Annotated in this window: 57 protein-coding genes (1 of these 57 only partly in view); 25 read left to right on the top strand and 32 right to left on the bottom strand. The window is 58.9% G+C overall.

Going from position 1 to position 54399, the window contains the following annotated elements; all coding sequences use genetic code 11:
• Positions 1–377 carry the 3' portion of a LysE family translocator gene (locus AC2FHX_RS14635; RefSeq protein WP_142639979.1) on the top strand. The gene continues 232 nt to the left of window position 1, outside the view, so 377 of the gene's 609 nt are visible here — the last part of the coding sequence; the start codon falls outside the window, past its left edge; the stop codon is at positions 375–377.
• Positions 378–428: 51 nt separating this feature from the next.
• Here the strand turns inward: AC2FHX_RS14635 and AC2FHX_RS14630 are convergent, their stop codons facing one another.
• Positions 429–2456 carry an FAD-dependent oxidoreductase gene (locus tag AC2FHX_RS14630; RefSeq protein WP_496702562.1) on the bottom strand — a complete coding sequence of 676 codons (2028 nt, stop codon included), beginning with the start codon at positions 2454–2456 and terminating at the stop codon, positions 429–431.
• Positions 2457–2594: 138 nt separating this feature from the next.
• On the opposite strand from AC2FHX_RS14630, the gene AC2FHX_RS14625 reads away from it, so the two are divergent.
• The gene (locus tag AC2FHX_RS14625; RefSeq protein WP_496702564.1) at positions 2595–3080 is read left to right on the top strand and encodes an RNA pyrophosphohydrolase; all 486 of its coding nucleotides are present in this window, start codon (positions 2595–2597) and stop codon (positions 3078–3080) included.
• A gap of 1 nt (position 3081) precedes the next feature.
• Positions 3082–3729, top strand: coding sequence for a PAQR family membrane homeostasis protein TrhA (trhA, locus tag AC2FHX_RS14620; RefSeq protein ID WP_496702566.1), 648 nt, complete (start codon positions 3082–3084; stop codon positions 3727–3729).
• Positions 3730–3785: 56 nt separating this feature from the next.
• On the opposite strand, the gene AC2FHX_RS14615 is transcribed toward trhA, so the two are convergent.
• Positions 3786–4775 carry an adenosine kinase gene (locus tag AC2FHX_RS14615; protein ID WP_142639987.1) on the bottom strand — a complete coding sequence of 330 codons (990 nt, stop codon included), beginning with the start codon at positions 4773–4775 and terminating at the stop codon, positions 3786–3788.
• Positions 4772–5416 (bottom strand): endonuclease III, encoded by a 645-nt coding sequence (nth, locus tag AC2FHX_RS14610; RefSeq protein ID WP_271952085.1) that lies wholly within the window; start codon positions 5414–5416, stop codon positions 4772–4774. The genes AC2FHX_RS14615 and nth overlap by 4 nt, the downstream gene beginning before the upstream one ends.
• A gap of 210 nt (positions 5417–5626) precedes the next feature.
• On the opposite strand from nth, the gene AC2FHX_RS14605 reads away from it, so the two are divergent.
• The 3 genes from AC2FHX_RS14605 to AC2FHX_RS14595 all read left to right on the top strand — a co-directional run bounded on the left by AC2FHX_RS14605 (position 5627) and on the right by AC2FHX_RS14595 (position 8574).
• Positions 5627–6670 (top strand): heme-binding protein, encoded by a 1044-nt coding sequence (locus AC2FHX_RS14605; RefSeq protein ID WP_496702568.1) that lies wholly within the window; start codon positions 5627–5629, stop codon positions 6668–6670.
• A 76-nt stretch (positions 6671–6746) separates the two neighbouring features.
• The gene (locus tag AC2FHX_RS14600) at positions 6747–7598 is read left to right on the top strand and encodes a bifunctional helix-turn-helix domain-containing protein/methylated-DNA--[protein]-cysteine S-methyltransferase (RefSeq protein WP_281973788.1); all 852 of its coding nucleotides are present in this window, start codon (positions 6747–6749) and stop codon (positions 7596–7598) included.
• Positions 7599–7674: 76 nt separating this feature from the next.
• Positions 7675–8574, top strand: coding sequence for a cation diffusion facilitator family transporter (locus AC2FHX_RS14595; RefSeq protein WP_496702569.1), 900 nt, complete (start codon positions 7675–7677; stop codon positions 8572–8574).
• Positions 8575–8586: 12 nt separating this feature from the next.
• Here the strand turns inward: AC2FHX_RS14595 and AC2FHX_RS14590 are convergent, their stop codons facing one another.
• Complete coding sequence (locus AC2FHX_RS14590; RefSeq protein WP_496702571.1) at positions 8587–10026, bottom strand: aldehyde dehydrogenase family protein; 1440 nt, start codon at positions 10024–10026, stop codon at positions 8587–8589.
• Between the two features lie 207 nt (positions 10027–10233).
• On the opposite strand from AC2FHX_RS14590, the gene AC2FHX_RS14585 reads away from it, so the two are divergent.
• Complete coding sequence (locus tag AC2FHX_RS14585; protein WP_142639998.1) at positions 10234–10884, top strand: peroxiredoxin; 651 nt, start codon at positions 10234–10236, stop codon at positions 10882–10884.
• A 71-nt stretch (positions 10885–10955) separates the two neighbouring features.
• On the opposite strand, the gene AC2FHX_RS14580 is transcribed toward AC2FHX_RS14585, so the two are convergent.
• The 14 genes from AC2FHX_RS14580 to rbfA all read right to left on the bottom strand — a co-directional run bounded on the left by AC2FHX_RS14580 (position 10956) and on the right by rbfA (position 21604).
• Positions 10956–11687: a glycosyltransferase family 25 protein gene (locus AC2FHX_RS14580; protein ID WP_282027884.1), complete on the bottom strand. Its 732-nt coding sequence runs from the start codon at positions 11685–11687 to the stop codon at positions 10956–10958.
• 48 nt (positions 11688–11735) lie between these two features.
• A complete protein-coding gene (locus AC2FHX_RS14575; protein WP_142640002.1) occupies positions 11736–12266 on the bottom strand; it encodes a helix-turn-helix transcriptional regulator in 531 nt (176 codons plus the stop codon).
• A 23-nt stretch (positions 12267–12289) separates the two neighbouring features.
• Positions 12290–12562 carry a PepSY domain-containing protein gene (locus AC2FHX_RS14570; RefSeq protein WP_496693052.1) on the bottom strand — a complete coding sequence of 91 codons (273 nt, stop codon included), beginning with the start codon at positions 12560–12562 and terminating at the stop codon, positions 12290–12292.
• Positions 12563–12736: 174 nt separating this feature from the next.
• Positions 12737–14887 (bottom strand): polyribonucleotide nucleotidyltransferase, encoded by a 2151-nt coding sequence (gene pnp / locus AC2FHX_RS14565; protein WP_281973783.1) that lies wholly within the window; start codon positions 14885–14887, stop codon positions 12737–12739.
• A 236-nt stretch (positions 14888–15123) separates the two neighbouring features.
• The gene (locus AC2FHX_RS14560) at positions 15124–15492 is read right to left on the bottom strand and encodes a DUF1761 family protein (protein WP_142640007.1); all 369 of its coding nucleotides are present in this window, start codon (positions 15490–15492) and stop codon (positions 15124–15126) included.
• Complete coding sequence (locus AC2FHX_RS14555; RefSeq protein WP_271952105.1) at positions 15489–15911, bottom strand: SRPBCC family protein; 423 nt, start codon at positions 15909–15911, stop codon at positions 15489–15491. Before AC2FHX_RS14555 ends, AC2FHX_RS14560 begins: the two co-directional genes overlap by 4 nt.
• On the bottom strand, positions 15892–16245 hold the full coding sequence (locus AC2FHX_RS14550; RefSeq protein WP_142640011.1) for an ArsR/SmtB family transcription factor: 354 nt from the start codon (positions 16243–16245) through the stop codon (positions 15892–15894). The genes AC2FHX_RS14555 and AC2FHX_RS14550 overlap by 20 nt, the downstream gene beginning before the upstream one ends.
• Before the next feature lie 316 nt (positions 16246–16561).
• The gene (locus AC2FHX_RS14545; RefSeq protein ID WP_142640013.1) at positions 16562–16771 is read right to left on the bottom strand and encodes a hypothetical protein; all 210 of its coding nucleotides are present in this window, start codon (positions 16769–16771) and stop codon (positions 16562–16564) included.
• 689 nt (positions 16772–17460) lie between these two features.
• Positions 17461–17730: a 30S ribosomal protein S15 gene (gene rpsO / locus AC2FHX_RS14540; RefSeq protein ID WP_142640015.1), complete on the bottom strand. Its 270-nt coding sequence runs from the start codon at positions 17728–17730 to the stop codon at positions 17461–17463.
• 145 nt (positions 17731–17875) lie between these two features.
• Complete coding sequence (locus AC2FHX_RS14535) at positions 17876–18889, bottom strand: calcium-binding protein (protein WP_496702575.1); 1014 nt, start codon at positions 18887–18889, stop codon at positions 17876–17878.
• A gap of 94 nt (positions 18890–18983) precedes the next feature.
• The gene (locus tag AC2FHX_RS14530) at positions 18984–19487 is read right to left on the bottom strand and encodes a DUF1643 domain-containing protein (RefSeq protein ID WP_271952111.1); all 504 of its coding nucleotides are present in this window, start codon (positions 19485–19487) and stop codon (positions 18984–18986) included.
• Between the two features lie 21 nt (positions 19488–19508).
• Entirely contained in the window at positions 19509–20414 is a 906-nt protein-coding gene (gene truB, locus AC2FHX_RS14525) for a tRNA pseudouridine(55) synthase TruB (RefSeq protein WP_496702577.1), read from the bottom strand.
• A 60-nt stretch (positions 20415–20474) separates the two neighbouring features.
• Positions 20475–21212, bottom strand: coding sequence for a phosphodiester glycosidase family protein (locus tag AC2FHX_RS14520; protein WP_496702579.1), 738 nt, complete (start codon positions 21210–21212; stop codon positions 20475–20477).
• Positions 21209–21604, bottom strand: a complete 396-nt coding sequence (gene rbfA / locus AC2FHX_RS14515; protein ID WP_142640024.1) for a 30S ribosome-binding factor RbfA — start codon at positions 21602–21604, stop codon at positions 21209–21211. The genes AC2FHX_RS14520 and rbfA overlap by 4 nt, the downstream gene beginning before the upstream one ends.
• A gap of 91 nt (positions 21605–21695) precedes the next feature.
• Between rbfA and dapB the strand changes: the two genes are divergently transcribed.
• On the top strand, positions 21696–22505 hold the full coding sequence (dapB, locus tag AC2FHX_RS14510; RefSeq protein ID WP_142640026.1) for a 4-hydroxy-tetrahydrodipicolinate reductase: 810 nt from the start codon (positions 21696–21698) through the stop codon (positions 22503–22505).
• Positions 22506–22530: 25 nt separating this feature from the next.
• Here dapB and AC2FHX_RS14505 read toward each other — a convergent pair whose 3' ends face one another.
• The 3 genes from AC2FHX_RS14505 to tmpA are packed head-to-tail and all read right to left on the bottom strand — an operon-like array spanning position 22531 to position 24919.
• The gene (locus tag AC2FHX_RS14505; RefSeq protein ID WP_496702581.1) at positions 22531–23199 is read right to left on the bottom strand and encodes an ureidoglycolate lyase; all 669 of its coding nucleotides are present in this window, start codon (positions 23197–23199) and stop codon (positions 22531–22533) included.
• Positions 23196–23786 (bottom strand): (R)-1-hydroxy-2-trimethylaminoethylphosphonate oxygenase, encoded by a 591-nt coding sequence (gene tmpB, locus AC2FHX_RS14500; protein ID WP_142640030.1) that lies wholly within the window; start codon positions 23784–23786, stop codon positions 23196–23198. Before tmpB ends, AC2FHX_RS14505 begins: the two co-directional genes overlap by 4 nt.
• On the bottom strand, positions 23783–24919 hold the full coding sequence (tmpA, locus tag AC2FHX_RS14495) for a 2-trimethylaminoethylphosphonate dioxygenase (RefSeq protein WP_282022384.1): 1137 nt from the start codon (positions 24917–24919) through the stop codon (positions 23783–23785). Before tmpA ends, tmpB begins: the two co-directional genes overlap by 4 nt.
• Before the next feature lie 98 nt (positions 24920–25017).
• On the opposite strand from tmpA, the gene AC2FHX_RS14490 reads away from it, so the two are divergent.
• Positions 25018–25875: a LysR family transcriptional regulator gene (locus AC2FHX_RS14490; protein ID WP_496702583.1), complete on the top strand. Its 858-nt coding sequence runs from the start codon at positions 25018–25020 to the stop codon at positions 25873–25875.
• Here AC2FHX_RS14490 and AC2FHX_RS14485 read toward each other — a convergent pair whose 3' ends face one another.
• Positions 25876–26058, bottom strand: a complete 183-nt coding sequence (locus tag AC2FHX_RS14485; protein ID WP_271952127.1) for a DUF1674 domain-containing protein — start codon at positions 26056–26058, stop codon at positions 25876–25878.
• An 89-nt stretch (positions 26059–26147) separates the two neighbouring features.
• Here AC2FHX_RS14485 and AC2FHX_RS14480 point away from each other — a divergent pair, with 89 nt between their 5' ends.
• From AC2FHX_RS14480 to AC2FHX_RS14450, 7 genes are all read left to right on the top strand, one after another.
• On the top strand, positions 26148–27404 hold the full coding sequence (locus AC2FHX_RS14480) for an RsmB/NOP family class I SAM-dependent RNA methyltransferase (RefSeq protein WP_271952129.1): 1257 nt from the start codon (positions 26148–26150) through the stop codon (positions 27402–27404).
• A gap of 90 nt (positions 27405–27494) precedes the next feature.
• Positions 27495–29234: a heparinase II/III family protein gene (locus tag AC2FHX_RS14475; protein WP_496693042.1), complete on the top strand. Its 1740-nt coding sequence runs from the start codon at positions 27495–27497 to the stop codon at positions 29232–29234.
• Positions 29235–29256: 22 nt separating this feature from the next.
• Positions 29257–30846 (top strand): bifunctional phosphoribosylaminoimidazolecarboxamide formyltransferase/IMP cyclohydrolase, encoded by a 1590-nt coding sequence (purH, locus tag AC2FHX_RS14470; protein WP_496702586.1) that lies wholly within the window; start codon positions 29257–29259, stop codon positions 30844–30846.
• Positions 30846–31316: a signal peptidase II gene (gene lspA / locus AC2FHX_RS14465; protein ID WP_496693040.1), complete on the top strand. Its 471-nt coding sequence runs from the start codon at positions 30846–30848 to the stop codon at positions 31314–31316. The genes purH and lspA overlap by 1 nt, the downstream gene beginning before the upstream one ends.
• A gap of 50 nt (positions 31317–31366) precedes the next feature.
• Positions 31367–31885 (top strand): DUF3035 domain-containing protein, encoded by a 519-nt coding sequence (locus tag AC2FHX_RS14460; protein WP_271952136.1) that lies wholly within the window; start codon positions 31367–31369, stop codon positions 31883–31885.
• A gap of 81 nt (positions 31886–31966) precedes the next feature.
• Positions 31967–33307: a M16 family metallopeptidase gene (locus AC2FHX_RS14455; protein WP_142640049.1), complete on the top strand. Its 1341-nt coding sequence runs from the start codon at positions 31967–31969 to the stop codon at positions 33305–33307.
• Positions 33304–34608: a M16 family metallopeptidase gene (locus tag AC2FHX_RS14450; protein ID WP_271952138.1), complete on the top strand. Its 1305-nt coding sequence runs from the start codon at positions 33304–33306 to the stop codon at positions 34606–34608. The genes AC2FHX_RS14455 and AC2FHX_RS14450 overlap by 4 nt, the downstream gene beginning before the upstream one ends.
• A 3-nt stretch (positions 34609–34611) precedes the next feature.
• Here AC2FHX_RS14450 and AC2FHX_RS14445 read toward each other — a convergent pair whose 3' ends face one another.
• From AC2FHX_RS14445 to deoC, 3 genes are all read right to left on the bottom strand, one after another.
• Positions 34612–35343, bottom strand: a complete 732-nt coding sequence (locus tag AC2FHX_RS14445; RefSeq protein ID WP_281996041.1) for a Crp/Fnr family transcriptional regulator — start codon at positions 35341–35343, stop codon at positions 34612–34614.
• A gap of 176 nt (positions 35344–35519) precedes the next feature.
• On the bottom strand, positions 35520–37853 hold the full coding sequence (locus AC2FHX_RS14440; protein WP_496702588.1) for an aldehyde dehydrogenase family protein: 2334 nt from the start codon (positions 37851–37853) through the stop codon (positions 35520–35522).
• Between the two features lie 11 nt (positions 37854–37864).
• Positions 37865–38863, bottom strand: coding sequence for a deoxyribose-phosphate aldolase (gene deoC / locus AC2FHX_RS14435; RefSeq protein WP_496702589.1), 999 nt, complete (start codon positions 38861–38863; stop codon positions 37865–37867).
• A gap of 198 nt (positions 38864–39061) precedes the next feature.
• Here deoC and AC2FHX_RS14430 point away from each other — a divergent pair, with 198 nt between their 5' ends.
• The 6 genes from AC2FHX_RS14430 to AC2FHX_RS14405 all read left to right on the top strand — a co-directional run bounded on the left by AC2FHX_RS14430 (position 39062) and on the right by AC2FHX_RS14405 (position 46372).
• The gene (locus tag AC2FHX_RS14430; protein WP_271952144.1) at positions 39062–40015 is read left to right on the top strand and encodes a metal ABC transporter solute-binding protein, Zn/Mn family; all 954 of its coding nucleotides are present in this window, start codon (positions 39062–39064) and stop codon (positions 40013–40015) included.
• A 3-nt stretch (positions 40016–40018) separates the two neighbouring features.
• Entirely contained in the window at positions 40019–40822 is an 804-nt protein-coding gene (locus tag AC2FHX_RS14425) for a metal ABC transporter ATP-binding protein (RefSeq protein ID WP_142640060.1), read from the top strand.
• Positions 40823–40825: 3 nt separating this feature from the next.
• Complete coding sequence (locus tag AC2FHX_RS14420) at positions 40826–42031, top strand: metal ABC transporter permease (RefSeq protein WP_496694593.1); 1206 nt, start codon at positions 40826–40828, stop codon at positions 42029–42031.
• A complete protein-coding gene (locus tag AC2FHX_RS14415) occupies positions 42028–42957 on the top strand; it encodes a metal ABC transporter permease (protein ID WP_496702592.1) in 930 nt (309 codons plus the stop codon). The genes AC2FHX_RS14420 and AC2FHX_RS14415 overlap by 4 nt, the downstream gene beginning before the upstream one ends.
• A 282-nt stretch (positions 42958–43239) precedes the next feature.
• Positions 43240–45090, top strand: coding sequence for a DNA mismatch repair endonuclease MutL (gene mutL, locus AC2FHX_RS14410; protein WP_496702594.1), 1851 nt, complete (start codon positions 43240–43242; stop codon positions 45088–45090).
• A gap of 52 nt (positions 45091–45142) precedes the next feature.
• On the top strand, positions 45143–46372 hold the full coding sequence (locus tag AC2FHX_RS14405) for a DNA recombination protein RmuC (protein ID WP_496702596.1): 1230 nt from the start codon (positions 45143–45145) through the stop codon (positions 46370–46372).
• Between the two features lie 60 nt (positions 46373–46432).
• On the opposite strand, the gene AC2FHX_RS14400 is transcribed toward AC2FHX_RS14405, so the two are convergent.
• Positions 46433–47083, bottom strand: coding sequence for a ChrR family anti-sigma-E factor (locus AC2FHX_RS14400; protein WP_271952153.1), 651 nt, complete (start codon positions 47081–47083; stop codon positions 46433–46435).
• Positions 47084–47093: 10 nt separating this feature from the next.
• A complete protein-coding gene (locus tag AC2FHX_RS14395; RefSeq protein WP_271952154.1) occupies positions 47094–47750 on the bottom strand; it encodes a sigma-70 family RNA polymerase sigma factor in 657 nt (218 codons plus the stop codon).
• 147 nt (positions 47751–47897) lie between these two features.
• Here AC2FHX_RS14395 and AC2FHX_RS14390 point away from each other — a divergent pair, with 147 nt between their 5' ends.
• The 3 genes from AC2FHX_RS14390 (at position 47898) to AC2FHX_RS14380 (ending at position 50277) form a co-directional block, all read left to right on the top strand.
• Positions 47898–48674, top strand: coding sequence for a DUF1365 domain-containing protein (locus AC2FHX_RS14390; protein WP_271952155.1), 777 nt, complete (start codon positions 47898–47900; stop codon positions 48672–48674).
• A gap of 80 nt (positions 48675–48754) precedes the next feature.
• On the top strand, positions 48755–49072 hold the full coding sequence (locus AC2FHX_RS14385) for a DUF3775 domain-containing protein (protein WP_496702598.1): 318 nt from the start codon (positions 48755–48757) through the stop codon (positions 49070–49072).
• A 257-nt stretch (positions 49073–49329) separates the two neighbouring features.
• Positions 49330–50277: a tetratricopeptide repeat protein gene (locus AC2FHX_RS14380; RefSeq protein ID WP_496702600.1), complete on the top strand. Its 948-nt coding sequence runs from the start codon at positions 49330–49332 to the stop codon at positions 50275–50277.
• 41 nt (positions 50278–50318) lie between these two features.
• Here AC2FHX_RS14380 and AC2FHX_RS14375 read toward each other — a convergent pair whose 3' ends face one another.
• The 5 genes from AC2FHX_RS14375 to AC2FHX_RS14355 are packed head-to-tail and all read right to left on the bottom strand — an operon-like array spanning position 50319 to position 54093.
• A complete protein-coding gene (locus AC2FHX_RS14375) occupies positions 50319–51461 on the bottom strand; it encodes a saccharopine dehydrogenase family protein (RefSeq protein ID WP_496702602.1) in 1143 nt (380 codons plus the stop codon).
• A 22-nt stretch (positions 51462–51483) separates the two neighbouring features.
• Complete coding sequence (locus AC2FHX_RS14370) at positions 51484–51732, bottom strand: SemiSWEET family sugar transporter (RefSeq protein ID WP_142640081.1); 249 nt, start codon at positions 51730–51732, stop codon at positions 51484–51486.
• Positions 51733–51744: 12 nt separating this feature from the next.
• Entirely contained in the window at positions 51745–52791 is a 1047-nt protein-coding gene (locus tag AC2FHX_RS14365; RefSeq protein ID WP_496702604.1) for a saccharopine dehydrogenase, read from the bottom strand.
• A gap of 15 nt (positions 52792–52806) precedes the next feature.
• Positions 52807–53421, bottom strand: coding sequence for a glutathione S-transferase family protein (locus tag AC2FHX_RS14360; protein ID WP_281973761.1), 615 nt, complete (start codon positions 53419–53421; stop codon positions 52807–52809).
• A gap of 21 nt (positions 53422–53442) precedes the next feature.
• Positions 53443–54093 carry a histidine phosphatase family protein gene (locus AC2FHX_RS14355; protein ID WP_142640087.1) on the bottom strand — a complete coding sequence of 217 codons (651 nt, stop codon included), beginning with the start codon at positions 54091–54093 and terminating at the stop codon, positions 53443–53445.
• Between the last annotated feature and the right edge of the window lie 306 nt (positions 54094–54399).

The raw sequence follows: 54399 nt of genomic DNA, 5'->3' as shown, positions 1-54399 counted from the left end.
ATCTGTTTTACATGGCCTGGGGGATCGTCCGGCAAGGCGGAGCATTGGATGTACAGAGCCAGAAACCCGCAAAAGGGTATGTGAAGATTGCAATCACGGGCACCTTGATCAATGTGTTGAACCCCAAGCTATCTTTGTTCTTTCTGGCCTTTCTGCCGCAATTCATTCCCGCCGGTACAGGTGCCGCCGAAGCAGAGCTGATCAAGTTGGCCTTGTCCTTCATGGCCATGACCTTTGTCGTATTTGTTGGCTATGGCGCTTTCGCTGCGGTGGCACGCGACTATGTGATCCAGCGGCCCACTGTCATGGCTTGGGTCAGGCGCTGTTTCGCCGGGGCCTTTGGGGCATTGGGTGCAAAGCTGGCGCTGGCCGACTGACCCCAATACCAGCAGAGCGATTGGCCCGGTTCTGGACCGGGCCAAGGCAAATCAGAAAGTGGTTGCCAGCCGCGTGCCCTGATTGATGGCCCGTTTGGCGTCCAATTCGGCTGCAACATCCGCGCCGCCGATCACATGTGGGGTGATGCCACGTTCGATCAACGTATCGGCCAGGCTGCGGTCCGAGATCTGGCCCGAGCACAGAACAATCGTATCCACCGCAATTACTGTCGGGTTCTCGCGTGCTTCGCCGAAACTCACATGCAGCCCGTCATCGTCGATCCGCTCATAATTCACGCCACCGACGAAATTAACGTTTTTCATCTTCAGCGTTGCGCGATGAATCCAGCCGGTGGTCTTGCCCAACCCTTTGCCATGGGCTTGCGCCTTGCGCTGCAGCAAAGTCACCTGGCGCGCGGGGGCGGCAGGTTGTGGCCCTTCAGGTGCCAGCCCCGAGCGATGCTCGGCCGGGTCGGTAACGCCCCATTCCTTCATCCAGGCAGGCAAGTCGGTGGTGATGCTGTGGCCTTCTTCCAGCAGGAATTCGGACACGTCAAAGCCGATCCCACCTGCTCCGATCACGGCCACTGATTGGCCAACCGGGGTCTTGTGGCGCAGGACGTCGATATAATCGACGACATTGTCTCGGTCCTGACCAGGGATTTTCGGATCACGCGGAACGACACCGGTGGCGATCACCACCTCGTCATAACCAGTCAGATCGTCGGCGCCCACTTCGCGCTCAAGCACTACCTTAATGCCCAAATCGGCAATCATGGTGCGGTACCATTCGACCAGACCCCAGAATTCTTCTTTGCCCGGAACCTGCTTGGCCATGTTCAACTGGCCGCCGATCTCACGGGCACGGTCAAAAATGGTCACGTCATGGCCACGCTGCGCGGCGGTCATTGCGGTGGACAGGCCTGCCGGGCCCGCCCCTACGATGGCGATTTTCTTCACGCTGTCGGCCTGTGTGATCACCAGTTCGGTTTCGTGACAAGCGCGCGGGTTTACCAGGCACGAGGTCAGTTTGCCCTGGAATGTGTGATCCAGACAGGCCTGGTTGCAAGCGATGCAGGGTGCAATCGTCGCCGCCTCAGCAGCGATGGCTTTGTTAACGAAATCCGCATCTGCCAGCATCGGGCGGGCCAGCGAGACCATGTCGGCGCACCCCGTGGCAAGAACTTCTTCGGCGACCTCCGGCGTGTTAATCCGGTTTGACGTAATGACCGGGATCGAGACCTTGCCCATCAGCTTTTTGGTCACCCAAGCAAAGGCCGCGCGCGGAACGCTGGTGGCAATGGTGGGAATCCGCGCCTCGTGCCAGCCGATGCCGGTATTGATGATCGTGGCGCCGGCCTGTTCGATCCGCTGCGCCAGTTCCACAACCTCATCATGAGTAGATCCGTTGGGAACCAGGTCAATCATCGACAAGCGGTAGATGATGATGAATTCCGTGCCGACGGCCTCGCGCGTGCGGCGCACGACCTCAATCGGCAGGCGCATCCGGTTCTCGTAAGAGCCACCCCAACGGTCCTCGCGCTTGTTGGTGTGAGTCACCAGAAACTGGTTGAGGAAATACCCTTCGGACCCCATGATCTCGACCCCGTCATAGCCCGCCTTCTGGGCCAGGACCGCGGCATTCACGATATCGCTGATCTGTTTCTCGATACCCTCTTCGTCCAGCTCGGTCGGCGGGAAAGGAGAGATCGGAGATTTCACTGGGCTGGGTGCGACACATTTCGGCCCGTAGGCATAGCGCCCCGCATGCAGGATCTGCATCGCGATCTTGCCACCGGCCTCATGCACCCGTTGGGTGACGATTGAGTGGTTTGCCACTTCTTTGTCGTTGGTCATCATTGATGCCCCCGGCAGTACCGAACCTTCAAGATTTGGTCCGATCCCACCAGTCACCATCAGCGCCACGCCACCGCGCGCGCGGTCGGCATAGAACTCGGCCACCCGATTCCAATCGCCGGTCTCCTCAAGCCCGGTATGCATCGAGCCCATCAGCACGCGGTTCTTCAGCGTGGTAAAGCCCAGATCCAGCGGGGCCAGCATGTTTGGGTATGCAGTCATCCAGAACTCTCCCTTATAGAATTTGGCTGCCAGATTGACCTTCGCGTCATCTTTGTCACGCGAAACCTAACGTCATACCCTTTGCCTTGGGCCCGCTGCTTGTTACAGACGCTCCAAAGCATGTTCACGAGGCCGCGTATGACCCCCGAAGAGATTGCCAAACTGCCCTACCGCCCCTGCGTCGGGCTGATGTTGATGAATGCCGAGGGTAAGATATTCGTCGGCCAGCGCAACGACCGCCACAAGGACGCCTGGCAGATGCCTCAGGGTGGTGTGGACCAGGGTGAAGACCCGCTCGATGCGGCGCTGCGCGAGCTGTGGGAAGAAACCGGCGTCACGGCAGATCTGGTCGAGATCATCGCCGAGACCGAGGGGTGGTTGCCCTATGATCTGCCGCATGACATCGTGCCGAAGATCTGGAAAGGTCGGTATCGGGGTCAAGAGCAGAAATGGTATCTGATGCGGTTCTCTGGCCGCGACGATCAGATCAACATTCAGACTGAGCATCCCGAATTCACCCGCTGGAAATGGCAGGAACCGGAACAGCTGGTTGCCGAAATCGTGCCGTTCAAACGCGACGTGTATGAACGCGTGGTTGCAGCGTTTTCGGATCACCTGAACTGACATGATCCCACAGACCTATCCCAGTCCGGACCCATGCCACCGCCGCGCCGATCTGGTCGTGCATCTTATCGGTCTGGCGTTGATTTTGACCGCTGGCGGAGCGCTGATCCGCAAATCGCACCTGATGCTCGACAGCGGGCTTGTTCTTGCGGTTCTGGTTTATGTAGCCTGTGCGTTGGGTTCTAATCTGGCCTCGTGTTTTTATCACTTTTCCCGCTGGCACCAGCGTCGGCAGCTGCTGCGACGCATAGACCATGCCGCAATCTATTCCAGTATCTGCGGCACCTTCACACCCTTTTTCCTGCTGGCCGGTACCGGCTGGACCATGACTTTGCTCTGGTTGTGCTGGGGGCTGACTGTGGTGGCCATCTGGAACAAGATCGCCAACAAGACGGTCAAGTCCCGATGGTCAACAGCATCCTATCTGGGTCTGGGCGCGCTGGGGCTGTGCGCCATACCCGATCTGAAAGATGTCCCCGTTTCAGTCCTGTTGTGCATTCTGGCCGGGGCGGCAAGCTATGTGATCGGCACGGTCTTTTATGCCCGCAAGACACTGCCTTTCCGCTATGCGATTTGGCACGCTTGGGTCAATCTTGGTGGCATTTTCATGTTCGTAGGCATCTGGATCGCCCTGTTCGTGCAGGGATAACCGTGAGGGGAGGGGCTCTGCCCCCTCCCACATATTATAGGCCAGTCCTGATCCGATTAAAGCAAGCCGCCCTGCTTGAGCAAATCGATCATATCCGCCTTGGGGCGCGGGCCGATATGGCTGATCACCTCACGGGCGCAGACATTGCCCATCTTGGCGCAGGTCTCATAGTCGCGCCCAGTGGCCATGCCAAACAGGAACCCGGCTGCGAATTGGTCGCCTGCGCCGGTGGCGTCGACGGGAACGATTTTTTCCACCGGAATGTCAAAGCGCTGACCTTCATTCAGCACAGTTACCCCGTCGCCTGACCGGGTGCAGACCACCAGAGGGCAGATATCGGCGGTTTTCGCCAGTGCATCCTCAAGATCGTTGGTTTCGAACAGGGATTTGATCTCGGCCTCGTTGCCGATCACAAAATCCAATTCATTTTCGATCAGCAGCAGGAAATCGACCCGGTGCCGTTCAACACAGAACGGGTCAGAAATGGCGATCCCGGCCTTGCCGCCGCCCTTGTGGCAATCCCGTGCGGCCTGAAGGAACGCAGCTTTGCCTTTTTCCTTGTCGAACAAATAGCCTTCAAGGAACATGATCTGGCTGTTACCCGCGACCTCGGCTGACACATCCGCCGAGGAAAGCTCCGAGGAAATCCCCAGATAGGTGTTCATCGACCGTTCACCGTCGGGTGAGACAAAAATCATCGAGCGCGAGGTCGGAAGCTCTCCACCCGGTACGGGCGGGTTCACGAAATCCACACCGTCCTCGTGCATTGCCTCTGCGTAGAATCGTCCCAACGCATCATCATGTACGCGTCCGATAAAGGCTGCGCTCAGTCCCAGTGCGCCGGCACCGGCAATCGTGTTCGCAACGGATCCGCCCGGCGTTTGCACGCGGCCTTCCATAGCGGCGTAAAGAAGTTCACCCCGTTCCTGTTCTATCAGCTGCATGATGCCCTTCTCGATGCCCATCAGTTCCAGAAAACTGTCATCGGCCTGAGAGATCACGTCCACAACGGCGTTTCCAATACCGGTGAGCTGGTAGGTTTTCATAGGTTCTTGTCCTCGAATTGGCAGAGATCGCGGATGATACAGGTTCCGCACATAGGTTTGCGTGCTTTGCAGTGATACCGGCCATGCAAGATAAGCCAGTGATGTGCGTGCAGTTGGAAGTCGGTCGGGATGTTATCTTCGATTGCGCGTTCAACCGCATCCACATGTTTTCCCGGACAGATGCCTGTTCGGTTTCCGACACGGAAAATATGCGTATCCACGGCCTGCGCCGGATAGCGCCACCACATGTTCAACACCACATTGGCGGTCTTACGCCCGACGCCCGGCAGCGATTGCAACGCGGCGCGGGAATTGGGAACTTCGCCGTCATACTCTTCGACCAGAATACGGCTGAGCTTGATGACGTTCTTTGCCTTTTGGCGGAATAGACCGATGGTTTTGATATGCTCGATCAGGCCATCTTCGCCCAGGTCCAGCATCTTTTGCGGGGTGTCGGCGGTTTTGAAAAGGGCGCGCGTAGCCTTGTTGACGCCGACATCGGTGGCCTGTGCAGACAGCGCCACCGCTACGACCAGAGTATAGACATTCACATGCTCTAGCTCACCCTCAGGTTCCGGGTCAGCCTGCTGAAAGCGGGTAAAAATCTCTCGGATCGTGTGGTAATCAAGTTGCTTGGCCATGCGGCGACGTATGCACGTATTGCGGCGCAGGGCAAGCCGATGGCTCGGGTAACCACACAAGCAAGAATCTGCTTAGCGGATAGCTGTGGGTTTTGGATTACGTAGGGTAAGCCTGATTCGTGTTATTCTCGCGATGCGCAGCCAATTCTTATTTCAGCGCATTTTTCCCGCATTGGCGGATATTTTATTTAATTATTGAAAGGTTGATCCATGGCGAACCCAGATCTTGCCGCAAAACTGCAGTCCCGTTATCGGTCTGTTGAGCTGGCCCATCAAGGCGACGAAGACCTCGGCCCCCTGAAATTACTGCCCGGAGTTTGGAAGAACGGCGACAGCACGCGCGGACGTGGCTGGAACATGATCGCGCTTCCGTTTGCGACCGAGCCTAGCAGCCGTCTCAACTATCGTCTGCTGGTTAATCAATTCGAGGAAACGCTTCAATTCACGACCGTTGACAAAGCGGTTCCAAACCGCGGGATTGAGCGTCCGAACCCGGCCTCAGGAGACCCGACCACTAACACCGATCAGTTTGTGGTTACGCTGGATTATCAGCAGTCCATCGCGCAGCTCTCGGCTGAAGATCGCCCCGACAGCGGACTGGCGGGACCTGCCGATCTGGCCATCCATCACGAGCCCGGTCTGTTTCTGCATATGACCAATCTGACCACAAACAATCTGAACGTTGCACGTTTGGGAACGGTGCCACATGGCGACTCGTTGTTAGGTCTTGGAGAAGCGAGCGAGATCGATGGACCGCCAACGATTCCGGTGGTCGACGGGCTGCCCGAAGGGGCCACAAAAGACCTGAACAGCGGATATCTTTCGCCCTACAAACATTATCACGATAATCCGTTCAACGGCGTTGTGACCGCCCCGGGGTTCCCAGGCTTCGATCCTGTGCACCCGCATCTGTTGCTGGCAGCTGGAATACCGAACAATGTGAAAAAAACCACGATATTGCCGTTCAACACCGCGCTTGAGGATGCCGGGATCGTCAACATTCCGTTTGTTGTCAAACAAGCCAACGCGGCGGTTATGGATTCGATCTTTTGGATCATGGAGCTGGACGAGCCGGGAATTGGCGGTGAACCCAAGCTGCTGATGATGTATCTGCAGAATGTCGGTCTGGATTTCTTCCCACGCTTTGACGGGAAGCCCGGTCTGATCCGCTGGCCGCATGTCAGCATCAACGTCATGGAAAAGGTTGCACCCCCGGAAGAGGCGGCACCCTATACCGTTATCCCGCAGGTCTGAGGGGCAGATAGCGCAAGAATCGGGTCGCACTCTGGTCGGTAACAGGCCATCTTCTGTCTATCGAAGGAGTGCGACCATGAATGTCCAGACCCCAGAAAGCGGCTATCATTATAATGTCATGCGCCGGGCGATTGACCTGATTGATCAGGGTGGAGAGGCCCTGAGTCTTGAGGAACTGGCACAGCAGATGGATATGAGCCCCGCGCATTTCCAGCGCCTGTTCTCACGTTGGACCGGGGTATCGCCCAAGCGGTATCAGCAATATCTGACGCTGGGCCATGCCAAGGCGTTGCTGCGCGAGCGGTTCACGACACTGGAAACCGCTCTGAATGTTGGCCTGTCCGGCAGCGGTCGCCTGCATGATCTGTTCCTGAAATGGGAATCCATGAGCCCCGGCGAATATGCCCGTAGGGGTGCCGGTTTGACCATCTATTGGGGATGGTTTGAATGTCCTTTTGGTCCTGCTTTGGTGATGGGCACCGACAAGGGCATCTGCGGAATGGCCTTTGGGGCCGAAACCGGCGAAGAAAATGCCATGGCGGATATGTTGTCGCGTTGGCCCAATGCCAATTTCGTCGAGGACCCGATGCGCCTGCGGCCCTGGGCGCTCAGTGCATTTGGCGCGGTGAGCGACCGATTGGAACCAACTCCTCTGTATCTGATAGGCTCGCCCCTGCAGATCAAAGTGTGGGAAGCGCTGATGCATATCCCTTCGGGCCAGGTCACAACCTATTCCGAGATCGCGCAACGGGTGGGATCACCGCAAGCTGTGCGCGCCGTCGGGACGGCCGTGGGTCGAAACCCGGTCAGTTGGCTGATCCCTTGCCACCGCGCGCTGCGAAAATCCGGGGGGCTGGGTGGGTATCATTGGGGCCTGCCGGTGAAACGCGCCATGCTGGCCTATGAGGCGGCACAAGCAGACGCTTGATTTCTGATCAGAAAAAGCCATAGGGATCATCGAACAAAGTGATAGACCTGTCCCAAGGTTGCAGGACACCAATGCGATGATCCAGAAATTTGCCCTGTGGTCGATCCCGATTTCCATCGCGGTTCTGGCCTTGAAACTGTTGGCCTGGTGGTTGACGGGATCGGTCGCCTTGTTGTCCGATGCGATGGAATCCGTGGTCAATGTGGTCGCGGCCTTGCTGGCGTTCTTTGCGGTTTCGATCGGCGGCAAACCTCCTGACGATAATCACCCCTTTGGGCACAAGAAAGCCGAATACCTGTCCGCTGTTGTCGAAGGTGTGCTGATCGTGCTGGCGGCATTTCTAATCCTGCGAGAGGCCGTTGCCGCGCTGTCATCGTCGCATCTGGACCAGGCCCCGCTGACCGGGGTGGCAATCAATGTGCTGGCAACCGCTCTGAACGGTGCCTGGGCCTATATGTTGTTGCGGGTCGGGCGGCAGTACGCCTCTCCGGCGCTTGAGGCCAGCGCAAAGCATATCTTTACCGATGTGTTCACCTCGGTGGGCGTTGTCATCGGATTGGTGTTGGCCCTTGCCACCGGCTGGCTGATCCTGGACCCGATCCTGGCCATTCTGGTCGCCCTGAACATTCTGTGGGAGGGATGGAAGGTTATTCGCAAGTCGATTGACGGTCTGATGGACGTGTCCCTTACTGATCCCGAACTGGATGAAGTGCGCAGCATCATCGATGCAAATCTGGGCCGGGCGCTGGAATATCACGACCTGCGGGGCCGTCGATCCGCCAGCATGATCTTTGTCGAGTTCCATCTGGTCGTTGACGGTAGCATGAGCGTGGCGACGGCCCATGATATCTGTGACGATATCGAAGACGCTTTGACCGATCAGTTCCCCGGATCGGTTTTTGTGATTCATCTCGAGCCGGATTCAGAGTCTAAAGGGCCCGGCGCAGATAGCGCACGGGCCCCGAAAACAGGTTAGACGGCAGGTGGGTTACTCGGCAGCCCAGCCGCCGACGGCCTTGACCTCAAGGAAATCCTCCAGCCCCCAGACGCCGCCTTCGCGCCCGTTGCCGGATTGTTTCATGCCGCCGAACGGGGAACCCGCGCTGCGGGATTTGCCATTCATCTCGACCATACCCGACCGCAGAGCGCGGGCCATGCGGTTGGCACGGACGTTATCCTGCGTCTGGACATAGTTGGTCAGCCCATAAGGTGTGTCATTGGCGATTTCGATGGCCTCTTCCTCGGTATCGAAAGGGATCATGGTCAGAACCGGTCCAAAGATCTCTTCGCGGGCGACGGTCATCTGGTTGTTGACGTCGGCAAAGACCGTGGGCCGCACGTAATAGCCCTTGTTCAGCCCTTCGGGCCTGCCAGTGCCACCAGCGACAAGGCGCGCGCCTTCGTCGATACCCTTTTGGATCAGGTCCTGAATCTTGCTCCATTGCAGCTCGTTCACAACCGGGCCGATATGGCGACCTTCTTCCATCGCCGGGCCAACGGTGACACCTTTGGCAATCTCAGCTGCGGTTTCCACCGCCGCGTCATAGATGGGACGCTGAACCAGCATCCGGCTAGGGGCGTTACAGCTTTGACCGGTGTTGTTCATCATGTGCAGCACGCCACGTTTGACGGCCTTTTCATCCGCATCGGCAAAGACCACATTTGCACCCTTGCCGCCCAGTTCCAAATGCACCTTCTTCAGTGTATCGGCTGCGGCTTTGGAAATCGCCGTGCCCGCGCGGGTGGATCCCGTAAAGCTGACCATATCCACATCGGGGTGCGTGGACAGCTGAGATCCGACGCCAACCCCGTCACCGTTGACAAGGTTGAAGACACCGGGCGGGAATCCGGCCTCATCCATCAGCTCAGCAAAGATCATCGCGTTCAGCGGGCTTTGCTCCGAGGGTTTCAGAACCATTGTGCAGCCCGCAATCGCAGCCGCACCGACCTTCAGCGTGACCTGGTTCATTGGCCAATTCCACGGTGTGATCAGGGCGGCGACACCGACGGCCTCATAGATGATTTGGTCGTTGGGAGCGTGATCGCCCAGCGGCCGCTCAAAAGGAAACGCTTTGGCGGCGCGGATGAAATTTGCCAGGTGCCAACTGCCTGCTCCGACTTGCTGGCTACGCGCCATGTCGATCGGGGCGCCCATCTCTAACGACATTGCCTGGGCCAGATCCTCGGACCGTTCGGCATAAAGCGCGATCAGCTTTTCGACCATCGCGATGCGGGTTTCCGCCGGGGTTTCCATCCAGCCGGGCAACGCCGCCTTGGCCGCTGCAACAGCCGCGTCCGTATCGGCCTGATCGCCCAGCGAAATCACGGCACATGGTTCTTCGGTCGAGGGGTTGATGACCTGAAAATCATGCGTAACCGATGGGGCAACCCACTGACCGTTGATGTAAAAATTGCGTTTCTCGATCATGGTGCATCCTCCTGACCATGCGACGGGGATTCTTGGTTCGGCGCCACTGTGTCAGGCCTTCAGGAAACCGGCAAGCGCGATTTGATCAAATGAGATTTTGAGGTCTGGCCTAGGGCTAAAGTGACTTGCTGACTGTTTAACATCGGCGCAAAGTGATTAGGTTCTGAACAACCAACTCGGTTTTGTAATTAGCAAAGGAGATGCTTCATGGGTTTGCGCATCAACGACACAGTCCCCAATTTCACTGCAGAAACGGATCAGGGCACCATTCAGTTCCACGACTGGATTGGGGATAGCTGGGCCATTCTGTTCTCGCACCCAAAGGATTTCACTCCTGTCTGCACCACCGAGTTTTCGGCCGTCGCGCAGCTAAGCGATGAGTGGGCCGCGCGCAACACCAAGGTCCTGGGCGTTTCGGTTGACGGCGTCGAAGACCACAAGAAGTGGAAAAAGGATATCGAGGCCTATGGCAACGCGCATCCCGGTTTTCCAATCATTGCCGATGATGGACTGGCCGTTTCAAAGGCCTTCGACATGCTGCCCGCCGAGGCCTATTTGCCGGACGGGCGTACCCCGGCCGACAGCGCGACCGTGCGGTCGGTCTTTATCATCGGGCCGGACAAGCAACTGAAGCTGTCGATGACCTATCCTATGACTGTGGGACGTAACTTTGCCGAGATTTTGCGTGCACTGGACGGGTTGCAGATGTCGTCGAAAGGCGTGGCTACCCCGGCGAACTGGGTGCCTGGCGAAGACGTAATCATTCCGCCTGCTGTCTCAAACGACGACGCCAAAGCAAAGTTTGGCGAGTTCGAGACCATCTTCCCCTATCTGCGCAAGACCAAGGCGCCGTCGTAAGACGGCCAAGGTCAGGGGGGCTGTCTGCCCCCCATCGCGCCTCGCGGCGCGATTCCCCCCGGAAGGTATTTTCAGCCAGATGAAGCAGGCGGGCGCTGCGGGTGCAGGTGCAGCTTGGCGCGGTAGGCTGCGCGCTTGAACTCTCGGGTTAATTTGTCTGACAGGGGCGGTTTTGTCTGAATGGTCGAGCCGCCGATTTCCTGTGCCACTTCCTGATTTCCGCTGCCTTGCAAGGCGTGAACCGGCTGGTCTGTCAGCCAGTGCATCTGCAAGAAGGTATCGACAGGGCGGTCGATTTGGTCGGTGGTCGCCAAAAGGCGTTCGGCGGCGTTTTTCCCCACCATCTGACATACGCATTGCAGGCCGATCACCTTGGGTAGGATCAGCCGCAGGCCATCTTGTTCTGCCAAGACCTCTGCCGGTACTTCGCGCTGTTTTACGGGGATGCGGATATAGTGATCGGGGGTGGCGATTGAGGCCAGCAACCCAAGCGCCTGTTCCATTCGCGCCCGATCTATGCGCAGGTCATCCTCGGTGATGATGGCCAGGTCGATATCGTCCTCGACCAGCTTGCGCCAGATGCGTCGATGGCTTTCGAACACGCCGATTTCTGCGGGTCGCAAGGGGAATGGGTAATGCGGGCGGTGCAGATTTCCGGAATGCAGTTCGACACCGGAAATCTGGTCAGGGTCGCGGCCATTTACGGCCTCAAACAGTTCAGCATTGGGCAGGGCCGCGCAGAGCTGATCAGCATTGGGACGGCGCGCGGTGCTCGAGGACATATGGATGACAAAGGATCGCATGCCCCGTGCATAGAACACCGCGTCAGGCGGGGAAAGAGCAACCGTGGATTAAGCCTGGCTCTGGTCGGCGGGTTCTGACGATGAGGACGTGTTGACTAGGGGTTCGGACAAAAGCTCTTCGACAAAAAAGCTGAGCAATTGAAGCCGTCCCGAGACACCCGCCTTGCGGTAAATCGCAGCGCTTTGTGCCTTGATAGTCCCTTCTTTCGTCTGTCTCAGCTCGGCGATTTCTGCGATCGACAGACCTTTGATAGACAAGATTGCGACATCGCGTTCCGCATTGCTGAGCTGCCACTGCGTGAATTGATTTTCGATGACCTGCGAAAACGCGCCCTGCGCCACGCCCAGTTGACGCTGCATGTCCTGCACGCGCAAGCTCTGAGCCCGGATCAGGGTGATTGTCGCCACCAAACCACCGATCAGAGCCAGGGACAGGAACAATTCGAACTGGTGCAAATGCCGAAACCCGGCAGTTTCGCCGCCAAACCAATCTAGCGCCGCATCGGTCAGGAAAAAGGTGGCGCAGACAGCCTGCACCACCAGAAGGAGCCAGAGTAAAGACGTCTGTGAAATCTTCATAGCGCTCCTTTAAGATTGTCTGGTCAGTCGTCGTCCTCTTCAAGCTCGATCGCGGTGACAACGCCATCGGTCTTGTTCAGGACCAGTTCAGTTTCCACGCCATCCTTGACGAGTTCAACCTCGATCTCGCCATCTTCGAATTCGATCTCTTCGATCTGGTATCCCTGCGCCTCGAGAGTGGTGCGGATATCGGTCTCGGTGGTGCCCAGCATGTCCCCGACTGTCACGTTGGCAAAAGCCAGCACCGGGGCGGTCGCGATCAGTCCGGCCAGAGTCAGCATTTTGAAAGTCTCCATTTCGCATCTCCTAGATTTGTTGCGTCGATGTAGAAGACGTGGGTTCGCCTGGCCGGTGGTGCGATTGGATTTCGGTTGAATTGGGCGGAATTGGTCCAAGGTTTATGCTGACTGAACAAAAAAAAGACCCCGGACAAAGCCGGGGTCTTTCGAGAAATCAGAGGGGCGAGCAGATTATTCTGCTCCTTCCTCTTTCTTTTCTTTCTTCTCAGGTGCGATCTCTTCGCCGGTTTCCTGATCGACGATTTTCATCGACAGGCGCACCTTGCCGCGGTCGTCAAAGCCCAGCAGCTTGACCTTCACTTCCTGGCCTTCCTTCAGAACATCCGACGGATGGTTCAGGCGACGGTTTTCGATCTGGGACACATGGACCAGACCGTCGCGCTTGCCAAAGAAGTTCACGAAAGCACCAAAGTCGACGATCTTGACCACTTTACCGGTATAGATCTGACCTTCTTCCGGCTCTGCGACGATCGAATGGATCATCTCATAGGCCTTCTTGATCGATTCACCATCGGGCGAGGCGATCTTGATCACGCCGTCATCGTTGATGTCGACCTTGGCACCCGAAACTTCGACGATTTCGCGGATGACTTTGCCGCCGGAACCGATCACTTCACGGATCTTGTCGGTAGGGATGTTCATGGTCTCGATGCGCGGTGCGTGGACCGAGAAATCATTGGTCTCGGACAGGGCTTTGCCCATCTCGCCCAGGATGTGCATCCGGCCGTCCTTGGCTTGCGCCAGGGCTTTCTCCATGATCTCGGGCGTGATGCCCGCAACCTTGATGTCCATCTGCAGAGAGGTGATGCCGTTTTCGGTACCCGCAACCTTGAAGTCCATGTCGCCCAGGTGGTCTTCGTCACCCAGAATGTCCGACAGGATCGCGTAATCGCCGTCATCTTCCAGGATCAGACCCATGGCAACACCGGCAACCGGTGCTTTCAGCGGAACGCCCGCATCCATCATCGACAGCGAACCGCCGCAGACCGACGCCATCGAGCTGGAGCCGTTGGATTCGGTGATCTCGGACACGATGCGGATCGTGTAGGGGAAGTCGGTTGCCGCAGGCAGAACCGCCTGCAACGCACGCCATGCCAGTTTGCCGTGACCAATCTCACGACGTCCCGGAGGGCCCACGCGACCCGCTTCACCAACCGAATAAGGAGGGAAGTTGTAATGCAGCAGGAAGTTCGATTTGAAGTTGCCGTGCAGGGCGTCGATGAACTGCTCATCATCACCGGTGCCCAGCGTGGTTACAGCCAGCGCCTGTGTTTCACCACGGGTGAACAGGGCCGAGCCGTGTGTCCGCGGCAGCATCGAGGTTTCTGCAACGATCGAACGGATATCGGTGGTCGAGCGACCGTCGATCCGCTTGCCGCCTTTGACGACGTCGCCGCGCAGGATGCCTGCTTCCAGCTTTTTCATCGCCGAGCCAAGGTTCGCGTCTTCCAGCTGTTCCTCGGTCAGGGCTTCCTTGATTGCGTCGCGGGCAGCGGAAACAGCGGCAGTGCGCTCTTGCTTGTCGGTGATCGCGAAGGCTGCGCGCATCTGCTCTTCACCTGCGGCCTTAACGGCAGCGGAAAGCTCAGAATAATCGGGCGCTTGGAAATCAAACGGCTCTTTTGCCGCGTCTTCGGCCAACGAGATGATCAGGTCGATCACCGGCTGAATCTGCTCATGTGCGAATTTGACCGCACCCAACATCTCGGCCTCGGACAGCTCGTAGGCTTCCGATTCAACCATCATCACGGCGTCTTTGGTGCCGGCAACAACCAGATCTAGACGCTGTTCAGGGTTCAGGCGCAGGTCCTGCATGTCGTCCACAGTCGGGTTCAGAATGTATTCGCCATCCTCGAAACCAACGCGGCAACCAGCAATCGGGCCTCTGAACGGTGCGCCGGAAATGGTCAGCGCGGCAGAGGCTGCGATCATCGCCACCATGTCAGGGTCGTTGACCAGATCGTGGCTCAGCACGGTGCACATCACCAGAACTTCGTTTTTGAAGCCGTCAACAAACAGCGGGCGGATCGGCCGGTCGATCAGACGCGCGGTCAGCGTCTCTTTTTCAGTCGGGCGCGCCTCGCGCTTGAAAAAGCCACCCGGAACTTTACCGGCGGCATAATATTTCTCTTGGTAGTGGACGGTCAGCGGGAAAAAGTCCTGACCGGGTTTTTGCTTCCGCGCAAAGGTCACGTTTGCCATCACGCTGGTCTCGCCCAGCGTGGCAATCACACTGCCGTCCGCCTGACGGGCAACCTTGCCGGTTTCCAGTGTCAGCGTCTCTTCGCCCCACTGAATTGATTTCTTTGTTACATCAAACATTTGCGTATCCTAGAAGGGAGCACTCCCGCCCCTGCGGGTCTCCCGTTTGCGTGGCGGCCCCATTGCCGCCGACCCCACTTTATCTTCCATTCGAGTGCCGGGGTCAGAGCACAACGTCTCAGATGGACCGCCCATACAGCAGTTTGGGGGCTTTGGAAAGGCAGGAGTTCCGAGGAAGAGTAAGGGTATAAAGGGCGCATGCCCGATCCATCGAGGATCGGGCATGCGCTGCGATCCTACAGGATCGCGTGGGCCAGGATCATGACGATACCACAGCCCAGCGCATAGCCGGTGTCGACCGCAATGGCGAAGCCGCTTTTTTGCGCCCATGTCCCGACCGAGGCTGTCTGCGCCGCCACCGCAAGGATCGCAAGCAGGGCGACGCCCAGGCTATTGGTGGTCTCGGTCACCGCGATTACCGCAGCCAGCAGGATCAGGAACACGATCTGTGTGGCCATCGCGCCCAGTGGCGGGGTTTCGGGCGGCGTCGGGTCGATGCGGGTGCCCTCGGCCCAGCGTTTCTGAAAACCCATAGGGCCGTAGACCAGCCAGCCCAACAAAAAGGCAGCGACCACCCCTGCACCGAGGGCCAGCCAGTTGATCATAGTGCCGTCTCCAGCGCCGCAAGGATAGCGGACCAGCCGCCCTCGTGATTGTCCCGGCTTTCCTGCGAGGGAAAGCGGATGTGGTGCAGCCGCAGCTCGGTACCCTTTTCGGTGGGTGTGAAATCCAGTGTGACCGTGGAATCGTCTTGGCTGTAGGGCGAATTCCAGGTGAATTGCAGCCGGTTGGGGCGGTCGATGATCTTGTATTCGCCCTCATGCGGCAAATCGCCAGCCTCGGGCGCGCGCATGATGATTTTGAACCGGCCGCCGACCTTGGCGTCGGAATGCGCTTCGGGCACGGTCATGCCCGGTGCCGGCAGCATGAATTTTGCCAGCATCTCGGGGTTGAGCCAGGCATCAAACACCTTTTCGGGTGGATGTGGAATGGCGCGCGTTATTTCAAGTGACAGGTCCGTCATCTTCTGGGTCCTCCAAAGCAGTTTCCAAGGCGTCCAGCCGAAGCGCCCAAATCGAACGCAACCCGGCAAACCAAGAATCAACGGCTGATAAAGGAGCCATCTGAACCTCGATCAGATGTTCGCGCCATTCGGTCCGGCGCTGCACCAGCTCGGCGTTTTCCAGCACCTTGATGTGCTTGGAGACCGAGTTGAGGCTCATATCGAATTGCCGCGCTATGTCCGTCACCCGCAAAGGTCCCTGCTGCGCAAGCATCGTCAGAATAGCGCGGCGGGTCGGGTCGGACGCGGCCTTCAATATTGCATTGAGGTCATATCGACTCTCTCGTTCAACCATTTGGATGAATTACAACCTTATTCTGCTTCAGTCAACCATTTGGGTGAATAACATGTTGAAACCCTGATTGACCAGTCGCCAAATGCACCCTGTTGGATAAGGGTTTGGCCCTGATCGGTGCAGATGTGGCCGAATACAGTCTGAGTCAGGTAAAATTTGGGGAGGACTTGTGTGGCTAACGATGTTGGTGGAGCCACTGATTACGGGTGAGATCGGACCGTATTGGCCCCGTCTCCAGCTTAAAGAAGAAGATCCATTCTATTATGATCGTGCAGAAAGCGGTTTTCATATATCCGGGATCAAAGCGGGTCTGGGCCTATTGCAACGAATCTTCTTTGCTACGCGGTTGGGGAGACCCCAGTTCTTCTTCTTTCAGTATGCCGCGGAGGATTGCGGCAGTTTCCACCTCGGACATTCTTTTTACGATGCCATCTGTGCCAGAGACCATTGTTGACTTTTTTTCTGATTTAGGAGCCTGGGAAAGATTAGCTGCAAAAACGCGGTTCAAAACTGATTTTAGAGGCATTGTTAAACTCCAGTAAAATAGTCGTCAGACACTGTCGCTGCGGGCCAGTCCGAACCACGAGGGTGGGAGGGCTCAAAGACCGTTTGCCGTGAGTGTGTACCCGCAGCGACAGGCGGCATTTAGGAACCGACCGATCCTGTGCAAAGGGGGAAGATATTGGCCTTTCGCGTCATTTTTTGACTCTCTGATAAAAAAACACGACGTTGCTTACGTTTACGTCAACTTTCTAAACCAGCGCTGAGATTCTGCGACGCAACGTCACAATTTGACACCTGTTCATCACGGGCAAATTCAACGGTCCTGAAGGCAAAAAAGCGGCCGTCTTTAGAGGCGATTCTATCGTGTAAGCAGGCGGAACCGTGGCTCCCAATAAAAACGGGCGCGCCCATTGTGGGCGCGCCTTGAAAAGGGAGGACTATGAAAAACCTAACGCTCGAAAAAAAATAAGCGCCTACTCACTACAGTTCCTAGACTGCAGCGATTTGAGCAGCTTGTCGGTGAAGTGGATCACACGGCGCGAAAAAAGTTTCCATCGTCCGAGATGTTGTCGTGATCTGTCATCGAGAATGCAGCGAAAGGCTTTGCTTCAAGGTCGGAGAGAACCCCAAAACCAAATACGCCCGCCGAATGGCGAGCGTATCATGATCTATTGGCTTTTCAGCGCCTGTATCAAAAACAGCAGCGCGCGCTTAGCGGCGGATGCCCAGCTTTTTGATCAGGTCCTGGTACCGTGCTTCTTCTTTGCCCTTCAGATAGTCCAGCAGCTTACGGCGCTGGGCAACCATCTTCAGAAGACCACGGCGACCGTGGTTATCTTTCTTGTGGGTCTTGAAGTGCTCGGTCAGGGTGGTGATGCGCGAGGTCAGGATGGCAACCTGGACTTCTGGCGAACCGGTATCGCCGTCCTTGGTTGCGAATTCTTTCATGACGCGATCTTTTTCAGCGGCAGTAATCGACATCGGGGTCTCCTTTGAAAAGGTTAGGGTTGATGGCACAGGCCGGGATGTCGTCCAGCGCAGGCCCATGGAGAAAACCGCATCGATTCCGACACGGATGCGCGCGTATAGGCGCATTTGCGGTCAATGGCAAAGGGATTCTGGAAATTCAGCCCAGCGCGCTGAGCTGCGCCAGATCGCCTGAGGATATCAGTTGGATGTCATCGGCGCTGACACCGTCTGCCCCGATCAGCTGCACCACGTTCTGCCCGTCGACAATTACATGGGTCAGGTTCTCGTCTTCGGTGTCTGTCTTGATCTGAATGTCCGGGTTTTCTTGACCTTCCCATGAGATCAGCAGCTTGTCTTGACCGGGCTGAAAATCCATGACGGTGACGGCGTCATCATCCGCTTCGGGCGAAACCACGATGTCATCGTCACCTTCGCCCCCGGTTACGATATCACCGCCTTCGGCAAGGATCGTATCATCCCCGGCGCCACCGTTCAGGAAATCCAGCGCGTTGGTGTCCTCTCCATCCTGACCGTCCAGAATATCGTCGCCATCACCGCCGAACAGCACGTCCTCGCCTTCGCCACCGCTCAACCGGTCATCACCATAGCCGCCATGCAGCGCATCATCGCCCTGACCACCGGTCAGAATGTCGTCGTCCTGCCCGCCATACAGCTCATCCGCGCCGATCCCGCCGTCCAGGTGATCCGCGCCGTAATGCCCATAAAGGACATCATCCCCCTCATCGCCGGAAATCTGATCGTCGCCCGCTTCGCCGTGAATGACATCCTGGCCAGTGCCGCCAAAGATCGAATCTGCACCTGTTCCCCCATGCAGGGTGTCATCGCCTTCGCCACCATAAATCGTGTCATCCCCCGCATATCCATTGATCTGATCGTCGCCGTCCTGGCCGGTCAGGATGTCCAGATCCTCGGTACCCGCGATGATCATGTCGCCCTCGATTTCGGATATGATCGTCCCGGTCGAAATCTCGGGCGCTTCGGGTTCCTCGACATTCTCACCGACGTCAAGGAATTCGCCGGTTTCGACCGCAGGAGGCTGGTCGTCGACGACATCGTCCTCACCGGGATCTTCATCTATGTCAAAGACATCGCCGATGGCATAGGCGGCCCCGCCGACAGCTGCCAGACTCAGCAATCCGATCAGAAACATGACAACCTCCTTGAACGCATTGCTTCGAGGGTGAAATGTCTCATGCAATCAGGGCTTTGGTCAAAGCCTAGCTGAGCTTGTGGTTAACCCTTTGTCACCAGGGTTCGGGGTTTTGCGTGTAAGCGATATAGAGCGGATGCTTGGGGTGGCCGTCCTTGGTAAGCCCAAGGTGGTACATCGGCTGACCGGTGCCGCGCAGCAGGGTTTCGACGGCGGTGCCTCGATCCAAATGCGCGCCATGGGTGCCCCAGGCAGCGATGACCTGATCGGCCCAGTCCACGCCATTCAGAATGGCCATGTCATTCTCAGGCCCCACCGGATCGGCAGCGGCCCGCATCTTGCGTGGATCAGTATCGCGCCATGCAAAGATATTAGTGACCTGAAACGCGCCGAACCCCAGCGCGCGCGCCCGGCGTTCGCAGCGTTCAACCGTGGGATCGTTCTGCACCTCGGTCGCGGTGGACGGATTCAGCATCACAAACAGCGCCTTGCGCCCGGCCGGATCCCAGATGCGCGTCAGGCTATAGCGGTATCTCTCGCAATCTGAATAAACAGCGGTCGAGGGCGCGTCGCCCTTGGTATGTGTGCGCGTGATCATGGGTTTCGACTAGCACGCAGATTACGTGACGAACACCCGGCTGGGATGCAGTTCGCCGGATTTATAGATGCCGACCGCCACCGCCTGACCATCCAGCGAGGCCCAGGCCTCATCCCCGTATTCCACATCGGACGCCAGAACCATACCAGGGTTGCCGTTACGCAGACGGGTCGCACCTTCGGGGGTGCATTTCAGTTCGGGCAGGTCCGATAGGCCAGTTTCCAGCGGGTGCAGGTAATCATCCAGCGCGGTGGTTTTGGCCATCTCGTCGATCTGTTCAATGCTCAGTCCGTCTTTGGTCTCGAACGGGCCGGACCAGATACGGCGCAGCTCGCGGACATGGCCGTAGCATCCCAGCGCCGCCCCCAGATCGCGGGCGATCGATCGGACATAACCGCCCTTGCCGCAAGTCATTTCCAGCATGACGTGGTCGTCGTCGGGGCGGTCGACTAGAACCAGCTCTTCGACCCACAGAGGGCGCGCAGCCAGTTCCACATCCTCGCCATCGCGGGCCAGTTTATAGGCACGCTGCCCGTCGATCTTCACCGCCGAGAATTTCGGCGGGACTTGCATGATTTCACCGATAAAGGGCGCGAGGGCCTCTTTGATGTCATCATCCGAAGGGCGCGCATCGCTGCTTGCGATTACCTCGCCCTCGGCGTCATCGGTATTGGTGGCCTGACCCAGTCGCACGGTGAAGGTATAGGCCTTGAGTGCGTCGGTGATATAGGGAACGGTCTTGGTCGCCTCACCCAACGCCACGGCCAGAACTCCGGTAGCCTCGGGGTCCAGCGTGCCCGCATGGCCCGCTTTTTTCGCGTCCATCGCCCAACGCACCTTGTTGACCACGGCGGTCGAGGTCATGCCTGCGGGCTTGTCCACCACCAGCCAACCGGAAATGTCGCGACCCTTGCGTTTGCGTCCCATTGTGCACCTTGTTCTTTGCTGAGACGCGCGAGTTAGCGGATCGGTCGGGCCCTGTCAATTTCAGGGCGTGTCTTCGACCACACCAACAATCGGCCCCAGTGAAAACCCGACATCGGATCGATTATTCGCCCGGTCATACATACGTGAGATATTGCCATCAAAGAACAGCGCATTCGGGGTTTCCAGTACGTCGCGGAACAGGCTGCCGAATTGGTGGAAGGTTACGTAATCTTCGGAAATGGCAAACACTGCGCGGGCGCCATCATCGCTGGTACCCACACCATTGCGCACATAAACCGACGTCGAATCAGGCAGAAACCTTGGGTGCAGCTCTCCGCCGATGACCAGCATCGGGCCGGATTGGCTGGCAAAGCGGCATTCGGGGGCCTGTTCAATGAAATCCAGCGTTTCAAACACGTCGGCGCGGCCCTCGCGGATGCAGAACACCCCGTTGGGCAGAAGGCCGAAGTTTCCGGGACCGGGGTTCGGGATCACACGCATCTGCTCCTGCCCGTCCTCGACATAATGGCCGACGGGCGAGCGGTCGTCGTGATACATGCCTGCGTTCATCGCAAAGGCCAGACGCTTGCCAACGGGCTCCAGCGCCTCATTCACCGCCGAGAAATGCCCTAGCAGGTCGCCATTCTCGTCATTGAGGAACAAGCGCATGTCCTCATTCGCGGCATCCACCTCGCAGACAGTGTAGCGTTTGTCACTATGCGTGACCTTTTCGCATGTCACTGCCCCGGCTTGCGCCGCCCACAGGAAAGCGACCAAAGTGACAAATGCCCGGATCACTCGTCGAGATCGCGGCGCACCGCGTCCTGATCGAACATGCGGCGGGTGTCATCCAGACGGTCGAATGTGTCATCCAGCCGGAATCGCAGATCGGGGGAGAATTTCAGCCCGACCTTTTTACCAACCATGCGCCGCAGCTCGTGTTTGTTGCGAGCCAGCAGTTCGATCACATCCTCCTGCCCTTTGCCGCCCAGGGGCAGCACAAAGGCGGTGGCGATCTTCAGATCGGGCGAGGTGCGCACCTCACCCACAGTGATTGACATGCGATTCAGGTCGGGATCGTGGACATCTCCGCGCGCCAGAACCTCGGACAGGGTGCGGCGGATCAGTTCGCCGACACGCAGCTGTCGTTGGGACGGGCCGGGGCCATCGTGGAATTTGTTCTTAGCCATATCCCCGATCTAAGCGCAAAGCGGGGCTTTGCCAAGCGGGTGCGAACCGGGTAGGAGGCTTTGAGCCAATCAATGCAAAAGGACCAGCGCAATGACCCATATTCCGGGGATCGTCATCACAGGGGCTTCGGGCCGTATGGGTCAGATGTTGATCAGGACCGTGACCGACAGTGATCAGGCCCGCCTGGTCGGCGTGGTCGAGCGCACGGGTCATGATTGGGTTGGGCAGGATGTGGGCGTGGCCATGGGCGGTGCAGCGCTGGGCGTCACGGTGACCGACGATCCGCTGGAGGCCTTTGCCCAGGCGCAGGCCGTGATTGATTTCACCGCACCCGAGGCGACGCTGGAATTCGCCGCGTTGGCAGCGCAGGCGCGCTGTGTGCATGTGATCGGCACCACCGGGATGAGTGACGAGCAGATAGCCGCTCTGGAGCCGGCCTCACGTCATGCGGTGATCGTGCGGGCGGGAAATATGAGCCTGGGTGTGAACCTGCTGGTACAGCTGACCAAAAAGGTCGCTGCCGCGTTGGATGAAGATTTCGATATTGAGGTGATCGAAGGGCATCACCACCACAAGGTCGATGCGCCCTCGGGCACCGCGCTGATGCTGGGCGAGGCCGCTGCCGAAGGGCGCGGTGTAGATCTGGCTGAGGTGTCTGATCGGGGCCGCGATGGTATGACCGGCGCGCGCAAGCGGGGCGATATCGGGTTCCATGCCATTCGCGGCGGCGACATCGTGGGTGAGCATGACGTGCTATTCGCAGCACCGGGCGAACGCATCGTGCTGCGCCACCTGGCCACTGACCGCGCCATTTTCGCGCGCGGCGCCCTGAAAGCCGCACTTTGGGGGCAGGGTAAAGCGCCTGGCCAATATGACATGGTGGACGTTCTGGGGCTTTGACACCGCCCGGGAGCCGACAGACCGCTTACATCTCTCGGATCTTATCTGCGCGTAAAGGGCAGGCGAGATAGACGCCGAATTCTTTGCCGATATCCGCACTGACCCGCGCGTGAACCTTGCCCTGCCGATCCAGAAAACGCTGATTGTCCTCGACCGGGAATATCCCCTCGTGCCAGATGCCAGGATGGATATACAGCCCGCGTGACCCATCACACCAAAAGGCCACCACCTTTTCCGGTGTCAGATTGTCGCCCGGCAATGCGGCAGGGATGATGAAAGGCTTTTTGTCGATCGGCCAGAACATCTGTCCGCCATCGGGGTGATAGTTCATGTGCCAAAGCAGAACTTGATCACGCGGAGCAGTTTGCCGGTTGGCGTTGGCCTGTTGCGGATCAGTGGACCAGCCGAGGACATAGTGGCCGTTGACCGCTTCGTTCTCACCGTAAAGGACGTCCCCTTTCCACTCACCATGAAATGTGCCTTCGACCCAACCGGCCTCATCACCGGTACCTTCGTCGATGGACCGCCAACCCTGTTGCGGCCAACGGACGATTTCAATTTCGAATTCTTCGGGGTCGTCGACCAGACAGCCATAGTCCTTGACCGACTTGTCTGTAGCACGGATCAAGGGGACCTCGTGCCAAGGCAGGGAGGGTTTGGTGTTGGCCTCAAAAATGTATTCTGGGGCGTTCATGTGAGCTCCTGATATTTTTCGACCATTCGCTGCACCATCGGCGCAAAATGGTTGAAATCGGGGGTTTCCATGTCTGCACGTTTACCTGCTTCGTCCAGATAACGCACCTGAATGATCTCTTTCAGGTTCGGGTTCTGCTCGAATTCGGCAACTTCTCTGGCACTCATCGGCCCGCCTTGCAGTTCCAGTGTATGAACCGAAGCCGTGGACAGGCGGTTGAAATATTCGGGCTTGGTAGCGCAAAGATACCGTTTGGCCGCCACGTGATAGCGGCAGCAATCGGTGATGACTGACGGAAAGAACTGTTCCAGCACCTCGGCGCCTGCATCTTCGTGATGGCGGTCTTCGGTGTCGTCGGGGTGGTACGTGCCGAATTCGGATGTGAAATGACCGATATCATGCAGCAATGCCCCTACGATGATCTCTTCGGGCATGCCGTTCTGTTCGGCAATGGTCGCGCCCTGCAGCATGTGTTCTGCCATGGTGACGGGTTCGCCCAGATATTCCTCGCCGCCGCGGCGGTCAAAGATATCCCCGATGAAGGCCACGATATTGTCGGGGGTCAGGGTCGAGAAATCAGGTTTCATTCCGCCGCCTCCAGTGTCGCCAGTTCCATCGCCGCCAGGGTTGACAGTAAGCCGTCCTTGTCGGCGTAGCAGCCTTGCAACCACCGCGATCCGGCGCCGGAATAGCCCAGACGCGCGTGCAGGACGCGGGTGTTGTCAACGATGAAGCTTTCACCCGGCTCCAGCTTGAACGACACGCCCATGGCCGGATCGTCGATTATCTCACCCAACTGGCGATAGGCGGCGTAATAGGCCTCCATCAGATCGAAAGGGATGTCCACAAACGGAGCCGACGAGCGGTTGTTAAAGCGGATACCGATCAACTCGCCATCGGGCGATAGCTCAATCATTGGGCGGCGCGACCGCAGGCAGACCCCGTCCGAGCCCTTGTATTCGAACCGCGCCGGGAAACCTGCCAACAGCGCAAATCCATCGGGGTTCTGATCGCGCAGTTTTTCCGCCGCCCGGAACCCGTCCACAACAATGGAATCGCCACCCTCGGCGCTGTTCTCCAGGCAGTACAGGATCTGCAATGTCGGTACCGGGTCGCGATAAGGGTTGTCCGTGTGCGCCTGCAGGCCAAGCCCTGTAAAGGCCAGGTTGGTCGGGTTCACCTCGGTTCGAACCTCGAAATAGGGGCCATAGTTGGTCTGACGGACGTATCCGAACAGATCAGCCACCTTCAACAGGGATTCCGGTTCGGTCGGGCCACTGGTCAGTTTGGCAAACCCGTATTCGGCGACCATTGCCAGCCAGCCGCGCTTGGCTGCGGGGTTGGCGTGGACGTCGCTCCAGTCGGCGCTGGGCGCGTCGAGCCCTTGCTCCCAGGTGGTGATCCCGGGCGCGGTGCGGCCAAAGGTGCGGCTGTCCTCTTGGTCATAGCTATGCGCAGCCAGCCAATCGGCGGGGAAAGTGACAGTCTTGTTTTCGGGTTGAAATGTGACAGTGAGGTCGCCGTTGGCCACTGAGGCAGCGCTGACCATGGTATCGGCGGGGATATCGCCAATGGTGATCAGGCGCTGTCCGTTGCCCGGTGCCCGTGTGTCAGGATCAAGCGCGTTGTCGCGTAGCCAGATGGCGTGAAAGCGGGCACTTGGGCCTGTATCGAATTCCACGGTGACGATTGACGGAGTATGGGTGGCAGAGCGCAGCATGGGGTTTCTCCTGTTCGCGCGGGCTTTGCTTGAGGATATACGCCCCCTGTGGCATTACGACAATTAATCCTTGTTGCTGCTGAGGCCTGGAAAAACTTATGGATAAAAAGAAGATCGGCTTGCCCCCTCTGGACTGGTTGCGCGTATTCGAAGCGGCGGGGCGGTTGGGTGGATTCTCGGCAGCGGCGCGCGAGTTCGGTCTAACGCAGGCTGCCGTCAGTCAGCGCATCGGCAACCTTGAGGCCTGGTTGGGCCGCACGCTGTTTGTGCGCGAGGCGCGCGGTGTATCGCTGACCGTCGAGGGCGAAAGCTATCTGCCGCTGGTTCAGGACAGCTTGCAGGCGCTCGAGCGCAATACCGAAGACCTTTTCGGAAAATCCCCGCGCGAATTGCGGGTGGCTGGCCTGTCGTCCCATATTAAAGCCCTCGTCATACCCGCTCTTGCACGTTTTCACGACCTGCGCCCCAAAGTTCGGGTGCTGACAGATTCTGTGGCGCGACGGTCTTCGTTGGATGAAGAAAGGACTTGGCTTCAAATCCGCTATGGGCGTGGGGCGTGGCCCGGGCGAGATGCCGAACTGATTGCGGCCGAAGTGCTAGTGCCGATGGCAGCGCCGGGTGTGGATTGGTCCGCGCCCTTGATTGATCTGCGCGGTGAAAGGCCCGGCTGGCGTGATTGGGCGAAAAACACCACTCAGACCGACCTGCCGCCCTCGAAAATGAGCTTCGATTCGATGGAACATGCGATTTCGGCGGCTCGGCAGGGTTTGGGCGTTGTGTTGGGATCCATGCCCTTGGCGCAATCAGACTTGCGAGCGGGGCGGTTGCGTCGACTGGATTTGCCCGAATTGAACGCAAAAGATGGCTATTGGCTGACCTGGCCCGAAGAGCGTGCGAAATCCAATAAGCAACGGGCGCTCATCGCGGATTTTCTGCAGGCACTGCGCGGGGATTGATCAGAAATCTATCGCGATGCCTTTCTTTTCCCAATCGCCATAACGTGCAGGATCGGGGCCGTCGCGTCCGCCCAGCTCTTTGGGTTGCGCTTTTGCGTCGGCTTCGGCCTTGCGGCGGCGGTCCTCCGCCTCGGCCAGCGCGCGTTGGGCGGCAGGCGGCAGGTCTTTGGGCTCGTCATTCATGACATCGGGTTCCTTTCAGTGCATTGGCTTGATATACGCCCCCGTCCGCCCTTGGCAATGCGGACGAGGGTCACATCAAAGGCGATTCAATGTCCGATAACGCAACGGCCGCGCGACGCAGCGCAATCTACCTTCTGGATCAGATCTTGGGTGAGGGGCGGCTGATGTCAGAATGTCTGGCTGCAGGTGCGCTGGAGCGATTGGCACCAGAAGACCGGGCGCGGGCACAGCGGCTGGCGTTGCAAACGCTGCGTGGGCTCGAACGCGCCGACCGTCTGTTGGACAATCACCTGAACCGCACCCCCGCCCTGACCGTGCATAATGCCCTGCGTCTGGGAGCGGTTGAGCTGTGCCATGGCGAGGCAGCGCATGGCGTCGTAAATTCCATGGTTGAGATTGTCGGTCGCTCGCGCAAGCATGGGCGGCTCAAGGGGTTGGTGAACGCGGTTCTGCGCAAGGTCGCGGCGGAAGGGCCAGAGGCTTGGCCGAAAATGCGCGTGCCTCGCCTACCCGAGTGGCTGCGCGATCCGTTGATCATGGCCTGGGGTGCCGAGGCCGTGACCGGCATGGAGCTGGCGCATTTCGAGGGCGCGCCGCTGGATCTTTCGGTCAAGCCAGGGGCAACTGCGCCGGGTGAGGAACTGCCGACCGGATCAATGCGGATAAAGGATGCCGGGCAGGTTTCGGCCCTGCCGGGATATGATCGCGGCGATTGGTGGGTTCAGGATGCCGCCGCCGCGCTGCCCGCCCGTGTTCTGGCACCCAAGGCCGGAGAGAAAATTCTGGACCTATGCGCCGCGCCCGGTGGCAAGACGCTGCAGCTGGCGGCTGCGGGGGCGGATGTAACCGCACTCGATATCTCGGAATCGCGGCTGGAACGGGTGCGCGAGAACCTGACGCGCACCGGGCTGAAGGGCGAAGTCATCGCAGGCGACGCGCTGGAACACCAGGGCCAGTATGACGCCATCCTGCTGGACGCGCCCTGTTCTGCAACCGGCACGATCCGCCGCCATTCCGATCTGCCCTTTGCCAAGGATGGTTCGGAATTCGGCGCACTGATCGAGCTGCAAACGCAGATGCTTGCCCATGCCTGGACCTTGCTGAAACCCGGCGGGCGGCTGGTATACTGCACCTGTTCCCTGCTGCCGGATGAGGGCGAGGTGCAGGTCGAAGAGGCGCTGCAGATGTATCCGGACATGCAGGTGGACCGGGCCGCTTTGCAGGTCGCAGGGATCGAAACCAGCTGGATCACGGAAGAGGGCGGTTTGCGTCTGCGGCCTGACTATTGGCCGGGCACGGGCGGCATGGACGGGTTCTATATCGCCTGTCTGACGAAATCGACCTAAAGGCACGCTTTTCGATGACTTGACGATTGCTCCGGTCTATCGTTGGGTCTCAGGCGCCAGCAGAGCGCAAGGGGCAGAGTAACGAGCGTCATGTCAAATTCGGACACCATGGCAAACCGATGGTCGCGGTTTCAGAACCGGCTTTATGCGCGGCTCAGTCAGCGGCGCAAGGCCGTTACCGGATTTGTGGGCGATCCGGAACCACGCACGGTTGGATCATTTGCGCGCGGGCGTCAGTTGGTGGCTGGGAACCTGCTGTTCTCGGGCTATCTGGTTGAGGCGCAGGATACAGGCTTATGGGATGTCACCGCGCCCAGCACCGGATTCGATGATGAACGCCACGGTTTTGCCTGGCTGGATGATCTGGCGGCTGTTGGCGACATCCGGGCGCGCGAAAAGGCGCAACGCTGGGTCTGGGGCTGGATCGAAGCACATGGGCGCGGGCACGGGCCCGGTTGGGCACCTGATCTGACAGGCCGGCGAGTGATGCGTTGGATCAATCACGCGATCTTTTTGCTGCGCGGTGTGGATGAGCAACAAAGCAAGGTCTTTTTCAGTTCGCTATCTCAGCAGGCCTGGTTCCTGTCGAAACGCTGGCATGCTGCGACGCCTGGCCTGCCCCGGTTCGAGGCGCTAGCCGGTCTGGTGCAGGCTGGTTTGGCTTTGGAAGGGCTTGAGCAGATGGCAGAGCCCGCCCTGCGCGCTCTGGCGCGGGAATGTGACAGTCAGATAGATCAAAAAGGTGGTATCTCCACGCGCAACCCCGAGGAGCTGCTGGAAGTCTTCACGCTGCTCGCCTGGACATCGGCAGCACTTAGCGATTTGGGGCGGGGTACACCTGGGGCGCAGGCGAATGCGATTAAACGGATGGCCCCGACCATGCGTAATCTGCGTCATTCGGATGGTGCACTGGCCCGTTTCCACGGGGGCGGGCGCGGGGTCGAGGGTCGTCTGGATCAGGCTCTGGCGCAAAGCGGCGTCAGACCGCAGAGCGAGAACGGCCTGTCCATGGGATTTGCCCGTCTCTATGCGGCACGGACCAGTGTGATAATTGACGCCAGTTCGCCGCCCAAAGGGGATGCGTCATATAACGCACATGCGTCGACCTTGGCGTTCGAGCTGACCTCGGGCCGCCGACCTCTGATTGTGAATTGTGGGTCTGGGGAAACCTTTGGGCTGGAATGGCGTCGGGCCGGGCGCGCCACGCCGTCGCATTCGACACTTTGTCTTGACGGCTTTTCAAGTGCGCGTCTGACCTCAGCTGTTCCTGGTACGGAACGTGAAGGGCTGGTCGACGCGCCAAAGGATGTTCCGGTCGAGTTCGAAGACGCGTTCGAGGGAACCCGGTTCATGGCCGGGCACGATGGCTATACCAAAGTGTTCGGCCTGACCCACGCCCGAACGTTCGAGCTGCGCTTTGACGGGCGGGAGCTGACCGGCGAAGATATTCTGCTTACCACAAGTGACAGGGCCAAGCGGCAATTTGACAAGGCGCTGGATGCGTCGAACCTGACTGGTATCGGCTTTGACATACGGTTCCATCTGCATCCGGACGTGGATGCGGCGATAGATTTGGGCGGTGCGGCGGTGTCCATGGCGCTCAAAAGCGGTGAGATTTGGGTGTTCCGCCATGATGGTGTGGGGAAATTGTCAATCGAGCCAAGTGTTTATCTTGAAAAGGGCCGTTTGAAGCCACGCGCGACAAAACAGATCGTTCTATCTGGCCGCGCAATGGAGTATGCGACGCGCATCCGGTGGACGTTGAGCAAGGCGCAGGATACAGCCTTTGCCGTGCGCGACTTGCACCGGGACGAGCCCGAGTTTGACTGACGCCAAAAGGACCTTTGGACCCATGACCGATCTTCACCCCGTGCGCCGCGCGTTGCTTTCCGTATCCGACAAGACCGGGCTGATCGAGCTGGGTAAGGCGCTGGCCGACCGCGGGGTCGAGTTGTTGTCGACCGGCGGCACAGCAAAAGCGTTGCGCGATGCGGGGTTGGAGGTGAAGGATGTCAGCGAGATCACCGGTTTCCCCGAGATGATGGATGGCCGGGTCAAAACGCTGCACCCGATGGTGCATGGCGGCTTGCTGGCCTTGCGTGACAATGACACCCATGTCGCCGCGATGAACGAACACGGCATCGACGCGATCGACTTGCTGGTGGTGAACCTCTATCCGTTCGAGGCGACCGTGGCTAAAGGCGCTGGCTATGACGAATGTATCGAGAATATCGACATCGGCGGCCCGGCGATGATCCGCGCCGCGTCCAAGAACCACGCGTTTGTCAATGTCGTGGTCGATGTCGAGGATTACTCGTCGCTGTTGGATCAGCTGGACGAGAATTATGGCAAGACCGCATATGGTTTCCGTCAGTGGTTGGCCCAAAAGGCCTATGCCCGCACCGCTGCTTACGATACCGCCGTGTCGAACTGGATGGCTGATGCACTGCAGCTTGAGGCCCCCAAACGCCGCGCTTTTGCGGGCGAGTTGAAACAGACACTGCGCTATGGCGAGAACAGCCATCAGACCGCTGCATTTTATACCGACGGTACCAACCGACCCGGTGTGGCGACCGCCCTTCAGCATCAGGGCAAGGAACTGAGCTATAACAACATCAACGACACTGATGCGGCGTTTGAGCTGGTCGCGGAATTCGATCCCGTCAAGGGTGCGGCCTGTGCCATCATCAAACATGCCAACCCGTGTGGCGTTGCGACAGGAGGCACGCTGCTGGACGCCTATAAGGCCGCGTTCGACTGTGACCGTACCTCGGCCTTTGGCGGGATCGTGGCCCTGAATCAGCCGCTGGACGCTGAAACCGCGCAGGAGATCACAGGGATTTTCACCGAGGTTGTTATCGCACCTGGCGCCTCGGATGAGGCCAAGGCGATCTTTGCCGCCAAGAAAAACCTGCGCCTTCTGACGACCGAAGGCCTGCCGGATGTGACCGCCGGTGGCAAAACCGTGCGTCAGGTCGCGGGCGGTCTGTTGGTGCAAGACAAGGATAACGGTTTCGTCGGCATGGATGACCTGACGGTTGTCACCAAAAAGGCCCCGACGGATGAACAGATGCGCGACCTTCTGTTTGCCTGGAAGGTGGCAAAGCACGTGAAATCCAACGCCATCGTCTATGTTAAGGACGGCGCGACCGTGGGTGTCGGCGCTGGCCAGATGAGCCGCGTGGATTCGGCGCTGATCGCGGCCAAGAAGGCCGAGCGCATGGCCGATGTTCTGGGCCTGCCACAGCCGCTGACCATCGGCTCAGCGGTGGCGTCGGACGCGTTCTTCCCCTTTCCCGACGGTTTGATGGAGGCCGCAGAGGCCGGGGCCACCTGCGTGATTCAGCCTGGCGGCTCGATGCGGGATGACGACGTGATCGCCGCCGCAGATGAGGCCGGTCTGGCCATGGTCTTTACCGGCATGCGGCATTTCCGTCACTGATGCGTGCCCGATTGCTCCTCTGGGCGGCGCTGACCGCGTTTCTGATCGACCAGATCAGCAAGTACCTTGTCGTTCATGTGATGCGCGTGGCCGAAGAGCCGATCAGCGTTCTGCCGCCCTTTCTGGTGTTCAGATATGGCGAGAATCGCGGCATCAATTTCGGCCTGTTTCAGGGCAATGGCGACGCCGCGCGCTGGGCTCTGATCGGAGTTTCACTGGTGATTTCAGTGGGCGTGTTGATTTGGTTGATGCGCACGGCCCCCTCAAAGCTCATGTTGGTCTGTGGCGGCCTGCTGATCGGCGGTGCGCTTGGCAATGTGGTGGACCGCGTGTTGTACGGATATGTGCTGGATTTTCTGAACATGTCCTGCTGTGGTTTCGACAACCCCTATGTGTTCAATCTGGCCGATGTATTCATATTCGCAGGTGCGTTCGGGTTGGTGCTGTTTGATAGGAAAAAGCCCTCGTGACGCGGGTTTGGAAATACGATAAAAGCGCCTGAAACAGGCTGGAGACTTTCATGCGGTTGCCGCGTTCCATATTTGTTGTGACTATGAGTCTTGCGGTTGCGGGATGTTCGGATATCGGTCTGCGCCACCTCGAGCCGCCGGGCCCGGGCCCGGACGAGTTTGCGATTCTGCCGGTCAAACCTCTGACCCAGCCCGAGAACTACAACTCTTTGCCCGCACCGACACCGGGTGGCACCAACCTGACCGATGCCAATCCCACAGGGGATGCTATTGCCGCGCTGGGCGGGAATCCGGCTGCTTCGAATCCAAATACCGCTGTGCCTGCCTCTGATGGCGCGCTTGTCACGGCCTCCAGCCGATATGGCGTTCCGTCAAACACACGGCAGGTCGTCAACCAAGAAGATGCGGATTTCCGCAAGCGTCAGGGGCGTTGGACCCGTCTGCGGCTGTTCAACGTAGACCGATATTCGCAGGTTTACCGTCGCTGGGCTATAGATCCGAACAAGCAAACCCAGGCTGCGCGGAACGCTGGGATCGAAACGCCATCGGCGCCGCCGGTCAATGAATAATTCTTAACTTTCCGTCATCGGGGTTGAACCCGGGCGGCACCACCGTAGTTTGAACACCAGAAACGAAACGGAGGATGCCCCATGGTTCGGGCTCTGGCACTGTCGGCTGCTCTGATCGCCGCCACCCCGGTTTTTGCCGAAGATGGGCACGAGGCGGTCACCACCTTTACGCTGGATAACGGTATGGACGTTGTCGTGATCGAGGATCACCGCGCCCCAGTCGTGCAGCACATGGTCTGGTATCGCGCCGGATCGGCGGATGAGCCGGTTGGTTCGTCCGGTGTGGCGCATTTTCTGGAACACCTGTTGTTCAAGGCCACCGACACGCTGGAGGCGGGCGAGTTTTCTGCCACCGTCGCGGCCAATGGCGGCAATGACAACGCGTTCACCTCGTATGATTACACGGCCTATTTTCAGCGTGTCGCTGCCGACCGGCTTGAGCTGATGATGCGGATGGAGTCAGACAGGATGCGCAATATCCGCCTGTCCGATGACGACATCGCCACCGAGCGCGACGTGATCCTGGAAGAACGTAACCAGCGTACCGAAAACAACCCGCGCGCCCTGTTCGGTGAACAGGTCAGCGCGGCGCAATACCTCAACCACCGCTATGGTGTCCCCGTTATCGGTTGGAAACATGAGATGGAAACGCTGGACCTGGACGATGCACTGTCCTTCTATCAGATCCACTATTCGCCAAATAACGCCATCCTGGTGGTGACCGGCGATGTTGAGCCAGACGAGGTCAAATCCCTGGCCGAGCAATATTACGGGGTAATCCCGGCAAACCCGGACCTGCCCGAACGGGTGCGATCACAGGAGCCGCCACAAACCGCTGAACGCCGTCTGACCTTTAAGGATGCGCGCGTATCGCAGCCCTATGTTCAGCGCAGCTATCTTGCACCCGAACGGGACGCAGGTGCGCAGGAAAAAGCCGCCGCCCTGTTCCTTCTGGCTGAACTACTGGGGGGCAGCACGACGTCGTACCTGAATGAAAAACTGCAGTTCGAGCAGCAAAAGGTCGTCTATACCGGCGCGTTCTACCGTGGCGTGTCGCTTGACGATACCACATTTGATCTGCTGGTTGTTCCGGCCGAAGGCGTGTCGCTGCAAGAGGCCGAGGATGCGATGGATCAGGCCGTGACCGATTTCATCGCCGAAGGTGTGAACGAAGAGGATCTGGATCGGATCAAAATGCAGCTGCGCGCCGCGCAGACCTATGCGCGTGACAATGTGGACGGGATCGGCAATCGCTATGGCCGTGCCCTGACCAGCGGGCTGACGGTCGAAGATGTACAGGCTTGGCCTGATGTCCTGCAGGCGGTGACCGGTGATCAGATCATCGCCGCCGCGCGCGAAGTGCTGCAGCCTGAAACCTCGGTCACGGGCTGGCTGATGCGAGACGATGAGGTAACGCAATGAAGCGGATATTTGTAACTCTGATTGCTTTGGTCATCGCAGTTCCTGCATGGGCCGAGATCGAGATTGAAGAAGTCACCTCGCCGGGTGGCATCACCGCATGGCTGGTCGAGGATCACTCGATCCCCTTCACCGCCCTGGAGCTGCGGTTCCGCGGTGGCACGTCGCTGGACGACCCGACAAAGCGCGGCGCGGTGTATCTGATGAGCGGCCTGATCGAAGAAGGCGCAGGCGAGATGGATGCCCGCACCTATGCGCGCGAGCTGGAATCTCTGGCCGCGTCGTTCGGGTATAGCGCCTCGGACGATTCAGTGTCGATCTCGGCACAGTTTCTGACCGAAAACAGGGATGAGGTGATTGACCTGTTGCGGACCACGATTCACGAACCGCGTTTCGATCAGGATGCTGTAGACCGTGTTCGCGCTCAGGTTCTGTCGGGTCTGCGGTCAGATCAGACCAGCCCCAGTGACATTGCCGGGCGCAGCTTCGCGGAAATGGCCTATGGCGATCACCCCTACGGTTCCGAAGGTAAGGGCACGATCGAAAGTGTCAGTGCCTTGACCCGCGATGATGTGGTCACGGCATATGAGAACGTGTTTACCAAGGATCGTCTGTATGTAGGCGCGGTCGGCGATATCACCCCAGAGGAACTGGGCGCGGTGCTGGACGAGCTCTTGCTTGATCTGCCGGATACCGGCAAACCGATCCCTAAGCGGGCCGATGTGACGATCACTGGCGGAGTGAGCGTGATCGAGTTCGATACGCCGCAATCGGTGGCTCTGTTCGGCCATGCCGGGATCGACCGCGACGACCCGGATTTCTTTTCCGCCTATCTGTTGAACCACATTCTTGGCGGCGGGGGTTTCGAAAGCCGCCTGATGCAGGAAGTGCGCGAAAAACGCGGTCTGACCTATGGCGTGGCGACCTATCTGGTGCCAAAGGATCTGGCCTCTGTGTATCTTGGGTCGGTGTCCTCTGCCAATGACCGTATCGCCGAAGCCGTTGATGTGATCCGCAACGAATGGGCGCGCGCCGCATCCGAAGGGGTCACTCAGAAGGAGTTGGACGACGCCAAGACCTATCTGACCGGTGCCTATCCGCTGCGCTTTGATGGCAACAGCCAGATCGCCGGGATCATGGTGGGTATGCAGATGGAGGATTTGCCTATCGACTATATCGCCACACGCAATGACAAGGTAAATGCAGTGACGCTCGAGGATGTGAACCGGGTGGCGTCCGAACTGCTGGACCCAGATGGTTTGCACTTTACCATCGTTGGCAAACCCGAAGGTCTGGACGGCTGACCCTTAGGCCGCTGCAGGTCTTCTCTGGGCCTGCAGCGTGTGCTTGTTGCTGTTCAACAGCTTTTGCCGTGTATGTCGGAAATGCGCTGCTTTCAATGCATCGTCGATATGGCGGCTCCGCCGCAGCAAGCGCATCAGGCTGATATTGTCGAAGACCAGGCATTTAGTGGGTTCGGTGGCTATTACCGTGGCTGTGGCAGGCAGCCCAAGGCCAAAGGTCAGCTCTCCCAAAATCTCATCTTCGCCACATTGGTTGATGACCCGGCCGTTTTTCAGGATCGTGGTCCGCCCCTTTAAGACAAAGCCCAAAAAGTCGGTTGTCTTGCCTTCTTCGATCAGGATGTCACCGTTTTCATAGGTCTTGACGGCGGCGGTGTTCAACAGTTTCCGGGCTTGGTGGGGTTTCAGCGATTCAAGGTGCAGGGCGATGAACTGACGTTCGTCATCTGAGAACCGAAGCAAATGCCGGGACAGAAACCCGCGCAGCAAGCCCAGGATCGAGATCGAGATATAGGCCAGCTGAATGATCGAGCCCGCCAGATTGAACTCTTCCGACATGCTGAATAGAACACATCCGGCTGCGGCGATCACAAGCAGGGGGTAGAGGCTGCCGTTGCCCCGGATGATCCCCATCTGCAGCAGAAAGTAGCTGGTGATGTAGAGGCCCGCGCCAAAGACGCCGATCATCGTGGCGACCTGTACCAGTTCAGGAAACTCGTATGGAAAACTCAGCATGGACCGATCCAACCTTGTTAAGACTGGGTCCAAGCTGAGGGATAGTGGCGGCGCTGTATATGAACAATGTCACATGTTAATCATCGTTATGTTCATTCAATGATCACTCTATGCAGCAGCGCGCCATCTGTACCCGAACAAACTGTTTGCACCCTGGGTTTTCCAGGGCTGGGGCCCTACTCGCCGTAGGGCACCCAGATGTTTTTAACCTCGGTCGCAGCCTGCAGGAAGCGGCGAGTCTGATCCTCGTGCCAGTCGGTTGCCATGGCGTTATTAACCCAACTCCGTTTCAGGTTCCCGGCCGAAGCCCGCTCGATCTCGGCCGACAGATCGGTAGACGAGAATGACCAGATCGCATCCACATTCAGATGCGAAGCCAGCGGCTTCGCCAGTTCCGTGTGGCTGCCAGTCAGGATGTTGACCACGCCAGCGGGCACGTCCGAGGTTTCGAGGATTTGGTAGAAATCCGTCGCCGCCAGCGGGTAAGGCTCGCTTGCCGCAAGAACCACCCGGTTGCCCATCGCAACCGCAGGCGCCATGGCCGAGACCAGACCCAGCAGCGGCGCCTCGTCAGCACAGAGCGCGCCGATCACGCCGACAGGTTCTTTCATGGCAATGGCCACGCCCCGGATCGGAACGCCGTGCACCTGGCCGTCATACTTGTCGGCCCAGGCAGCGGCGGTGAACAGGCGCTGGATCGCGGCTTCGACCTCTTTCGCACCGTCTTTCCTTCCGGTCATGGCATCAAGGCGCGCAGCGAATTCACCCGCGCGGGCCGAGAGGTTTTCGCCGATGTAATACAGGATCTGTGCCCGCAGATGGCCGGTGGTCTTGGACCAACCCTTGGCCCCCGCTGCGGCCTCGACCGCGTTGCGGACGTCTTTGCGGTTGGCCAGACCCACATGGCCCAGCAGTCCAGACTTGCCCCAGACGGGTTTCGAATATCCGCTGTCAGGACGGGCCTGTTTGCCGCCTACATACATTTTAGCAGTACGGTCAATCGGATCGACCGGGGCACCTTCGCCCATCGCGGCCTCGGCCTTGGCCAATGGTTTGCCTTTGCCTTTGGGCTTGGTGTAAGCGGTCAGACCTTCCCAGCCACCTTCGCGGCCAAAGCCGCTTTCGCGCACACCGCCGAACCCGGCTGCGGCATCGAACAGATTGGTGGCATTCACCCAGACAACGCCCGCGACCAGCTTCGGTGCGATATCCAGTGCAAGGTTCACGTTCTCGGTCCATACCGTCGCCGCCAGCCCGTAACGGGTGTTGTTGGCCAGCTCAACCGCCTCTTCCGGAGTACGGAAGGTCGAGGACACCAGCACCGGACCGAAAATTTCCTCCTGCATCAGTTGATCGGAGGTTTCGAGGCCCGAGATCAGCGTTGGCGGGTAGAAACAGCCATTTTCGGGCAGCGCGCCAGCCGCCTGATAAACGTGACCCGCGGTGTTGCTGTCGACCATGCTCTTGATGGTCTGCAACTGGACCGGGTCGACCACAGCACCCACGTCGATGCATTTGTCCAATGGATCACCGATGCGCAGAGTGTCCATTCGGGCGCGCAGTTTCTCGTGGAACCGATCGGCGATGCCTTCCTGAACCAACAGACGCGAACCCGCGCAACAAACCTGACCCTGATTAAACCAGATCGCGTCGACCAGCCCTTCGATGGCGGAATCGATATCGGCGTCGTCAAAGACGATATAGGCGGACTTGCCGCCCAACTCCAAAGTCAGCGCCTTACCCGAACCGGCGGTCGCCTCACGGATGCGCCGCCCCACTGCGGTTGAGCCGGTAAAGGCGATCTTGTCCACGTCCGAGGCCACGATCATCTCACCCACCGCGCCATCGCCCGTGACGATGTTGACCACACCCTTGGGCAGCCCGGCCTGTGAGCAGATATCGGCAAACAGCAGCGCGGTCAGAGAGGTATATTCGGCAGGTTTCAGAACGACCGTGTTACCCATGGCCAGCGCCGGAGCAATCTTCCAAGCCAGCATCAGCAGCGGGAAGTTCCAAGGAACGATTTGTCCACACACTCCCAGCGCTTCGGCGTTGGGTAGTTCGCTTTCCATCAACTGCGCCATGCCGGCGTGGTAGTAAAAGTGACGCTGTACCAGAGGGATGTCGATGTCGCGCGATTCACGGATCGGCTTGCCGTTATCCAAGCTTTCCAGCACTGCAAACAGGCGCGAGTGCTTCTGCAGCAGGCGCGCGATGGAATAGAGGTAGCGCGCACGACCCGCACCGCCCATCTTCTCCCATTTTGGCTGCGCCTTGCGGGCGGCGGATACGGCGGCGTCGACATCGGCTTGCTTGGCCTGGGTCAGCTTGGCCAAAACTTCTCCGGTCGCCGGGTTGCGGCTGTCGAACCCCTTGCCCGGTTTGGTGAAGGCCCCGTCGATATAGTGACCAAATTTGTCACCCTGATCGACCAGCCAGGCCAGCGCTTCGGCTGAGCTTTCGGGGGCAGGGCCGTATTCCATGGTCTCGAAAATCTCTTTGACTGTCATTGTTTTCGTCCTCAGCCCATCGAGTGCCTGTAACCGGCGGAATAAGCACCCGTTACGAAATGTTCTAGCTGCCGTTCGATATCGCCCAACAGCGACGACGCGCCAAAGCGAAACAGGTCCGGCTCCAGCCAACGGTCGCCCAACTCATCCTTGATCAGCGACAGGTAAACTAGTGCGTCCTTGGCTTTGGAAATCCCGCCTGCGGGTTTATATCCGACACGATACCCGGTGCGGTCATAGTATTCGCGGATCGCCCGGATCATAACCAGCGACACGGGCAGCGTGGCGTTGACGCTTTCCTTACCGGTCGAAGTTTTGATGAAATCCGCCCCCGCCATCATGCAGACCAGCGAGGCGCGCGCCACGTTGCGTAGGCTGCCCAGTTCGCCGGTTGCAAGGATGGCTTTGACATGCGCGTCGCCACAAGCCACGCGGAACGCTTTCATCTCGTCATACAAGGCCTGCCAGTCGCCCGACAGCACATGACGCCGAGAGATTACGATGTCGATTTCCTCGGCTCCGGCTTTGACGCTTTCTTCGATCTCGGCCACGCGCAGGTGGAACGGGGACAAGCCTGCAGGGAATCCGGTCGATACGGCGGCCACCGGAATCCCGGTGCCCCTCAGCGCATCCACAGCGGTTTCGATCATGTCGTGATAGACACAGACCGCGCCTGTGGTGATCGGTGGCATGTCCAACGCCTGAAGTGTTGCAGAAGCCACGGGTTGCCGCGCTTTGGCGCACAGGCGCCGGACACGGCCGACGGTATCGTCTCCCGATAGGGTGGTCAGGTCGATCAGGGTGATCGCCTTGAGCAGCCACGCCGCCTGGTAGTCCTTTTTCACCGAGCGCCGACCCGGCAGGGTGGCTGCGCGGCGCTCAACGGCCGAGGTGTTGACCTGTACGGCCCGCACCCAATCCAGATCAAGCTCCATTCCAGGGTTCCGGGGCTCGGTCACTTGCGGCAGATGCGCGGTGCGCACGGGGCTTTCTGAGCTCTGCGTTTCCATTTTCACATCCTTTGGGAGGTTTGTATCAAATTCGCACGGGTAAGATGCAAATGGAAGGCCATCCGGCATTGGAAGGGTAAATTTTTTGACCAAATGGACAAAATAGGTGTTTTCTTGCGAATAATTCTCAATAGCATTGACTTAGTTGCGAGCGGTTCTCATATTCATCTTAGCAAGATACCATTTCCGGGGTCTGATATGATTCGTCGTAGTTTCCTTGCAGCGCTGGCATTCGCCGCTGTATTCCCATTCTCGGCCTGGGCCGATGCGCCGCTGAAAGTGGTGGCCACGACCGGTATGATTGCCGATGCCGCCCGTCAGGTCGGAGGTGATCAGGTCGAGGTGAAGGGCCTTATGGGCCCCGGCGTCGACCCGCATGCCTATCGTCAGACCCGCAGTGATATCGTCGCTATGACCAGGTCCGATCTGATCCTGTGGCATGGTCTGTATCTTGAGGCGCAGATGGAAGAGTTCTTCCATGACCTAGGGCGTAAACGCATGGTCGTTGCGGTAGCCGAAGGCGTTGATAAGTCAAAGCTGCACGCGCATGACAATTATGCTGACAAATACGATCCCCATCTTTGGATGAGCCCGGCCCTGTGGCGCGATGTCGTGGTCGAGGTGCAAAAAGCCCTGACACAAGCGCGCCCCGAGGCCGCGGACACCTTTGCGGCAAACGCAGAGGCCTTTCTTGCGCAGATCGCGGAACTGGAGACTTATGGCAAGCAAGTGCTTGCAGCGGTCCCGGAAAACAACCGTGTTCTGGTGACGGCACATGATGCCTTTGGGTATTTCGGTGCTGAATACGGGTACGATGTGCTTGGAATTCAGGGCATTTCAACCCAATCCGAGGCGGGATTGAACCGGATTAGCGAATTGGTCGATACGCTGGTTGACCGGCAACTGACGGCAGTTTTCGTGGAAAGCTCGGTCTCGGATCGGTCGATGCGTGCGCTGATCGAGGGCGCAGCGGCCAGGGGACATCAGGTCGAAGTCGGTGGACAGCTTTATTCGGACGCGATGGGCGAGCCCGGCACCTATGAGGGTACCTACATCGGGATGCTGGATCACAATATCACAGTAATCGCAGGCGCTCTGGGGGCTGATATTCCCAAAACTGGCATGAGCGGCAATCTGTCGGCGGGGTTTTAAGAGATGCTGGAACTGGCGGCACATCAGGGCATCCCCCTTCCGGAAAACGACATTGGAAAAAGCCCGCTGGCCATTCGTGGCCTGACCGTCTCGTACGGGCAGAAGCCGGCAGTTTTCTCGGTTGATATGACCGTGCAACCGGGTGCCATGACAGCGATCATCGGGCCAAACGGTGCTGGTAAATCGACCCTGTTGAAGGCGGCTTTGGGGATTGTCTCACCCCTGTCCGGTCAGGTGACGGTGTTTGGCGATCGGCTGGATCGACAGCGGTCCCGGATCGCATATGTGCCGCAGCGGGCCAGCGTGGACTGGGACTTCCCGACGCGCGTGATTGACGTTGTTCTGATGGGCTTGTCGCGCGAACTGGGGCTGTTGGGACGGGTGCGCGCCCGGCATAAGGCGCAGGCGATGGATTGCCTGCACCGTGTAGGGATGCGTGACTTTGCCGACCGGCAGATCGGCCAGTTGTCAGGCGGCCAGCAGCAGAGGGTCTTTCTGGCGCGCGCCTTGGCGCAGGCCGCCGATCTGTATCTGCTGGACGAACCTTTTGCCGGGGTTGATGCGGCAACGGAAAAGGCCATCATTTCCGTCCTGAAATCGCTGAAAGAGGCGGGCAAGACCGTGGTTGCGGTGCATCATGACCTGGCGACCGTCACCGACTATTTCGACCATGTTTTCCTGATCAACACGCGCAAAGTCGCCGAGGGGCCCGTGGCCGAGGCTTTTACGGCCAAGACATTGCAATCTGCCTATGGCGGCCGTCTGGCTACGGCGCAGATCGACCAGATCTCACGCGCGCTGGGGTGAGTCATGCATTGGGATGCTCTGACCCTTCAGCTTGGCTATAACGCCACGCTGGTCGCAATCGGCGCCAGCCTGCTGGGCATTTCCGCCGGGGTGACCGGAACATTTCTGTTCTTGCGCAAACGTGCACTGGTCAGCGATGCGATCAGCCATGCGACATTGCCGGGTGTGTGTCTGGCCTTTATGGTGCTTGTGGCCCTCGGTGGGGACGGCAGAAACCTGATCGGCCTGCTCGTCGGGTCGGCAATATCCGCTTGGATCGGCCTTTTATGTATGAACTGGCTGACGCGGCACACGCGGCTGGCCGAGGATGCCGCGATCGGAGCGGTCCTATCTGTATTCTTTGGTTTCGGCATTGTGCTGCTGACGGTGATCCAGACCATGGGTGTGGGCCGACAGGCGGGGCTTGAAGGGTTTCTGCTGGGCTCTACCGCTGGGATGCTTTGGGCAGATGCGATGATCATTGCGATCGGAGGCGCGGCAACGCTGGCGCTTGTCATGATTATCCGCCGTCCAATGACGATCGTGGCCTTTGACCCTGAATTTGCAGCAGCTAGGGGCCTGCCGGTGCATCGCATCGACCTTGCAATGATGGGTCTGGTTATGGCCGTCACAGTGGTTGGCCTGAAAGTTGTCGGGTTGATCCTGATCGTTGCGCTTTTGATCATTCCGCCGGTGACAGCCCGGTTTTGGACTGAGCGGTCCGAAAGAGTAGTGTTGCTGGCGGGTCTGATCGGGGGCGTCTCGGGTTATATCGGTGCGGCGCTGTCGGCGGCGGCTCCCAATCTGCCGACGGGTCCGCTTATCGTTCTTGTCAGTTTTGCCGTGTTTGTCCTGTCGTTGCTGTTGGCGCCGGTTCGCGGTGTTCTGGCGGCGGTGTTGCGGCACCTGCAATTCCAGCGTCGGGTTCATATCCGGCAGGGCTTGCTTGCGTTGGCACAAGGGCAGAAAATCTATGAGCCGCTGACCCTGCGTTTGTTACGCCGGGCCGGGTTGGCCCGCCCCGACGGCGTGGCAACCGAGGCTGGCAAGGCCCGCGCCGCCAAAGCCCTGCGCGACGAAAAGCGGTGGGAGGTTGTTCGCACGGACCAGGCCCACGAAGCAACGGCGGCGCTTTATGACGGGCTGCGCGATATCGAAACCGTGCTGACCCGCGACCAGATTACCGAAATCGACCGGCAGATCGGTGGCCCGCAGGGGGTAGCAACATGAGCGGCGAAGAATTCGTTCCACTGTCTCTGACACCGCTGCTGATCGGGACATTTGCGGCCATTGCCTGCGCCCTTCCGGGAAACTTTCTGGTTCTGCGCAAACAGGCGCTGATCGGGGATGCCATCAGCCATGTGGTGCTGCCGGGTATCGTGGTTGCCTTTCTTCTGACCGGCGCGATCTCGACCTGGCCGATGATGCTGGGCGCGGCGGGTGCTGCCGTGGTTGCCGTTGTGATGATTGAGGCGATCCGCAGGCTGGGTCAGATCGAACCCGGTGCGGCAATGGGCGTGGTCTTTACTACCCTATTTGCGGCGGGCGTTCTTTTGTTGGAGCAGACGGACACCTCGACCGTGCATCTGGATGTGGAACACGCGCTGTATGGCAATCTCGAAAGTCTGATCTGGCTGGACGCAACGGGATGGGCCTCGCTGCGGGACCCGGCCGCGCTTGCGGGGTTGCCCCCGGAATTGCCGCGTATCGCGCTGACGCTTGCGGGGGTTTCGCTGTTTACCTGGGTATTCTGGCGACCATTGAAGATTTCGACCTTTGACGAAGGTTTTGCCAGCACGATTGGTATTCGGACCGGTCCTTTGGGGTTTGCGCTGGTGATCACAGCGGCGATAGCTGCCGTCGCAGCCTTCGACGCGGTTGGCTCGATCATCGTGATCGCCATGTTCATCTGCCCCCCCGCTGCGGCGCGGTTGATGACCAACCGATTGGAAACTCAAATCGCATGGAGTGTTGTATTTGCCGTGGTTTCGGCGGTGATGGGCTATGTTCTGGCGGGCTATGGCCCATTATGGCTGGGTGCCCGCGATGCCGTGAGTGCCGCCGGAATGATCGCAACGGTATCGGGTGTGATTCTGGCGCTTGCGGCTGTTTTCGGCCCCTGCCGGACCCGCGCCGGCGCTCCAGGCACTGTCTGATCCGGCAAATTCCTGCTGTTGGCTGATGCCGTATTTCGGCTGAACTTTGCCAACTCGAACAGCACGGCCAGAGTTAATGAGCCTTAATCTGCAGATCGTGCTAAGGTTGTTGTATTGTTAAGTAACTGACCACCACTCACCCCGGCTTGTTCGGGCAATCGTGATCAAGGTCGTCGCCTTGCAGGCCGACATGGCGCGATTGTCCGAACGCCCCCCTCTTGCACAAAATCTGAATACCATAGCGGTGGCAGAATCGTGTGCGCATGTGCTAGGTCTAGGGGTATGGAGCAGGCAAACCCCAATATCAGCGAGTTTCGACCGGTAATTCGGCAGTTGGACGATGCTGCAATCAACCGGATCGCAGCCGGCGAAGTGGTTGAGCGACCGGCCTCTGCGGTCAAGGAATTGATCGAGAACGCCATTGATGCAGGTGCCACGCGGGTTGCGATAGAGATCGCCGATGGGGGCAAGACGCTGATTCGCGTCACCGATGACGGCTGTGGTATTGCGGCGACGGACTTGCCGTTGGCTTTGTCCCGCCACGCAACCTCGAAAATCGACGGGTCGGATCTGCTGAACATTCATACTTTCGGATTTCGCGGTGAGGCGTTGCCGTCGCTGGGCGCGGTCGGGCGTTTGACCATAACCAGTCGTGTTCCGGGGGCGGATGCGGCGCAGATTCAGGTCGCTGGTGGCACAATGTCCGCGGTGAAACCCGCGGCTCTGCGCGCGGGTACCGTGGTCGAGTTGCGCGATCTGTTCTTTGCCACGCCTGCGCGTCTGAAATTCATGCGTACCGACCGCGCCGAGACGCAGGCCATCGCCGATACGGTTAAACGTCTGGCCATGGCCGAGCCCTCGGTCACCTTTACCCTGCGCGATGTCTCGGGCAGCGGCGAGGGGCGCGTAACCTTCCGTGCTGACCGCGAGAATGGTGATCTGTTTGACGCGTTGCATGCCCGACTGGCCCGCGTGATCGGGCGCGAGTTTGCCGAGAACGCGTTGCAAATTGACGCAACGCGTGAGGGTATCCGGTTGTATGGCTATGCCGCTCTGCCGACCTATTCTCGGGGCGCAGCGGTGGCCCAGTACCTGTTCGTCAATGGACGGCCTGTGCGTGACAAGATGCTGACCGGTGCATTGCGGGCGGCCTATTTCGACTTTCTCAGCCGTGATCGACATCCGGCGGCGGCTCTGTTCATCGACTGTGATCCGACGCTGGTGGATGTGAACGTGCACCCCGCGAAATCCGAGGTCCGGTTCCGCGATCCCGGCGTCGCACGCGGGCTGATCGTCTCGGCCCTGCGGCACGCACTGGCCGAAGCGGGGCACCGGGCGTCCTCGACCGTCGCAAACGCGACGCTTGGCGCGATGCGACCCGAGCCGTCTCACTCCACCCCGGCGCGGGTCTACCAGATGGACCGCCCTTCACCCGCCGCGCGCCAGATGGCCTATCAGGCGCAGGCACCGGGCTTTGCTGAACTGACCCGCGATTACAGCGGCAGCGTGGTCGAGCCGGTCGCGGAATCTGTTTCCGAGGCGCCGGTAGAAGACCTGCCTTTGGGGGCTGCACGCGGGCAGGTGCATGAAAACTACATTATCGCCCAGACCGCTGATGGTATGGTGATTGTCGATCAGCACGCCGCGCATGAGCGGTTGGTCTATGAAAAGCTGAAAGCCCAGATGGCGGCGAACGGCGTGGCGGCGCAGGCGCTGCTGATCCCCGAGATCGTAGAGTTGTCTGAAGGCGACTGCGCGCGACTTATGGCGGTGGCAGATGACCTTTCTCGCTTTGGCCTGACGCTCGAGCCCTTCGGCGGCGGTGCGGTTGCCGTGCGTGAAACCCCGGCCATTCTGGGTGAGGTCAACGCCCGCGCAATGATTCTGGATATTCTGGATGAGCTGTCCGATCAGGGTGAAAGCCAGATGGTGCAGGCGCGGATTGAGGCGATCCTCAGCCGTGTCGCCTGTCACGGTTCGATCCGCTCGGGCCGCCGAATGCGGGCCGAGGAAATGAATGCCCTGCTGCGCGAGATGGAGGCAACGCCTCATTCCGGCCAATGCAACCACGGGCGGCCAACCTATGTGGAACTGAAACTGGCCGATATCGAACGATTGTTCGGACGCAGTTGATCCCGCGGGGTGCGCGGGCTATGAAGAATAAAACAAGAACACCCGAGGCGATATGATCGAGATTGCAGGAACCCAATTTGCATTGAACAACCCCGTGATTCTGATCGTTGGCGGGGTGGTGGCATTGATCCTGTTGCTGCTGTTCCTGTCTTTGCGAGCGGCCAACCGGTCAGCCAGGATGGCCGAGCCACTGTCGCGGCAAATGGCGCATCTGGGTCAGCATGTTCAGCAGTTGGGACAAGGACAAGAGCAGCTGCGCGGTGGTCTGCAGCATGTCTCGGACACGCAGGCCAATGCGCAGCTGCAGGTGATCCAGACGGTTGAATCCCGCCTGTCTTCGGTGCAGCAGCAGATGAACGATCGGCTGGCAGATAATGCGATGAAATCCGCACGTGCGCTGGCCGAGATGCAGGAGCGGATGAAGGAATCGCTGCACGGCTCGTCGAAACAGACGGCGACGTCACTGACCCAGTTGCAGGAGCGCCTGGCGGCCATCGACAAGGCGCAGGATAACATCACCAAACTGTCGGGCGATGTGCTGTCGCTTCAGGATATTCTGTCGAACAAACAGACGCGCGGTGCGTTCGGAGAGATTCAGTTGAACGATATCGTCTCCAAGGCGTTGCCCTCGGACAGTTTCAAGCTGCAGGCGACCTTGTCGAACGGGCGTCGGGCGGATTGCTTGATCCACCTGCCCAACCCACCTGGCCCCATTGTGATCGACAGCAAATTCCCGTTGGAAGCGTATGAGGCGCTGATCGGGTCGACCAATGATACGGAGCTGAAAGCGGCGGTGCAGATGTTCCGAACAACTGTGCGCAAGCATATCAACGACATCTCCGAGAAGTACATTCTGGACGGGGAAACCGCCGATGGCGCGTTGATGTTCCTACCTTCCGAAGCGGTTTATGCCGAGTTGCACGCCAAGTTTCCCGAATTGGTGCAGGAGAGCTTTACCAAACGCGTTTGGATCGTCTCGCCCACCACCTGCATGGCAACGCTGAACACGATGCGCGCGATCCTGAAGGACGCAAGGATGCGGGAACAGGCGGGTGCTATCCGCAAAGAGCTGGGTCTGCTGCACAAGGATGTAGATCGCCTGGGCGATCGGGTTTCCAATCTGGACCGTCATTTCGGGCAGGCGGCCAAGGATATCTCGGAAATCAAGATCAGCGCTGAAAAAGCCGGGCGCCGGGCGCAGCGACTGGACAATTTCGATTTCGAAGAGATCGCACCTGACGACACGCCGGGCGTTGTACCGCTGGCGCGGCACGAAATCTGACAAGCCGTTCGATGCGACATTGGCCGGATTTGGCCAGCGCACCGCGTCAGGTCCCAGAGATCAGATACGCAGGAAGGGCTGGAACAAGCGGGGCATGAGCTTGGTGAATTTTAGCGGCGCGTCGGTAACGGCCAGACAGATGCAATCTGCGGTAATGTCTGCGGTCGGGGTGTGATGCAGATCTTCATCGGCAATCTCGACATCGCCGCGTGCAAAGTGATCAACTTCATCCGAGAAAGCACCCTGCAGAACCAAGGTCAATTCCATACCGTTATGGCTGTGATCCGGAACTGCGGTTCCGGCCGGAATGAACAGCAGACGTGCCGAAGCGTCGCCGCTCGTCGGCAAGATAGCTTGTCTGACGCCCATTCCGATGGGCCGCCATCGGATGTCATTGACAGTGCCGCCGACGTAGTCCTGCAGGGGGGCAGGTAGGACGGCGCAGCCCTTGTTCACGGGCTTGGGGGTCGGTGCGCCTTGGGCGATCAGCGCCATCGTCGCAGCCAGCGCGCTGTCGCGCATTTGGGCAGGATAGGGCAGCTCGTCCAGTATCTGTCCGCCCACCGCATCAAAGCTTTCAGCCTGCGCGCGGCAATGGTCACACAGCGACAGATGGGTCGCGACCATCAGATCGAACGCTTCGGGCAGGCTGCCGGCGGCATATGCCATCAGCAGATCTTCCGTCAGGTGATGCTTAATCTGTTTGCTCATCGTCTCTGTCTCAGTTCATTGCGTGGCGCAGGCGATCCAGCGCCAGCCTAATTCTTGATTTGATCGTTCCCAGAGGCAACCCAGTCTGAGATGCAATTTCCCGGTGACTCAGGTCTCCGAAATAGGCCTTTTCGATCAAGTCTCTTTGCGCGTCAGGCAACGCCTTCAAGGCAGTGCGCAGCTGCGCGGTTTCTTGTTGCAAGACGATCACGTCGTCCTGATCAGGTTCGGACTCGGGGCCCCAGCCCAGTTCTTCCGGTTCGGGGCGCCGTTGCTTGCGCAGGGCGTCGATGCGTTTGTTCCGTGCGATGGTGAACACCCATGTGGCCACCGTTGCCCGGGTCGGATCGAACAGATGGGCCTTGTGCCACAAGGTCGCCATCACCTCTTGCGCACATTCCTCGGACATGGTCGCGTCCGAGCCCGACTTCATCAGGAACGCCTTGATCCGCGGCGCAAAATGCTGGAACAGCTCGGCAAAAGCCGCCTGATCCTGCACATCCCGAATGCGCCTGACATGGTCCACCCACTCAATCCTGGTGTCGCAACTGCTTTGTGTTCCGTTCACCTGTTTACCCTTGATGCGTTTTCTTGCGCGCCATGGCTTGAGGACGGCGGGTGTAGCCGCCGGCTCGTCCAAGGTCACGGTGTCTATCTCGGTAAACATAACCACAATACGGTTGGTGTCCCAAGCCGGATCACTCTGAAGCGATATTTTTGATCCAATCCTGGCTGGATGCCGTATTCTAAGTAACAGAAACCTTCAGAAAACCACGCCCCTCCGGGCGGTTACAAGCGGGTCGGACCATATCGAATGACACAGACCGTTGATCATGTTGCGGGCCATACCTTTCACGGGCGCAAGGGGGCGATCGAAAACGCCTTCCGCTATTCGGTCGACTACATTCTTCTGAACCCCGAATGTGATCTGACCACTCCGGCGCTATTTTCGGTGAACCGGGCCAACCTTACCAGCTGGCGGTCGCAGGACCACGGGGGGGCGCCGGGCCAAGGCGGCGCTGCCGCCTGGCTGCGCGCCCAGTTCGATCAGATGCAGGTGGCGCAACCGGCGCGCCTGATGTTGCTGACCCAGCCCCGGGTTTTGGGTCATGTCTTCAACCCGGTCAGCTTCTGGTTCTGTTTCGATGGGCAGGGTGCGCTCTATGCGGTTGTGGCCGAGGTGACCAATACCTATGACACGCGCCACAGCTATCTGTGCCACAAGCCCGGCTTTTCACCCATCAAGGCAACCGACAGGATGGTGGCCGACAAGCTGCTGCATGTCTCACCCTTCCAGAAAATCGAAGGAAGTTACACCTTCCGGTTCGACTATCGCCCCGAACGTGTTGGCGTTTGGATCGACTATACCCGCCCCGAGGGCGGTTTGATCGCCACCCTGACCGGGACACGCCGTCCGCTGACCAACCGGGTGATCCTGTGGTCGCTGCTGCGCCGCCCATTTGGTGCGCGGCGAACCTTTGCGCTGATCATCTGGCAGGCACTTAAACTTTGGGTGAAAAAAGCCACCTTTCGCCCGTTCAGAACCGCACCGGTGCCGGATCAGCCGGTTTCGCGTGTGCGCCTGCGCTAACGCGTTTGTTCAAGATCAAAGACTCGGGCTCTGCCTAGTGGTTGTTTCATTCGAAACCCGCGAACACAGGAGATCGGACCATGTTGGAAATTTCGACAAGAAAAGTCGCTCAGGTTGCCCTGATGGGGCGCGAGCTGAACCGCGCCGAGGGCGAGCTGCGCGCCTTTATCGATCGCATGAGCGAGGATGAACAGGCCGAGTTGGTGGCCATCATGTGGATCGGGCGCGAAAGCTTTTTCGCCGAGGATCTGGCCGAGGCCATCGCCACCGCACGCGCCGAAGCCTCAACCCCCTGCGCCGATTACATGATCGGCACGCCGCACATGTCAGATCATCTGGAAAATGGTTTGGATGCGCTGGGGGTATCGGCGGAAGATGTGGAAAACGATCTGATGTAGGCGATTGCGCAACGGATCGAGGACAGAGTTTTCCACACCTTCTTGTCTGGCGGTTTAATCGGATAAAGGGATGGTCGTGGACAATTTCAGCCAGGTTTGATTTAGGTTCGGGTGAACTACTTTTGGTTGAATGAATGACATCCGATACCCCAGCTTCTTTGCGACACAGAAAATCGAAGCTCGCCCGTGTTCTAACCGGTATTGTCTTGATCGCAATTGCTGGGGTTTTGGTGCTAGGCCAAGAACGTAAAAAGCTGATGGCTACCTGCAACTTCAGTAAGGCTGACTTGGAAGACAAGTTGGCCGCCTGTGATACGTTGTTGGTATGGGCGGCATATAACCCGTCAACCCGGTCGCTGATCCATCGACACAAGATGCGGGCACATATGTGGAATAGAGACTGGGAGGCTGCCCAAAGCGAGGCTGATCTGGCTATTGCAGAAGACCCTGAAAGCCGCGTGCCGTGGCAGTGGAAGGCGCTGGCCCACGCCCGCGCCGAAGAATACCCAGCGGCGATGGAGGCAATTGAGGCCGCGCTGGAGATTGCCCCGGGTAATGACTATTCGCTAGAGACAAAAGCCAAACTCTTGCGCCGGATGGATCGGTTGTCAGAGGTTGAGCCTCTGGTTGAAGACGCCATAGCCAACCATAAAGTGGGCCCGTGGGCTTGGAGCTATGCTGGCTATTTCAGATTGCGGGCAAAGGAGTATAGACCCTCGGCTTTGGCCTTTTCCGAAGCGTTACATGCCGATCCACACAATGCATATGATCGCCGCAAGTTCCTTGAGGCCTGCCGACTTGCTGGCCCAGATTGCCCGCCTCTGTTTCCTGAAAAACGCGCGAGCTATGCTGAGCTTAGCTGCGAAGACATTGCATTGCAGTTTGCAGAGCAATATCCAGGTTTTCACAGCGGAGCTGGTTTTGATACGCCGTATGACCTGATCGACCAAGGTGATTGGCGTGCAAAGGTCCTGGTGCAGGTTGTTTACCTCGGCACAGCAATCGGATTCGAGCAGACTGCGTCAAAAGAATATGCAAATAGGTTGATAGTAGACAGCGCCATGTTTGAGTGTGTTTCGGGTGGCGAATATTACTTTTCGGGCTCGGATAAGGGCTCCGAAGAACACCGCTATGCAGCTGAACACTTGTTTGGACCGGAATTGCGTAGAAACCTTGTCGATCTCGCGTATACGCATCTGAATTGATGTACCAACCCGGCCAATCCAGGTTGGTGCGGGCTTAGTTTTCAGCCCGCGTGATCCACCACCTGCAGATGCTGCGCCAGCCGGTCAATTTCAGCCATCCAACTCTGCACCAGCTTTGGATCATTGGGGGCCGCATGAACGCCTGCCGGGATAGCGCGGTTCAAGACGGCTTCGACAGCCAGTGAAACCGGGACCGAGACCAGCCGCGCCATCGCCGTGCCGCGGTCGTCACCCCAGGCATCCATCACATAGGTTTTGTGCCAGACCGGAACGCCGTCTTTTTCTGCCTTCAGGCCCACACACAGAACCACACGGTCCGGCTCACCCTCGTCATAGGCGTTTTCGGCCCAGAACTGGTCCGACATCTCCTTCAGGCGTGCATCGCCTTCGGGGCCGGACAGGGTTTCGATTTCGGAAAACACACCCGACCAGGCGTCGGCCCAACCGTTCAGGCGCAGGGTACCGCGGACGAATTCCTTGACCGGCCAGTGATCCTCGAAATGGTACTGCGCCATGAACGGGATCGAGTCGCGGTTCGGGTAGACCTCAAAGCTTTCGGGTGTGGGCAGGGGGGCGATATAGCTGGTAATCGCATCCCATGGGCGCGCCACGTCCAGCGGAGCATAATTGCGAATTGATTTCGACGGTGAACGCAACGCCTTGAGCACACCCAGCGGTGACCAGCTGAACTTGTACCGGAACGGGTTCGGATGCTTGGGGATACCACCGCAATAAGAGATGAAACTCAGGTGGTTCTGCGGGTCGAACGCGTCCGAAGCGCGATACTCGTCGATCAGTGCATGAGCCATCAAGTGATCGATGCCCGGGTCCAACCCGACCTCGTTGACCAGCGCCACCCCGGCTTCGCGGGCCGCGTCGTCCAACGCGCGCATCTCGGGCGCGATATAGGAGGATGAGACGAAATTCGCCTGTTTCGCGATTGCAAGCTCGGCCAAGGGCACGTGCCAATCGCCGGGCAACATCGAAACGATGACATCGCCCTGTTCCAGCACCGCAGCCAAGGCGTCGATATCAAAAACGCGGATATCGCTGGTCAGGTCACCAACTTCGGCCTTGGCCTTTTCTATTGTCCGGTTCCAGACTGTGACCTTTTGCCCGCCTTCGATCAGGCGGCGTAAGCCGGGAATGGCCGACAGGCCGGTGCCACACCAGTGAATCGTCATGTGAAAACTCCTTTACGGCTGTTCAGCCAAACCTCAGTTTTGCAATCACGATCGCGCTGACAAGCAGGATCGAGATCACATTACCCAATATCAGCGGCCATGCCGCAATCATCACTCCGTAAATCAGCCACAGGCTCAACGTGGCCAGAATCAACAGGTTCGCCGGCATAGACAGATCCTTGGTCTCGCGGGAGCGCCAGGTCTTTAGGGTTTGAGGAAGCCAACATACAGTGCCTAGAACTGCTGCCGCGCCTCCGATCAGGTGTTCCATGCGTGGCTACTCCTAGACATGGTTGTCGAACGTCTCGCGGGCCCGGCCCCAGACGCCGCTGTCCAGATCGGTCAAGGTCAGCAGAGAAGGCAGAAGCTGTGCTGCATAATCTTCCGAGCTTTCGACCGGTAGCATCGACGGCAGATTGTCGATTGCAACTACATCAAGAACCGGATTGGTCGCCACGCGCAGGGCAGGTGCGTCCCAAGTGGTTGCTCGGTCATAAACCGGAACAGGGTTATAATCGCTGTCAGGGTCACAGGCGACATCGCCGATGGCGGTCAGCTTGCGGTCAGCGGCCAGTGCCTTATGCGGGACAAAAATCGGCGTACCTGGGCGCGCGAAGATACAGTTCAGGAACAGGTCGTGGTCGAGGATTTCAGGGAACGGCCCGCCGCTGGCGGTTTCGGCCATGTCCCACTTGGTGACACTGACACCCATCGCCGTGCAAAGGTCGCTGGCGCCGGTACCCACGCGGCCAAGAGCACCGATGACGATGGCCCTTGGTCTATTGGCCTCGATGGCATCTAGTTCAGCCAGAAGCTCGGTATTCAACGCGTCCTTGCTGGGATAGACACCAACCGGAGAGCATTCCGCGCCCCGCTGCTGCGCGGCCCAAGTCTTGAGTGTCACCGCCGCCCCGGCATAGCCGGCCCAATAGCCAAAGGCGGCGACCCGGCGGCCGTTTTCCTCGACAAGATATTCCAGATCATACAGCGTTCCGCCCCCGGCCTTGAACCGTTCTAGCAGAGCCCGGCCGGAATGCTGACCCTTATAGGCATGGCCGAACATGATGTGGCGGTGGGGCAGGGGCGTGCCATCCTCGGGCAGTTCCTTGAGGCCAAAGATGATCGCGTCCTTGGGTGCATCTGGCCAGGAGTTCTCGGGCGCGATCTCGCAGCCAGCAGCCTTGTAACCGTCGATGGGGATGGCGCGAACATGGCTTTCCTCGACCGTTACGCGGATGCCAGCAGCGATCAGCGCCAAAGCGCCTTCAGGGGTCAGCCCGACCCGTTCTTCGTTCGGGCGCTGTTCGGCCCGGACCCATAGATGCGTCATATTTTGTCCCCTTTATCAGAGCATTCCGGCGGCACGCACGGCTTTCAGCGAAGCGCGCGCCTCTGCCGCCTCACGAAAGGCGACGATCTTGGGATAGGTTGCAACGTCGACGCCGTCGCCTTCCAACCAACTGCAAACCACATACAAATAGGCATCGGCCAGCGAGAACGCCTCGCCCAGCACAAACGGTCCACGCAGACCGTTCGAACAGATATAGTCGCAGGACGCTGCCATGGTCTGCGCGACTTTTGCCGTCATATCCTTCCAGCTGGATTTCTTGTCGGCCCACCGTGCGCCGCGCAGCTTATGGGCGTGGTTCACATGCATGGTCGAGGCAAGGTAATACATCACCTCGCGCATCCGGGCGGCCATGATCGGGTCCGCAGGCACCAGCCCGGCCTTCGGAGCCATTGCTGCGATGAACTCCAAAAGTGCCCCGGTTTCGGTCAAAATCCCACCGTCTACCACCAGCGCCGGAACCCGGCCTTTTGGGTTGATCTGCTTGTAGGCGGATTTGGTTTGCTCTCCACTGGCAAAGTCCAGTTGGATCGCCTCATAGTCCAGCCCGGCCTCTTCCAGTGCAATCGCAACGGCGACCGAAATCGTGCGAGGGGCATAGTAAAGTTGCATCACAAAGCCTCTGGTTTGGGGTTACAGGTGGGTCTGTGCAAACTGCCGGTCTGGTGCTTCCAGATGCGGAACGGCATTGAACAGAACCGGGCTGAGCTGTGTACCTATCGGGTATAAACGGTGCATTGACGTGTTCATGATGGCAAGAGCCACCCGCGCCATGGCCGGGATATCCAGCCCCATCGCCTGCCGGACAACCATCGAAATCAACCCGCCCGAGGTCACAACGATGGCAGGGCCGCCTTCGGTTCCGATATCGGTCAGCGCGTCGCGCACCCGGGTTTCGAATTCCTCGAAGGTTTCCGGTGTGTTTTTGATGGCGCCATCGGCCCAGGCGGCAAAGGTGCGGGGCAGATGCTCGACAAAACCTTCGCGATCAGTGGGCACTTTCACGCCGTGCTGTTCCTCGAACAGCTGCGCGATGGTGAAATACTCGATCTCGTTCAGCCGCGGATCGCGGATCGGATCAGTCAGCCCCATGCTGGCGGTGGTCTCGGCGTGGCGGATCAGGGTGCCGCAATAGACCCGGGGAAAATGGCTGCGTGTGTCCTGCAGATGCGCCCCCAGCCAGCGGGCCTGTTGATGTCCCAGATCGCTGAGCTTGTCATAGTTCTTTTCGTCGCGCGCGGTGGTGTTGGCCTGCCCGTGACGCACCAGTGTGATATGTGACATGTCGGTCCCTCTTGCGTGGCAAGTCTTAGGACAGGTCTAGGTCCGGGGCCAGAGCCGTTCGTTGCGGTTTGGAAATTATTCTCGCTCACCCCCGAATCTGGCCGGGCGGTATTGTTGTTGACTCGCAAGACCGTCCACAGGAACCTTGGTGATATCAGACTGTCCTGCAAATTCATCGTTGCAAGCTATTCGATGACCTCGGAAAACTGGCTTGGGAAAGGGTTTATTTATGACGGATATTAAGCGCACGCCTTTGCATGGTTTGCATGTTGAGTTGGGTGGGAAGTTGGTTGATTTTGCGGGCTG

It is taken from the genome of Ruegeria sp. CDSC042, from assembly GCF_059610745.1.
Note: the sequence above shows the minus strand (reverse complement) of the source record. Positions and strands in the feature narration are given on the sequence as shown.

Excerpts from the sequence above, each read along its gene's own strand:
- AC2FHX_RS14630 (WP_496702562.1), bottom strand. The coding sequence starts at position 2,456 with ATGACTGCATACCCAAACATGCTGGCCCCGCTGGATCTGGGCTTTACC.
- AC2FHX_RS14625 (WP_496702564.1), top strand. The coding sequence starts at position 2,595 with ATGACCCCCGAAGAGATTGCCAAACTGCCCTACCGCCCCTGCGTCGGG.
- trhA (WP_496702566.1), top strand. The coding sequence starts at position 3,082 with ATGATCCCACAGACCTATCCCAGTCCGGACCCATGCCACCGCCGCGCC.
- AC2FHX_RS14615 (WP_142639987.1), bottom strand. The coding sequence starts at position 4,775 with ATGAAAACCTACCAGCTCACCGGTATTGGAAACGCCGTTGTGGACGTG.
- nth (WP_271952085.1), bottom strand. The coding sequence starts at position 5,416 with ATGGCCAAGCAACTTGATTACCACACGATCCGAGAGATTTTTACCCGC.
- AC2FHX_RS14605 (WP_496702568.1), top strand. The coding sequence starts at position 5,627 with ATGGCGAACCCAGATCTTGCCGCAAAACTGCAGTCCCGTTATCGGTCT.
- AC2FHX_RS14600 (WP_281973788.1), top strand. The coding sequence starts at position 6,747 with ATGAATGTCCAGACCCCAGAAAGCGGCTATCATTATAATGTCATGCGC.
- AC2FHX_RS14595 (WP_496702569.1), top strand. The coding sequence starts at position 7,675 with ATGATCCAGAAATTTGCCCTGTGGTCGATCCCGATTTCCATCGCGGTT.
- AC2FHX_RS14590 (WP_496702571.1), bottom strand. The coding sequence starts at position 10,026 with ATGATCGAGAAACGCAATTTTTACATCAACGGTCAGTGGGTTGCCCCA.
- AC2FHX_RS14585 (WP_142639998.1), top strand. The coding sequence starts at position 10,234 with ATGGGTTTGCGCATCAACGACACAGTCCCCAATTTCACTGCAGAAACG.
- AC2FHX_RS14580 (WP_282027884.1), bottom strand. The coding sequence starts at position 11,687 with ATGCGATCCTTTGTCATCCATATGTCCTCGAGCACCGCGCGCCGTCCC.
- AC2FHX_RS14575 (WP_142640002.1), bottom strand. The coding sequence starts at position 12,266 with ATGAAGATTTCACAGACGTCTTTACTCTGGCTCCTTCTGGTGGTGCAG.
- AC2FHX_RS14570 (WP_496693052.1), bottom strand. The coding sequence starts at position 12,562 with ATGGAGACTTTCAAAATGCTGACTCTGGCCGGACTGATCGCGACCGCC.
- pnp (WP_281973783.1), bottom strand. The coding sequence starts at position 14,887 with ATGTTTGATGTAACAAAGAAATCAATTCAGTGGGGCGAAGAGACGCTG.
- AC2FHX_RS14560 (WP_142640007.1), bottom strand. The coding sequence starts at position 15,492 with ATGATCAACTGGCTGGCCCTCGGTGCAGGGGTGGTCGCTGCCTTTTTG.
- AC2FHX_RS14555 (WP_271952105.1), bottom strand. The coding sequence starts at position 15,911 with ATGACGGACCTGTCACTTGAAATAACGCGCGCCATTCCACATCCACCC.
- AC2FHX_RS14550 (WP_142640011.1), bottom strand. The coding sequence starts at position 16,245 with ATGGTTGAACGAGAGAGTCGATATGACCTCAATGCAATATTGAAGGCC.
- AC2FHX_RS14545 (WP_142640013.1), bottom strand. The coding sequence starts at position 16,771 with ATGCCTCTAAAATCAGTTTTGAACCGCGTTTTTGCAGCTAATCTTTCC.
- rpsO (WP_142640015.1), bottom strand. The coding sequence starts at position 17,730 with ATGTCGATTACTGCCGCTGAAAAAGATCGCGTCATGAAAGAATTCGCA.
- AC2FHX_RS14535 (WP_496702575.1), bottom strand. The coding sequence starts at position 18,889 with ATGTTTCTGATCGGATTGCTGAGTCTGGCAGCTGTCGGCGGGGCCGCC.
- AC2FHX_RS14530 (WP_271952111.1), bottom strand. The coding sequence starts at position 19,487 with ATGATCACGCGCACACATACCAAGGGCGACGCGCCCTCGACCGCTGTT.
- truB (WP_496702577.1), bottom strand. The coding sequence starts at position 20,414 with ATGGGACGCAAACGCAAGGGTCGCGACATTTCCGGTTGGCTGGTGGTG.
- rbfA (WP_142640024.1), bottom strand. The coding sequence starts at position 21,604 with ATGGCTAAGAACAAATTCCACGATGGCCCCGGCCCGTCCCAACGACAG.
- dapB (WP_142640026.1), top strand. The coding sequence starts at position 21,696 with ATGACCCATATTCCGGGGATCGTCATCACAGGGGCTTCGGGCCGTATG.
- AC2FHX_RS14505 (WP_496702581.1), bottom strand. The coding sequence starts at position 23,199 with ATGAACGCCCCAGAATACATTTTTGAGGCCAACACCAAACCCTCCCTG.
- tmpB (WP_142640030.1), bottom strand. The coding sequence starts at position 23,786 with ATGAAACCTGATTTCTCGACCCTGACCCCCGACAATATCGTGGCCTTC.
- tmpA (WP_282022384.1), bottom strand. The coding sequence starts at position 24,919 with ATGCTGCGCTCTGCCACCCATACTCCGTCAATCGTCACCGTGGAATTC.
- AC2FHX_RS14490 (WP_496702583.1), top strand. The coding sequence starts at position 25,018 with ATGGATAAAAAGAAGATCGGCTTGCCCCCTCTGGACTGGTTGCGCGTA.
- AC2FHX_RS14485 (WP_271952127.1), bottom strand. The coding sequence starts at position 26,058 with ATGAATGACGAGCCCAAAGACCTGCCGCCTGCCGCCCAACGCGCGCTG.
- AC2FHX_RS14480 (WP_271952129.1), top strand. The coding sequence starts at position 26,148 with ATGTCCGATAACGCAACGGCCGCGCGACGCAGCGCAATCTACCTTCTG.
- AC2FHX_RS14475 (WP_496693042.1), top strand. The coding sequence starts at position 27,495 with ATGTCAAATTCGGACACCATGGCAAACCGATGGTCGCGGTTTCAGAAC.
- purH (WP_496702586.1), top strand. The coding sequence starts at position 29,257 with ATGACCGATCTTCACCCCGTGCGCCGCGCGTTGCTTTCCGTATCCGAC.
- lspA (WP_496693040.1), top strand. The coding sequence starts at position 30,846 with ATGCGTGCCCGATTGCTCCTCTGGGCGGCGCTGACCGCGTTTCTGATC.
- AC2FHX_RS14460 (WP_271952136.1), top strand. The coding sequence starts at position 31,367 with ATGCGGTTGCCGCGTTCCATATTTGTTGTGACTATGAGTCTTGCGGTT.
- AC2FHX_RS14455 (WP_142640049.1), top strand. The coding sequence starts at position 31,967 with ATGGTTCGGGCTCTGGCACTGTCGGCTGCTCTGATCGCCGCCACCCCG.
- AC2FHX_RS14450 (WP_271952138.1), top strand. The coding sequence starts at position 33,304 with ATGAAGCGGATATTTGTAACTCTGATTGCTTTGGTCATCGCAGTTCCT.
- AC2FHX_RS14445 (WP_281996041.1), bottom strand. The coding sequence starts at position 35,343 with ATGCTGAGTTTTCCATACGAGTTTCCTGAACTGGTACAGGTCGCCACG.
- AC2FHX_RS14440 (WP_496702588.1), bottom strand. The coding sequence starts at position 37,853 with ATGACAGTCAAAGAGATTTTCGAGACCATGGAATACGGCCCTGCCCCC.
- deoC (WP_496702589.1), bottom strand. The coding sequence starts at position 38,863 with ATGGAAACGCAGAGCTCAGAAAGCCCCGTGCGCACCGCGCATCTGCCG.
- AC2FHX_RS14430 (WP_271952144.1), top strand. The coding sequence starts at position 39,062 with ATGATTCGTCGTAGTTTCCTTGCAGCGCTGGCATTCGCCGCTGTATTC.
- AC2FHX_RS14425 (WP_142640060.1), top strand. The coding sequence starts at position 40,019 with ATGCTGGAACTGGCGGCACATCAGGGCATCCCCCTTCCGGAAAACGAC.
- AC2FHX_RS14420 (WP_496694593.1), top strand. The coding sequence starts at position 40,826 with ATGCATTGGGATGCTCTGACCCTTCAGCTTGGCTATAACGCCACGCTG.
- AC2FHX_RS14415 (WP_496702592.1), top strand. The coding sequence starts at position 42,028 with ATGAGCGGCGAAGAATTCGTTCCACTGTCTCTGACACCGCTGCTGATC.
- mutL (WP_496702594.1), top strand. The coding sequence starts at position 43,240 with ATGGAGCAGGCAAACCCCAATATCAGCGAGTTTCGACCGGTAATTCGG.
- AC2FHX_RS14405 (WP_496702596.1), top strand. The coding sequence starts at position 45,143 with ATGATCGAGATTGCAGGAACCCAATTTGCATTGAACAACCCCGTGATT.
- AC2FHX_RS14400 (WP_271952153.1), bottom strand. The coding sequence starts at position 47,083 with ATGAGCAAACAGATTAAGCATCACCTGACGGAAGATCTGCTGATGGCA.
- AC2FHX_RS14395 (WP_271952154.1), bottom strand. The coding sequence starts at position 47,750 with ATGTTTACCGAGATAGACACCGTGACCTTGGACGAGCCGGCGGCTACA.
- AC2FHX_RS14390 (WP_271952155.1), top strand. The coding sequence starts at position 47,898 with ATGACACAGACCGTTGATCATGTTGCGGGCCATACCTTTCACGGGCGC.
- AC2FHX_RS14385 (WP_496702598.1), top strand. The coding sequence starts at position 48,755 with ATGTTGGAAATTTCGACAAGAAAAGTCGCTCAGGTTGCCCTGATGGGG.
- AC2FHX_RS14380 (WP_496702600.1), top strand. The coding sequence starts at position 49,330 with ATGGCTACCTGCAACTTCAGTAAGGCTGACTTGGAAGACAAGTTGGCC.
- AC2FHX_RS14375 (WP_496702602.1), bottom strand. The coding sequence starts at position 51,461 with ATGACGATTCACTGGTGTGGCACCGGCCTGTCGGCCATTCCCGGCTTA.
- AC2FHX_RS14370 (WP_142640081.1), bottom strand. The coding sequence starts at position 51,732 with ATGGAACACCTGATCGGAGGCGCGGCAGCAGTTCTAGGCACTGTATGT.
- AC2FHX_RS14365 (WP_496702604.1), bottom strand. The coding sequence starts at position 52,791 with ATGACGCATCTATGGGTCCGGGCCGAACAGCGCCCGAACGAAGAACGG.
- AC2FHX_RS14360 (WP_281973761.1), bottom strand. The coding sequence starts at position 53,421 with ATGCAACTTTACTATGCCCCTCGCACGATTTCGGTCGCCGTTGCGATT.
- AC2FHX_RS14355 (WP_142640087.1), bottom strand. The coding sequence starts at position 54,093 with ATGTCACATATCACACTGGTGCGTCACGGGCAGGCCAACACCACCGCG.